Source organism: Cohnella suwonensis (genome assembly GCF_042655365.1).
GTDB classification, from domain to species: domain Bacteria; phylum Bacillota; class Bacilli; order Paenibacillales; family Paenibacillaceae; genus Cohnella; species Cohnella suwonensis.
Window position 1 is genome coordinate 145,336 of sequence record NZ_JBHSMH010000111.1, and the last position, 56,820, is coordinate 202,155.

The window sequence follows — 56,820 nt, forward strand, 5'->3', positions numbered from 1 at the left end:
TATTTTGACAGCAGCCACTTCTACGCTGCTTCCGATAATCACGGTAGGCGGCGTAATATCGATCGCAACCCCGTTCTGCGACAGCTGTATCGTTGCGTTCCCGCAGATCATATTGCCTATCTCGGATAAGGCGCTAAGAGCCATTGGGTCGAGCTCTGCAACGGAGGCTCCGCCCATCATGTTGGACACGATGCGCAGCGCATCGTTTCTCGAGAAGCCCAAGTAAACCTGGCCCCGCAATTGTCCTGTCACGCCAACGACCGTGAGCACTTCTATTCCTTTAAAAGGAGTTTGCCGGAGCGAAGGGCTTCCGGTTCGGGGGGAGAGCTGAAACATACCCAAAATGCTGTTTGCCGATTCCAGAAACGGATTGATATGCTGAGCTTTCATGTTGTGCCACCTTTACCTTATTTTGAATACCGAAACGGTCATAATCAATTCTTCGGCCAAATGAGCAAGCGATTGCGCGGAAGCAGCGGTCTCTTCGCTGCTTGCCGCGGCTTCTTCGGTAGCCGAGGATATCGTCTCGATCGAATGGAGCACTTCCGTCGTTTGCGCGGCCTGCTGTTCGCTTGCCGCCGCGACTTCCGTAAACTTCATGCCCGACTCGTTAACCATCGCGAGGATGCTTTCGAAGGCTTCGCCCGTCTGTTGCGTGGAAGCGACTCCCTCATCCACCGCTTTCACGCTTTGCAGCGTATTCTGCTGCATGACCTTGATAATGGCCGTGATCTGCTTGGTCGCCTCCCCGCTCCGTTCGGCGAGCTTGCGTACTTCGTCCGCGACCACGGCAAAGCCACGTCCCTGGTCACCGGCCCTTGCCGCCTCGATGGCGGCATTCAACGCGAGCAAATTCGTCTGCTCGGCGATGTCGTCGATCACTTCGATGATTTCGCCGATTTTATTCGAGTCGTTCTCCAGCTTGGCCCTTCCTTGATCGTCATCTCTGCCGCATCAATAAGAAATCATCGAATTTTGAATACCGAAACCGTCGTATTCAACTGCTCCGCCAATTGAGCGAGGGACTGGGCAGCCGATGCGGTCTCCTCGCTGCTTGCCGCTGCTTCTTCGGTAGCCGAAGAAATCGTTTCGATCGAATGGAGCACTTCCGTCGTTTGCGCGGCCTGCTGTTCGCTTGCCGCCGCGATTTCCGTAACCTTCATGCCCGACTCGTTAACCATCGCGAGGATACTTTCGAAGGCTTCGCCCGTCTGCTGCGTGGAAGCGACTCCCTCTTCCACCGCTTTCACGCTTTGCAGCGTATTCTGCTGCATGCCCTTGATAATGGCCGTGATCTGCTTGGTCGCCTCTCCGCTCCGTTCGGCGAGCTTGCGTACTTCGTCCGCGACCACGGCGAAGCCACGTCCCTGGTCACCGGCCCTCGCCGCCTCGATGGCGGCATTCAACGCGAGCAAATTCGTCTGCTCGGCGATGTCGTCGATCACTTCGATGATTTCGCCGATTTTGTTCGAGTCGTTCTCTAGCTTCGCCACTTGTTCGTTCAGTCGGTCCATGCCGTCGATCGACTTGTTGACCACTTTGCCGCCTTCGCGGGCGATATCCATCGTCTTATTCGACAAATCGGAGGCATTCTCCGCGCTTAGCGCAACCGAGTTGATCGCCTCGGCCAGTTCGCCGAAGAGCTCGTTCATCGTCAGCGCCGACTTGGCCTGATCGTTGCTGCTGCTGGCGATTTCTTCCGTGCTCGCGGAAATCTCCTGCGCCGCCGCGGACACGCTTTCGGCAGCAGTCAACACTTGCGATACCGTATCTTTGAACCCGGTCAGCATGACGTTGAAGGAGCCGTTAAGCTGGCCGATCTCGTCCTTGGCGCTGTAGCCGCCTTGAACGGTCAGATCCCCTCTTTCCGCTTGGCCCATCAGAGCTTGCAGATTCTTTACGGGGCGGGTGATGAGATTCGTGATGCCGATTCCGATCAAGGTTAGAATCAGGATAGCGGCTGCGGCCACGGCAATCATGATCGTAACGGCTGTCGTTGCGTTCGCGCCATTTTCATCATCTATCTTTTGGGCGGTCTCCAGGGAGTACACCTGCAATTCCCTTATGTAGGACTGCGCTTCTTCCATCAGGCCTTCAACGGAAGAGTCGTATAAGTCATAGGCTTCGTTCTTGTGGTCGGTCGACGCAAGCTCAAGCATCTTATCGCGCTCTGTTATATAAGTAGCAAAGCTACTCTTGAATTTGGCTAGCAATTCAAGCTGCTTTGAATCGAATTCGAACGTGTCCAAGTCGGTAATCAGCTGTTGATTGGCCTTTAGTCTCTCGTTTAACTTGGCTTGCACTTCTTCGAATTTGTCTTGATCCAACCTGTTCATCGTCATCTGAAGCATATAGGCGGATCCTGCGCGCACATTGGTTCGTATGTTGCTCATCTTATTGATAGGCACCAACAGTTCATCGTACACATAGGCCGAGTCTTTAGACATATCTTTAATGTAATAGTAACCAACCGCAGCAACTGAAATGAGCATTACGAGAGCCACCGCAATAAGAGAAAACACTTTATAGTACAGCTTCAAGTTCCGGAACAAGTTCATGAATGATTCCTCCATTATCGTCTTTTATACCATTCGAGTAGAAAATTCCGTTCAAGTCTTCGGCCGGCTGCGAGAGGGATTGAGCCGCCGCCGCAAGTCGTCGGGATTACCCGCCGGCCATCTTCATAACACCGCCGATTTCCAGAATAAGCGCTACATTTCCGTCACCCAGAATCGTCGCTCCCGAGATCCCTTCGATGTTTCCGACGAACGTCCCGAGAGACTTGATGACGACCTCCTGATACCCGAGAAGACCGTCCACCGCGAGCGCCAGTCGTTTCTCGGCCCGGCCGATCACGACGATAGGGATCTGTTTGCGGTCGATGCCGGTTCGGGGGTGACCGAATGAATCATGAAGCCACGCGACGGGGATGACCCGCTCTCGCAAGGTGACGACAGGAACTCCCTTTACTGTTTGGATCGCCTTCGGCTCCATCCGGATGATTTCCGCCACATTGCTCATCGGCAGAATGTAAATCCGTCCTCCGATATCTACCATTAGCCCCGTAATGATGGCTAACGTCAGCGGCAGCCGGATTTTGAAGCGGGTCCCCTTGCCCTTTACCGTCTCGACTTCGATCATGCCGTTGATCCGCTCGATACCCGCGCGGACGATGTCCATGCCGACGCCCCGGCCGGAAATATCGCTGACTTCGGTCGCCGTCGACAATCCGGGATGGAATATCAGCTGAACCGCCTCATTCGCCGAATATTGCGAAGCTTCGGCCGGCGTCATGAGGTTTTTGTCCACCGCTTTGACGAGAAGCTTGTCCCCGTCGATTCCGGCTCCGTCGTCCTCCACCGTCAGAATGACTTGGTTGTCCTCATGAGCGGCGCTGATCCGCAAGGTTCCTTGCTCGGGCTTGCCTGCCAGCCTTCGAACCTCCGGAGTCTCGATCCCGTGATCCAGCGCGTTCCGGATCAGGTGAATGAGCGGGTCTCCGACCTCTTCGATCAGGTTCCTGTCCAGCTCGGTCTCTTTGCCGTCCAAAACAAGCTCCACCTTCTTGCCCAGCCCGTTGGACAAATCCCGGACGACCCGGGGAAACCGGCTGAACAGCTGCTCGATCGGAAGCATCCTGACCTTCATGACGCTCTCCTGAAGCTCGCCGATGACGCGGGTCAAATGATCGGAAATATGGGCCATTTCCTGAACCGATTCGTCGGAGCCGAATTTTTGCTGAAGAACTCCCTCGACCTGGTGGATTCGAGTCTGATCGATGACCAGCTCCCCGACCAAATTCATAAGCGTCTCCAGCCGGTCCACATTCACCCGGATGCTCTGCGCTTTGACCCTTTCCGCCTGCGGTTGCTGGGAGGAGGAATCCGAAAGGACGGCACCATTCGTCAGCGGGGTCACCTGCGGTGCGATTGGCCTCGCAAGCTCTTCCAAGCTGCAAGGTTCCGTTTCGACGGAGTCGACATCGAACCAGGACCGGATTTCTACCTCCATCGATTCCTTGCCCTCGCCCGAGGCAATCAGCCAGCGGACGAATTCGCCGTCGTCCGGCGCGAAGTCTTCTCCCCGCGACTTGATTTCCGACCAGATGACGGTCGCCGTTTCCCTCAGCTGCGCATCGATGACATCGAGACGAACGCTTTTCATCATACAGTCGGAGGAGAGCTTGATATAAAGCCTGAATAGAGAGTACCCTTCCGCGACTTGTCTTCGAGCCAATTCCCATTCATCTTCCTTGAGCGGGAACGAATCTAAATAAATACCGCTTTCGTCACTCTTTCTCCCTTCCGATTTCAATTGCGTATCTTGCGCCCGAACGGCATCCAATCGCTTCAGATCGCCGATCAGATCATCTATTTCGGACAGCTCCATGCTGTCGGCCGATATTTCGGCTTGAAGCATTTTCATCCGGTCCACGCACCGAAAAAAAAGCGTCGCCATAGCCGTGGTAACGGAAAATTCACCGTTCCGCACGTTATCGAGAATCGACTCCATGGCGTGGGTGAGCCGCTTCATCTTGTCGTAACCCATGGCGGCGGAAGAGCCCTTCAGGGTATGAGCGGCCCGGAACAGACTTTGCACGCCTTCCGCGGACTCTCCCTCCTGCTCGAGGCGGAGAATCTCTTCCTCCATCAACCGGAGCTGATCGTCCAGTTCTTCCAGAAACAGCGACTGATATTCCGTCATATTGGTCATCCGGCTTCCCCCTTTTATTCCCGAATCAGCACTTCGTCCAACTTCAGGATTCCTGTCAATCCGGACGGAGTGATCCCGATTCCGACGAAATACGCCCCGTTGATTCCGCCGACGCGTTCGGGAGGGGGCTGGATATCGCTGAAGGTGGTTACCTTGTGAACCTTGTCCACGATGATGCCGACGGATTCCTCCTTATGGTTGACGACCACGATCCGGGTCAATTTGGTCGCTTCATCCTCGCTGAGAGAGAACAGGCTTCTCAGACTGATAACGGGAACGATTTTCCCCCGTAAATTAATGACGCCTTGCACGTAATACTGGCTGTTGGGAATTTCCGTAATGTCCTGCATCCGGATAATCTCATGAATGTCCGAGATGAGGATGGCGTAATTCTCTTCCGAGATTCCGAATTCAACGTATTGGCTTTGATCGGACTGCTGCATCTGTAGATCCTCCCCGAGTTATGGTGTAATTTGGAACTGATATTATGTAGGAATTTGACGAATTGATAGCTGAATTAGCTTGTCTGCAATTTCCGCAGGCGTTAAAATATAATCAACGGCACCTGTATCAATCGCTGCTCTCGGCATTCCGCAAGCCGCGCATGATTGCATGGATTCGGCATATGTGGAAGAAGCTCCGCTCCGTTTGGCGTTTGCCAATTCTTGCGCTCCGTCTTTCCCTTTGCCTGCCAAGAGGACGAAATGCCGTTTCTGCAAGCTCAGCTTGGATACGGAGTCGAACAGCTCATCGACGGACGGACGGTGGCCGCTTCTGGGCGGCTCCCGGCTTAATGCGATTCGAAAGCCCTCTTGAGACTGCACGACCTTCGTGTGGGACTCGCCGGGAGCGATGTAAACGAATCCACCCCTTACGCTCTGACCGTCTCTGGCCTCCACGACCCGGAGCGCCGTCATTTTGTTCAATTGCAAGGCCTGGGCAGCCGTGAAAGGCGAAGGCATATGCTGGACGACGACAATCGGATGCGGAAAATCGGCAGGCAATGGACCGAGCAGCTCGCGTAAGGAACGTGAACCGACGGCAGAGGCCCCGATCGCGATCATCTGCACGACGGAATCGTCCTCCGGCGACAATCGGAGAGGATTACCCATACCTGGAAAATAATCAAATGGAGCCGAGACCCATTCCCGCAGCTTATCGACCGGTACAAGCGCCGCCGCCTTGAGCTTGCCGGCCAACTCTTTCTTAAATTCGGATAAACCCGTCAGAGCTGCGCCAACGGGCTTCGCAATGAAATCGACAGCCCCCGCTTGCAGAGCGGATATCGTCTCCGAAGCACCGAAATGACTGTGGGTACCCAGCATGACGACAGGTACCGGACACTCCCGCATCATCCGCTCCAAAGCATCGATATGGTTCAAATCCGGCAGTTCGACATCAAGAGCTACGACATCAGGCCGAAGGGACTTCACCTTATCCACCGCCTCCCTCCCTTCTTTTGCGAACCCGACTGCTTCCAGTTCAGGATCATCCCCGATGAGATCGGCAATCAAGTTACGCATATAAGCGGAATCGTCCACGACCAGCACGCGATACTTCAAAGGAAGACACCTCGTTTATGCGCAAATAAAAATTGCAGCCGAATGATTTCATCCGCGCGGTTCATCAATCTCTCGACAATAAAGCCGTCAAACTGGGAGCCGCTTTTTCTTTCCAATTCGCAAAATGCGTCCTGAATGGTTCGTTTATTGCCGAAAGACCGATTAAATAGCATGCTATCCAGCGACTCCAGTACGGAACAAATCCGGGCAAGCAACGGTATTCGCTCTCCGTTTAATCCCGAAGGATAACCTTTGCCATCCCAGCGTTCGTGATGATGCCGGATCAAACCGAGTACCTCATCATTCGCCATACGATGAATTTCCAGCAATTCCGCGCCGAGCTGCGGATGAAGCTTCACAATCGACCATTGCTCGTTGGTATATGTACTTCCGCTGACCAAGAGATCGGCCGGGATCATGATTTTGCCCAGGTCGTGAAGCAGGCACCCCGCAACAAGCGCTACCGTCTCGTTCGGATCTTCCAGGCATGCCCGAGACAATCTGCCGGCCATCAGCGCCATTCTGACGGAGTGCTCGTAAGTGTCCGGGTGTTTCCGCTTCAGCATAGTCAGCCAACGAAGTGCGGCCGAATCGACCTCGATTCTCACGTCAGTCAAGCATCCTTGCCGGATTAACCTGTTCATGACACTCTCTTCCGTCACAACGTGGTCACCATCCAAATCGAATAAATTCGAATCATGCAAAATAGACCAAAAGCATTACTTGCCTAATCCAAAAGTTCTATCCCCATTATATTTTCCAAGTCCTCTCATCCTAAATAGATAGAATGAAACAGTTGGGATGGATTTTTTTAATATATTGATCCTTTCTGCTCGGTCGATCCAAACGGAATGAACAAAGAAATTTAAATAAAATCCAAGAATGACGCTAATTGATGCATTCGCTGCTTTGTTTAAACAGAATGTAAATGAATATAATGGAAGAGTTTGCACTCTAATAGAATGGCGCTTGATTTTCGACACGGGCATCCGATTCCAAGCCGCGAGAGGTAAGCTACCAAAGAACTTTTCGACATGGTAAATTAAGTAACGTGTGTCGTGAGAAAGGAGGGACTTTCGATCCATTCTATTAAAGGTTTGCCTTACCAGCGGGTAATTTTCCTTGCGTTTTCGTCGTCCGTAACCCTGATCAGAATCGGGAGGAAACGCTCGTGATCCGGGTCATGATTGTCGAGGATGAAGCGCCCATTCAACGAAGCCTCCGATCTCTCGTGGAGTCGGCGCATGATATGTTTGAAGTCGCGGCCATGGCATTCAACGGCCAAGAAGCTTTGGAAATGCTTGAACGAGCGAAACCGGATCTGATCCTGACGGATATTCGAATGCCGGTCATGAACGGGCTTGAACTTACGCAGTATGTTCGCGAGCGGTATCCGGACATCGAAATCATCCTATTGAGCGGATATCAGGACTTCGAATATGCTCGTCGGGCCATGCAGCTCGGTATTCAGCATTATCTGTTGAAACCGGTATCCCGTTCCCAGATCGGCAAGCTGCTCGAGACGATCTATTCCGAAATCAGCATCCGGCAAAAAAAATCGTACGTGCAGTATGCCTCATCTCTTATCAGCGGAGAAGACCTGAACGATTTTCCGCCCGAAAGGCTCGAGTCGTTCGGTTCGCATTTGCTTCTGCTGATCTGCGCAGGACCGCTCCCCCTATATTCATTCAATGACCGGATTCCGGGAAGGCAATTCTGGGAAAGTCGCGATCTTGCGCAGATCGTGCAAACTGAAGTGGGGAAAATCGGCGACCTTGCAGTCATCAACGGCATCACCGTATCGGAGAGATGGCTGTTGTTCTCGTATTACAAAAATCAGGCGGTCTCCCGTTCGCCGGGGAGCTGGGCGGAGCTTATCGCTGACCGGCTTGGCAAGGAATTGCCCGTATCCATCGTATACAGCCGGTTTTATTCAGATATGAGCCAAACCGCCAATCTGGCCCAGCTCATTCGTTCCGTCATGCTCAAACACATTCCCTTCGGAGCTCCGCTACTGTTATCCATATATGACGCACAGCTTACTTACGATAATGAGACGGAACTAGGATCGCATAAGGAACGCAAATTCGCGCTTGCCCTGGAACAGCAAAACATGGAGTTATTTAAGTCGGAAATCGTTCATCTGATCGATCAATGGAGCCGGATGCTGCCGAGTCAACGTTTTGTCGAAGATCAATTAACGCGACTATTATCCGGATTCGTCAAAAAGCTGGGAACCGATTTCCCTTATTCACCTGAGACGCTGGAGCTCGATGTACACAAAATCATCATGCACGCGCCGGATTATGATCACATTGCCCTCCACATTTGCCGGATCATCGACTTCCTGTTCTCGATACGGCATAACGATACTACCGAAAAAGAAGGGAACGAAGGTCTGGCCGACAAAATCGAAGACTATTTGCGAGAACATTCGGCCGAAGACATCGATCATAAGCTGCTTTCCGACCGGTTCGGTCTCGTACCTTCGTACTTAAGCAAAGTGTTTGCCAAATACAAGGGCGTTTCTCCGGCCAAGTTTGTCGTTCAGCTTCGGGTAGACAAGGCCAAAGAGCTGCTGCTCAAACATCCGGACCTGCTCACTAAAGACATTGCCCAGCTCGTCGGCTATACGGATGCCAGTCATTTCAGCCGCATATTCAAACGGGAAACCGGGCTGTACCCAACCGAATTCCGTAAGTCCAATCGCATTCAGGAGTCATAGGAAATGAGATCGCCAAAGCGTAAAGGAAGACCAAAAATTATATTGACAACGCTTACCTCTTAATGCTAACTTCTTCTTCCTTTCGCTTTTTACAAAGTACAGGAGGACTAATTCATTGATTACGGTAAGCGGCTTATGTAAAAGTTTCAAGGTTGCCAAAAGAACGTCCGGCGTGAAGAGCGCGTTTAAGGCGCTTTTTCGGAGGGAATATACGGAGGTCGCGGCGCTGAACGATATCTCGTTCGATATAAGGCCGGGCGAAATCGTCGGCTATATCGGGCCGAACGGCGCCGGCAAGTCGACGACGATCAAGGTGATGAGCGGCATACTCGTGCCGGATCGGGGAACTTGCTCGATCATGGGCTATACGCCGTGGCTCGATCGCGTGAAGTACGTGAAGAACATCGGGGTCGTGTTCGGCCAGCGGTCGCAGCTGTGGTGGGACGTTCCGGTTATCGACTCTTTCGACTTGCTAAGAGACATCTACGACGTACCCGAAGAAGAGTACCGAAGCAATCTGCGCTTGCTCACCGAGACGCTCGATCTCGAAGACATCATCCGCACGCCGGTCAGGCAGCTTAGCCTCGGCCAGCGCATGAGATGCGAAATCGCCGCATCCCTTCTGCACAGCCCCGGCATTCTTTTCCTCGACGAGCCGACGATCGGGCTCGACGCCGTCTCCAAAATCGCCGTCAGGCAATTCATCTCCCGCATCAACAAAGAAAAAGGCGTCACGGTCATCCTGACGACGCACGATATGAACGATATCGAAGCGCTCGCGAGCCGCATTCTCCTCATCGGCAAAGGCACGCTCCTGTACGATGGGGATATCGCCGCGTTAAAAGACAAATACGTGGACGGATCGGATGCCGTCAACGGAGCGCCTCCTTCCATCGAAGAAATCATCGTCCGGATGTACAAGGAGTACCAAATCACATGAGAGCCTACTTATCTATTTTCAGGCTGCGGTTCTCTATGGGCTTGCAATATCGCACAGCCGCGCTGGCCGGCATCGCGACGCAATTTTTCTGGGGCTTCATCATCCTGATGGTGTTCGTCGCCTTCTACGGCCAATCGAACGTCGAATTGCCGATCTCGCTCGGACAGCTCTCCGACTATGTTTGGCTTCAACAAGCGTTCCTCGCGTTCATCGTGCTCTGGTTTCGCGACAACGAGCTGTTCCAGCTCATCACGGGAGGCAATATCGCGTACGAGCTTTGCCGGCCGAGCGGATTGTACGGCTTCTGGTACGCCAAGCTGCTCGCGCAACGGCTGTCCGGCGGCCTTCTCCGTTTCTTCCCGATCCTGCTCGTCGCCGCGTTGTTGCCGGAGCCTTACGCGCTCCATCTGCCCGCGACGCCCGCGGCCGCCTTTATGTTCTTGTTCGCGCTCGCGATGGGACTGCTCATTCTCGTCTCTATCTCGATGTTGATCTATATTTCCACGTTCGTCACGATGTCCCCGGCAGGGTCGTTATTGCTGTTCGCGGTGTTGGGCGAGTTTTTCGCGGGGATGATCATACCGATTCCGCTCATGCCCGATTGGATGAGGACGATCGTGTACGCACTCCCGTTCCGGTTCGTATCCGACTTCCCGTTCCGGATCTATTCCGGACACATTCCTGTCGCCGACGCGCTTCGGCTCGTTCCCGCGCAGCTCGCTTGGCTGGTCGGACTCGTGGCAATAGGCAAATATACGATGGCTCGGGCGCTGCGCAAAGTCGTCGTGCAAGGAGGTTGACGTCGCGGTGAAATTGTTCGGCAAATACTTGCTTATTCTGTTCAAATCCCAGATGCAATACCGCGCTTCTTTCTGGCTGCTCAGCTTCGGGCAATTTTTCATCCCGTTCTCGGTGTTCGCGGGTTTGTACTTCATGTTCGAAAGATTCGGACAGATTCAAGGCTGGCAGTTCTACGAGGTGGCGCTTTGCTTCGGAGTCATTCATATGGCTTTCTCGATCAGCGAATGCTTCGGGCGGGGATTCGACATGTTCTCTTCCCTCGTCGCGAGCGGAGACTTCGACCGGTTGCTCGTCCGACCTCGGGGCACGGTCGTGCAAGTGCTCGGCTCCAAATTCGAGTTCACGCGAATCGGCCGGTTGCTCCAAAGCCTCATCGTCCTCGGATGGGCAATCGCGGGTCTCGACGTCTCGTGGACGTTGCCGAAAATCGTTACCTTGATTCTCATGATCGCGAGCGGCGTCTTTATTTTCACGGGCATCTTCATCCTCGTCGCCGCTATGTGCTTCTGGACGATTCAAGGCTTGGAGATCGCCAACATCTTCACCGACGGCGGAAGGGAAATGGCGCAGTACCCGTTAAATATTTATCAGAAATGGGTCGTACGTTTCTTTACTTACGTCATTCCGTTCGGCTGCGCAAACTATTTGCCGCTGCTCTACGTGCTGGGCAAAACCGACGGAAGCCCGCTCCCTTATATGTTATCGCCGCTTGCGGGTTTCGCGTTCATCGTCCCTTGCCTGCTCGTCTGGCGCATCGGCGTGAGGCATTATCGCTCGACGGGGTCGTAAGCACGGGGAACCCTTCCCTACTCCAACAGCCCCATCTCGACGCAGATATTCGCGGACAGCCGCTTGACCGCCGTCCCGAACCGGATCTCGACGCTGTCGCCGTCCAGCCGGACGATCGTGCCGACTCCGAACACGCGGTGGAGCACTTCGCGGCCTTCCGTCAAGCCGGACAGATCGCGGATCGCGTTCGGATTGACCGGAACGGCGGCCTTCGGTTCCCTCGCCTTCTTCATCGACGGCCGCGCGGACTCCTTCGAGATTGCCTTTGGCGGATCCTGAATGCGGCGCACGTCCGTCACGAACGGCGACGGCTGCACGTAATCCCCGTCTTTTCTTTTGTAATAGAGCAGCTCCAGCCGGCGCTTCGCCCGGGTCATGCCGACGTAAAACAGCCTCGCCGCTTCTTCCATCTCTTCCGGCCGTCCTTGTTCCTCTTTCTTGCGGTCGTCCGCCGAAGGGATAATGCCGTCGATTAGGTCGATCATGTACACGTGTTGGAATTCCAGCCCTTTGGAGCTGTGAAAAGTGGACAACGCGACGGCATTGCCGGTCCTATTGAACTTGGATTGCTTCATGCCCCGCTCCAGCTCTTTCAGTCGTGCCGCGAAAGCTTCCATCGTTAGCAGAGGCTCGGAGATCTCCTCCAACGTGCTCAGGATGCCGGCCAAATGTTCTCTGCGAAAACCCATCCTTTCGCGCATTTTGTCCAGCGACTTGTCGTAACCGAGCTTGTCGCGGATCGTTCGAATCGCGGTCAGCGGCGTCGCGCCCTTCATACCCGCGAAAATCGTACCGGCCGTCTCCAGCTGCTTGACCTGGTAGTCCTGCAGCGTCACTCCCCGGAGCATCGCGTCGAACACGGATTCGTCTCCGTCGACGCCGAGCGCGATCAATTCCGCCATCTGCTGCTTCGTAATATAACAATTCAACTTCGTATGGACGCGCTCGAGAATGTCCGGCCTTTTATCGTTAAACGTCATTCGCATGAAGTTCAAGACGTCCTCGACGATCCAGTGGGAGAAAAACCGGTTGTCCCCGTCCTTCATGTAGTAGGGAATACCCGCCCGGTCGAGCGCGTTCATGAGCATGATGGACGACACGTTGTTCCGGTATAAAACGGCGACTTCTCCCCATTGCTCCGGGTCGCCGTCGGCGATTTTCTCGACGACGTATTTGGCCTGCATCCGGTAATCCGGAAGCTCGGTAAGCGCGATCGGCTCGGCGGCGGCGTTGTCCGTGAACATGTTTTTCTCGTATCTGATCTTGTTGCGCTTGATGAAACGGTTAGCCGTATCCACGATGTTGGCGGTCGAGCGGTAGTTTTGTTCCATTTTGAGCAGGGTGGCGTTCGGGTACTTGAGCTGAAAATCGAGCAAATACCGCGGTTCCGCCGCCCGCCAGCCGTATATGCTCTGATCGTCGTCCGCCACGACGACCAAGTTGCCGTGCGACGCGACCAGCTTCGCCACGATCTCGTGCTGCACGAGCGACGTATCCTGGCTTTCGTCCGTCATGACGTAGTCGTACCGGTTCTGGTAGCTAGCGAGCAGCTCCGCGTCTTCCGCCAACGCCTCGTTCGCGATCGTCAGCATGTCGTCGTAATCGACGAGCAGCTCCGGCGTGCCTTGCCTCTTGAACCGCTCGTATTCCTTGTAGATTTCCTCCGCCTTCGGCACGTCGCACTTCGCTTCGGACAGGCGGCTCTCGGGCAACAGCTTGTTCTTGATCAGGCTAATGTAGCCCGTCAATTCCTCCATCTGGTCTTCGGTCGGATAATCGCGGTTCACCCTGCGGAAAATATCGCGCAAAATCATCGGTTTACCGGGTTTGTCCGCACCTTGTTCGTTCGGGTTGTCGATCATTCGGTAGTCGGTTCCGCTCTTGCGGAAATGTTCCCGAAGCACCTCGAACGCGAAGCTGTGGATCGTGGAGAAATCGGGAACGCGGCCGGCGAGAGCGGGAAACAACCGCGCGAACCGTTCCTTCATATCCTGCGCGGACGCCCGGCTGAACGTGACCGCCTTGATGCGGGACGGCTTCACGCCCTTCTCTTCGATCAAGTATCCGATGCGCACGATGAGCGTCGTCGTCTTGCCCGAACCCGGGGATGCCAGCAGCAGCAACGGTCCCTTCCCGTGCATGGCCGCTTGCCGCTGGACTTCGTTCAGGGCGACGCCCGTTTCTTGCTTTATATGTTCGAAATATCGCGACGAGCGCGGAAGCATAGACATGGCGTTAATCCTCTCGCTGATTGCTGGCGCGCGCGCCAAACGGAAAGAGCGCCTGCGTAGGCGCTCTTTCGTCTGACAGCCTGTTAAGTTCGGCAGGCCTGCTCGGCCTCGCGTATCGCTTCCTTCACTTTATCACAAACGTCGCCGGCGTTCACCGTTTCTTGGTCCGTGCGGGACCGATGCTTGAATTCGACGAGCCCTTCCGCCGCTTGTTTCCCGACGACGATGCGGATCGGAATGCCGATGAGGTCGGCATCTTTGAATTTCACGCCCGGACGCTCGTCCCGGTCATCGATCAGGGCGTCGATGCCGGCGGCCCGGATCTCTCCGTACAACCTCTCCGCCAAAGCCATTTGAACGGCGTCGTTCGCGGACACCGGTACGATATGCGCGCGGAAAGGCGCGACCGACATCGGCCACGCGAGCCCGTCCCCGTCATGATGCTGCTCCGCGATCGCGGACAGCAAACGGGATACTCCGATGCCGTAGCAGCCCATGATCGCCGTCTTCTCGTTGCCGTCCCGGTCCGCGAACGTCGCGTTCAGGCTTTCGCTGTATTTCGTCCCGAGCTTGAACACGTGCCCCACTTCGATGCCGCGGGAGAAGCGAAGCCCTCCGGCGCCGCAACGCGGGCAGCCGTCGCCTTCCGCGGCGATACGATAATCGCCGACGCAAGCCGGCCGGTAATCCCTGCCCGGAACGACGTTCCGGACATGATAGTCGGCTTGGTTCGCGCCGACGATCCAGCCGTCTTCGACGGCCGCTTCGAGATCGACGAGCACCGGCACGCTCAGCCCGACCGGTCCGGCGAAACCGGACGGCGCGCCGGTTACGCGAAGCACCGTGTCCGCGTCCGCGATGCCGATCGTCTCGGCTCCGAGCGCGTTCTTCACTTTAAGCTCGTTCACTTCGCGATCGCCCCGGACGACGACGGCGACCGGTTGGTCGTCGGCGACGTAAATCATCGTCTTGGCGAAACGCGAGGCCGGTAGCCCGAGCGCGGATACGAGTTCGTCGATCGTCCGAATGTTCGGGGTGGCGAACCGTTGCGGCTCCGGAATGTCTGCGGCAAGGTCATGCGCTATCGGCGCTGCGGCTTCCGCTTTCTCCAAATTCGCGGCGTAGTCGCACGAAGCGCAACTTACGATCGTGTCTTCGCCGATATCGGCTAGCGCCATGAATTCGTGCGTCCCGCCTTCTCCGCCGATGGAGCCGGCATCGGCTTCCACCGCGCGATAGGTCAAGCCGCATCTATCGAAGATGCGCCGATACGCCTCGTACATCGCGCGGTAACTCCGGTCGAGTCCTTCCCAGTCTTCGTCGAAGGAGTACGCGTCCTTCATGACGAACTCCCTTCCCCTAAGGAGACCGAACCTCGGACGCCGCTCGTCGCGGAATTTCGTCTGGATCTGGTACAAAGTGACGGGCAGTTTGCGGTAGCTGCCCACCTCGTCCCGGAACAACGCCGTCACGACCTCCTCGTGGGTCGGTCCCAAAACGAAATCCCGTTCATGACGATCCTTCAGCCGGATCAACTCGGGTCCGTAGGCGCCTAAACGGCCGGATTGCTCCCAAAGCTCCGCCGGCTGCATGGCCGGCATGAGAAGCTCCTGCGCTCCCGTCCGGTCCATTTCCTCCCGGACGATGTTTTCCGCTTTGCGCAATACCCGCTGTCCGAGCGGCAAGAAAGCGTATATTCCCGCCGCTAGCGAGCGAACGAATCCGGCTCTCAGCAGCAGGCGGTGGCTGATGGCGTCCGCCTCCGCAGGCGCTTCCCGGTAAGTTTGGGCGAATAACGTGCTTTGTCTCATGAAGATGCCTCCCCTTGAATGGAAGTAATAACTTATTTCTTCGAAAACCAAGCAAAAATGCCTTCGGCGTCCTATGGACGCCGGAGGAGCTTTGCGTAGGGATCAGATGAGTATAAGGAAGTCGAAACTTATACTTTCTGATCCACGCAAAAAAACGCACTCGTCAGGGACGAATGCGTTCGCGGTACCACCCTGGATTCGAATGCCGCGGCATAGCCGGCATTCCTTGGATTCCTAACGGGAATATCCCGGCGACGGATACTAACGGTTCACCGTCGCAGCTGGCGAGGGGGGAAGTCATCCGAATCGATCGCGAAACCTCTCAGCCTAGGGTTTCTTTTCTGGAACGACGGGATCGGAGCTCATGGCCTCGGTCATTGCTTTTGTCTTATGAAGGTTTCCGTTAATCTACACGATCGGACCTCGTTCTGTCAAGCAAGAACGCCACAATCGGACCGAACGACTCCGTATCCGGAAGATGGAATCGGGCGATCCCGAGTCTCTCCGCCCTGGACTCGATCGGGGGGAGCGGAGCCCGTGTCGCGATGGCTATCGTATTCGGCAAGTCTAGCAGCTCCGCGTCTTCTTCTCTTCGGATAAGCGCGATTTTCGGATATGGGGCCGTCTTGAAGCCTTCGACGACCAGAACGTCCACCCCGCGTTTCGCCATCTCTTCGACGAGGTCTTCCAGCGACGTCGGATGCTCTTCCACCCAAGCCGTACGGCTCGGCGAAGCGAACGCCGTCACCGATGCGCCCGCTTCCCGGTGCAACCGGGTATCCGTCCCTACCGGCTCGGGGTCATGGTCGTGCGGGTCGCTCTTCAGCGTGCCGACCTTGCTGCCCTCGCCGGAGAACGCCCGGACGAGCTCGCGGACGAGCGTCGTCTTGCCCGCGTTCTTGAAACCAACGACTTGAATAATGTCCATGATGAAGGTTCCCTCCGTCCCGACCGGCGACCGGCGCGCGGCTATAGTCTCCACGCGGTAACGAGATGTCCTTTCGCCAAACCTTCTTTCAACGGCGGAATTTCGATCAGGCAATCGGCGTTCACGATCGTCGTCATCAGGCTCGATTTATCGTCGCCCGTGGGCGTCACCCATACCGTCCCGTCTTTCAGATCGGTTGCGGCCCTAATATAACGCCTATAGGCGTTTACCTTCGGAAATTCCGCTCCGAGATACGCTTGAAAGCTTCGATTCTCGGCGTAAGGCGTCTGTCCGAGCATAACGCGGAGCGCGGGAGCGACGAACAGATGGTAGCCGACGAAACAAGCGCCGGGGTTGCCGGACAACGCAACGAGCGTCTTCCCGTTCGCGACGGCGGCCGTCGTCGGGCTGCCGGGACGCATCGCGATTTTGTTGAACAACAGCTCGACGTCCGGCGAAGACAGCACGTCCACCATGACGTCGTAATCGCCGACCGATACGCCTCCCGACGTCAAGAGCAAGTCGCACTCGCGCAGTCCCGCGTCGATCAACGCGCGCGCCGCGGGAGCGTCGTCCGGCACTTGCCCGAGCATCACCGGGTCCGCCCCCGATTCCCGGACCATCGCGGCCAGCATGGGGGCGTTGCTGTTACGAATCTTGGCGGGTTCCAGCGGCTCGGAGACGTCAAGCAGTTCGCTGCCGGTCGACAGAATGCCGACCCGCGGCCGGCGTCTCACGCCGACCTCGGCGTTCCCGCATGACGCGAGAATGGCGGACTCGCCCGCTCCGATCCGTTGGCCGGCGCGCAGCACTTCGGCCCCTTCTTGAATCTCGCAGCCGACGTCTGCCACGTTGACGCCTATCGGAACGCTTCTCCCGATCGTGACGACGGGGAGAGCGTCGTCTTCGGTCGCCGGCGATACGGTCATTTCCAGCATGACGACCGTATCCGCGCCTTCGGGCATCATCCCGCCGGTCATGATTCTGGAAGCTTGTCCCGGTCCGATCGACCGCGTCGGCGCCACGCCGCCCGGGAGCGATTCGACGACTTCCAGCGAGACCCTCGCTTCCTGCGTCGCGTGACGCAAATCCTCGGCTCTCACCGCGTAGCCGTCCATGGCAGACCGGCGAAACGGAGGGAATGGATGCGGAGCCGTCAAACTTCGGGCAAGCGTTCTGCCCCATGCTTCGGCTAACGGGACCCTTTCTTCGGGCAGCGGCGACATGCGCTCGATAAGGATACGCTGCGCCTCGTCCGGTTGCAGCGCGGTTCGCCGGAACCGGCCGGGCCGTTCGGGTGTCTGGGATGGCATGAGGCGCTATCGCTCCTTTGTTGGTCGTCCGTCGCGGAGAAGCCTCATCTCCCGCTCGTATTGCTCGGGGGTATCGATATCTTCCGCGAAAGAGGCCGGAATTCCGCTGCGGACGAATCGTTCTTCCGTCACGGGAATCCATGAGATGCCGGACAACAGATCGTTCAGTCGCCGGACGCCGTCCGCGAGCAGGCTTGCCGCCCGGGCTACGACTTCTTGCCGATAGACCGCGTGGAGAGGCTGGGCTCTGCCGCCGATGACAGACACCGCGGCCTCCGTTGCTTCCGTTGCTTCCGGTGCTTCCGTTGCTTCCGACAGGCATCGAAGCAACAACTCGGCCGCTTCGGCGCTCGGGTATGGCTGATCGCAGGCGAGCACCCAGACGTAACGGCGCGTCGTCGCCGACAATCCCGCATGGAGTCCCGCCAGCGGCCCCTCTCCCGGGTAGACGTCGGGAACGACGCGAACGCCAAAATCTTGAAGTAAGGGGATCGGTTCGTTCGATACGACGATCACTTCGTCCGTCCATTTCGCCGCTTCGCGTAGCTGTCGTTCCAGCAACGTCTCGCCTCCGAGCCGAAGAAGCGCTTTGTTCGCGCCGCCCATCCGGCGGCCCCGACCGCCTGCCAGGATAACGACGGATCTGTCCTCTCTCAATCTCGTCGCCTCCCCGTTCAGTCGCGTTTCGAAACATAATGGGTCTATTTTATCCCGATGTCAGGTTCCGTGACAACCTTTGCCCGGATACAAAACCACCCGCGAACCTGAATCGCGGATGGCAGTCATGGCTTATCGCGCCAGCAGCGCTTGCGCCGCTTGTTTGCCTTGAGCGACGCAGTCGGGCAATCCGACTCCGCCGAACGCCGCGCCCGTCGCCAGCACGCCGGGAAGCCGTTCCGCCAATCCGGCGCGGAAAGCGGCCAGCGCTTCCCCGTGACCAACGGGGTATTGCGGCATCGAATGCCTTAGTCTCGTAATCTCTACGAACTTCGGTTCCGCCGTCAGTCCCATCAGCTCGCGCAAGTCGCGTTTCACGGCAACCGAAATTGCCTCGTCGCTCCATTCCACGCCCGCTTCGTCTCCCGAGCGCCCGACGTAGCAGCGGACGAGCCGCTTGCCGTCCGGCGCGGTATGCAGCCATTTCGACGACGTCCACGTGCTGGCCGTAATCGCCCTGCCTTCCTTGCGGGGAACGAGGAATCCCGATCCGTCCAAGTCATGGTCGAAGCCGTCGGCGTCGTACCCCATGACCACGTTCGCTACGGACACGTAACGGATGTCGCGCAAGGCCGTAACGTCGGTATATGGAGCAAGCAGCCCCGCCGCCGCGTAAGCCGGAAGCGTCACGATCGCGTCGTCGGCGCTGAGCGTCGTCCCATCCTCTAGCCGAAGCCGGTATCGTCCTTCCCCTTCAACCGTGTGCTTGTTCAACTCCAGCGATTCGATTTGCGCGCCGAGTCGAATGACGCAGTCCGCTTCCTTCAATGCTTCCTCCAACGCCTCGATGACGCTGGACAAGCCGTTGCGGAACGTCATGAACACCGAAGCCGGCAGATTGGAAGCCGCCGATTCCCCAGCGCCGCCGGCATGTCCGATCGCGTCGTCGCCGGCCGCCTTGGCCGCCGCTTTCGCCTGCGCCGCCTCCGCGGCAACGCGTTGCGACTCCCTCGTGCCCGCGATCAAGCTTCCTTGCTCCTTCACCATGGAACGGAATTGCGGGAACGTCGCTTGAAGCCCGAGACTGTATAGATCGCCGGCATGAATGCCGGCCAAGAGCGGTTCGAATACGCGCTCGACCATCTCCCGGCCCATGCGACGCTCCAAGAAGAGACCGACCGGCTCGTCCGCGGGCAGCTCGCCCGCCGGCAGATCGATTTCCGCGAAAGCACGAAGCTTTCCCGACTCGCTGACGAGCTCGGTGCGCATGAACTTCTCGCGGTCGGTCGGCACGCCCAACGTCATGCCTTCCGGCATCGGAAGAAGCCGATCTTCGTGCGAGATGTACGTCTTCTTCGCGGCCGGATTCGTGCCGACGAGCTCGTCTTCGAGTCCGAGATCGAGCGCCAAGTCGATCATCGGTTGCTTGCGGGCGAGGAACGAGTCCGGCCCTCGCTCGATGACGAATCCTTCCCGGCGAAGCGTGTTCACCATTCCTCCGAGCCGATCGGAGCCTTCCAGCACCGTCACCTCGAGCTTCTCCCCGCGTTCCGCCGACAGCTTCGACAAATAATAAGCGGCGCTAAGGCCGGTAATTCCACCGCCCAGCACCGCTACCCGGCGAACGGGCCCAAGCGCCGTCATTCGCCGATTCTCCCGTTCGCGGCCTTGACGACGGTATCCGCCATCGCCAGCATATATTGCGAATCGTCGTTCAGCATGCGAATGCGCTCCAAGCGGACTCCCCGCTCTTCCGCGAACTTGCGCGCTTCGATATCGATGTCGTACAGCACCTCGAGATGGTCGGACACGAAGCCGACCGGCGTGACGAGCACGCGCTTCACGCCTTCGGAAGCGAGCTTCTCCAACGTCTCGAGAATGTCCGGTCCCAACCATGGCTGGCCCGTCTGGCCCGCGCTTTGCCAAGTAAACCGCCAGTCTTTCACGCCTGCGGCCGCGGCGACCGCCTCCGACGTCGCGAGCAGTTGATCCTGGTATGGATCCTTCATCTCCAACACCTTCGCAGGCAAGCTATGAGCGCTGAACAAGACTAGCGATTCCGAACCGGCCGCTTCATCGAAGCGAGCAAGTCCTTCCGCTACTCTCTTGCTCAAGGCGTCGATCAGTTCGGGGTGCAGGTGGTATTCCTTGACCGCGACGAACGAGATCCCTTGCTTCTCCGCCTCGTCTTGCGCGCGCTTCATGTAACCGCCGACGCTCATGGCCGAATATTGCGGCGTCAGCACGATGCCGACCGCTTCCTTGATGCCGTCCGCCGCCATCGCCGCCACGCCTTCCTCGATATAAGGATCCGCATGCTTCAGGCCTTGGTAGCAGACGTAAGCGCCTTCGCCCGCGATGCCGTCCAGCGTGCGCTGAAGCGCCTCGACTTGCCTATTCGTGTTCTCGCGCAGCGGGAATACGCCGCCTACGATCGTCTTGTAGCGGCTCGTCAAGTCTTCCAACTGCTCCGCCGTCGGCGGATGTCCTCTGCGAATATGAGTATAGTAAGCTTCTACGCCTTCCAGGCTTTCCGGCGTTCCGTAAGACATCACGAGCACGCCAGTCGGTTTGCGTTCCGTCCCGCTCATCCCCGCTTTGATGTGACTCATCCCCGAACCCCCGTCGCGATCCGATTTTCGCTATATTCATGCACGTAGTCCGTCAATGCCCTTAGTTTTTCCAGCGACGCCTCGGGGTACAAACCATGTCCCAAGTTAAAAATAAAGCCGGGCTCCCGCATGCCCTCATCGATAATTCGGCGCGCATGCTCGTGTACGACTTCCTGCGGAGCGGTCAGCACGTAAGGATCGAGATTGCCTTGGATCGCGAATTTGCCGCCCGTTCTTCTCCGGCCTTCGGAAGGAGACACGCGCCAATCTAGGCCGACGACGTTCGCCTTCAAATCCGTCAAGTGCGGCAACAGCTCTCCGGAACTGACTCCCGGGAAATAGATTTTAGGAGCGTCCAGATCGGTTAGCTTCGCGAAAATGCTCTCGACGTGAGGAAGCACGAACGTCTTGAAATCGTGCGGCGCAAGCGCCCCTACCCAGCTGTCGAACAGTTGCACCGCTTTCGCTCCGGCGGCGATATGCGCGCGCAAATAAGAGGCCGCCATGTCGGCCAGCTTGCCCATGAGCATATGCCAAATTTCCGGCTCGCTGTACATAAGCGTCTTCGTCCGGATATACGACTTGGACGGACGTCCTTCGATAATATAGCTCGCGAGCGTAAACGGCGCTCCGGCGAACGTAATGAGCGGCACCTTCAGCTCCCGATCCAGCATGCGGATCGTCTCTATCACGTGAGGCAAATCGCGTTCGACCTCGATCGGAGTCAGCCGTTCGACGTCTTGAGCGCTGCGGACCGGATTATGGATGACCGGACCGACGTCCTTGACGATGTCGAAATCGATGCCGATCGACGCGACCGGGTTCATGATGTCGGAATACAGAATCGCGGCGTCTACGCCTAGCTTGCGCACCGGCATGAGCGTCACTTCCGCCGCCAGCTCCGGCTGCTTGCATATTTCGAGCAAAGAATATTTTTCTTTGATTTTGCGGTAATCCGGGTCGTAACGTCCGGCTTGGCGCATGTACCAGACCGGAACGCGCTCCGTCGCTTCTCCGCGGCATGCCCGCAGGAACAAATCGTTGTCTATCATTTTCGCAGCCTCATTCATGTAACGGATTGGCTTTCATTGCTTTCATTATGCTCCTTTTGAAGCGCCCGAACAACCTCGGCCGGCGCGTCTAGTATGACAATAGTTTGACAATCCGCTTGCCGGGTATCGCTTTGTCCGTGTTAGGATTAACATAGGAGTACATCGCTTGATCGCGGAAGGAGCAACTATGCAACGGCAACGATGGAAAACGAACCTTACCGTCCTGATGGGCGGCAACTTCCTGGTCATGGCGGGAATGATGATGATCGTGCCGTTCCTCTCCCTCTACTTGAAGCAAGACTTCGGCCTGACGGACGAGCGCGAAGTCGGCGTATGGGCCGGATTGATTTTCGCCGCGAACTTCGTTACCTCTTTCATTTTCCAACCCCTTTGGGGTAAGCTCGCGGACAAGTACGGTCGGAAAGTGATGCTGCTGCGCTCCGGCTTCGGCATGGCGATCATCACCGCGCTCATGGGCTTCGCGAAGGAGCCTTGGCATTTGCTCGCGCTTCGGATGCTGAACGGCGTCGTCGCCGGGTACACGCCAGCCGCCGTCTCGCTCGTATCGGCGACGACGCCGAAAAACCGGATCGGCTTCGCGATGGGAACGCTGCAGTCGGGAGGCACCGCAGGCGCGATTCTCGGTCCGTTCTTCGGCGGGCTGCTCGCCGACTCGGTCGGCTTTCGGCCGATCTTCTACATTACCGGCTCGCTGCTCTTTCTCGCGTCCGCGATCTCGTGGCTGCTCGTCCGCGAGAACTTCGATCGTTCCGCCGCGGCGCTGAAGAAACAATCGGGCGTCATCAAAGGCTTGCGAGAGTTGCTCGTCATTCGCCAACTTCCCGTCTTGTTGACGATCACGTTCCTCATCCAATTCTCGATGCTCAGCCCAATGCCGCTCATGCCGCTGTACGTGGAGAAGCTGCACGGCACGGCGGCAAACTTGGCGTTCTACGCCGGTTTCGTCGGCTCGGTCACCGGCTTGTCCAACATGGTGTGCGCGCCGATTCTCGGCAAGCTAAGCGACCGGATCGGCTCTTCGCGCATTTTGCTTATTTCGCTTGCCGGCGCGGGCGTCATGTTCATTCCGCAGGCGTTCGTCGGCTCCGTCGGACAGTTGCTCTTGTTTCGCTTCCTGCTCGGTTGCTTCATGGGCGGGCTGATCCCGACCGTCAACGCCCTCATACGCAAGCATACGCCGGACGACATGGTCAGCCGATCGTTCAGCTTTAATAGCAGCTCGCTCGCCCTCGGCAACATGCTCGGCCCCGTCGTCGGCGGCGCCTTGTCGGGCTTGATCGGCATCGAGGGGCTGTTCGTATTCTCGGGCGTGCTTCTATTTGCGACCTGCGCTTGGGCGACGCAGGCTTTGCGGGCGAGAAGAACTGGGGCTATCGATGCGTCACGGAAATATTGAGCTAGCAATTTCGATAGCGGTACGGGGCGCCGTTAATTCGGCGGAATGGCGCGGTTCGCCGCATTTAGCGGTGAGGAATCGAGGTCGTTAGTGGTCTGCCAGAACGTTATTTGGGCGGATCGAGGGGAATCGAGGTCGTTAGTGGTCTGCCAGAACTTTATTTGGGCGGATTGACCGCGAGCGTTAAGCGGTTATACGGGCAGCATGTCCCAACCTCAAAAAAGCAGGGAACGAATCCGCGGCGCCGAAGCGCGCGCTCGATTTCGTTCCCTGCTTTCTCTTTCTTCCCGCCTACTCGAACTTGACGAGAAAGTAATTTTTCTTGCCTCTGCGCAGCACGACGTATTTGCCGTGCAGCCGGTGCTCCTGCGTCAGGACGAGGTCGACCGCCGTCTGGCGCTCGCCGTTCGCGTAGACGGCGCCGCTCTCGATGTCCTGGCGCGCTTGGCGCCTGGACGGAGCCGCTTGCGCCGTGATCAGCAGATCGAGCAGCGGAGTCTCCGACTCGCCCGTCACGACCGTCGTCGGCATGTCGCGGAGCGCTTCGACGAGCTCGTCTTCGCTCAACTGCGTCACGTCGCCGGAGAACAGCGCCTGCGTGATCTTCTCCGCGCTGACGAGCGCCTCTTCGCCGTGCACGAGCCGCGTCACGTCGCGGGCGAGCTCGCGTTGCGCTTCCCTTTTCTCCGGACGCTCGGAGAGCGCTTGTTCGAGCTCCGCGATGCGTTCGCGGCTCAAGAACGTGAAGTACTTCAGGAACTTGATGACGTCGTTGTCGTCGGTGTTGATCCAGAACTGGTAGAACGCGTATACCGACGTTTTACTGCGGTCGAGCCAGACGGCGCCGGATTCGGACTTGCCGAATTTCTTGCCGTCGCTCTTCGTGACGAGAGGCACCGTCAAGCCGAACGCTTCTCCGCCGCCCATTTTACCGATTAGGTCGAGCCCCGCCGTAATGTTGCCCCATTGGTCGCTGCCGCCGATCTGCAGCGAGCAACCATGATCCGCGTGCAGCTTGTAGAAATCGTAGGACTGCAAAATCATGTAGCTGAACTCCGTGAACGAGATCCCGTTCGCGAGACGCGAGTCGACGGAATCTTTGGCCAGCATGTAGTTGACCGTAAAGTTCTTGCCGATGTCGCGCAGGAACGTGATGATGTCCATCGGCCCGAGCCATTCGTAGTTGCTGACGAGCTTCGCGCCGCTTGCCTCGCTAAAGTCGATAAAACGCGACAGCTGCCCTTTCAACGAATTCGTCCAAGCCGCGACCGTATCGTCCGAATTGAGCGACCGTTCCGTCGTCCGTCCGCTCGGATCGCCGATCAGCCCCGTGCCGCCTCCGACAAGCGCGATCGGACTGTGGCTCGCACGTTGGAAATGCCGAAGAATCAACACCGGAAGCAAGTGTCCGATATGAAGGCTGTCCGCCGTCGGGTCGAAGCCGCAGTACAGCTTGATCGACTCGCTGTCCAGCTTCTTCTGCAATTCCTCGCGATGCGTGACCTGTTGAATCAGTCCCCTGTATTCCAGCTCTTCCAATACGTCGATCGCGTTTCCGTTCGCCATAAGAATCTCTCCTTTTGATTTTGCCGTATACGACCTGTCTGGACGCAAAAAAGACCCGATCTGTCCGAAGACAGGGACGAGTCATCGCGGTACCACCCTGGTTGAGCACGCCCGTGGCATGCTCCGCTCTCGCCGGATATCGGTCGGCTTCCGTTTTCCCCTTCCGCGGCGCCGCGGGTTCGGAAGAAAATGCTCCGGGACGTAATTCGCCCTTCGCGCGCGTACCGGCTTGCATCGACCGCCGGCTTTCTGGAACGCTGATCGCGAAAGCTACTGTTTCCCATCATCGCTAACGTATACAGTATCGTTTGAATCACTTTATCTTATACCCGGTCCCTTGTCAATCGCTATCCGCTGCCTATATTTTTCGCGCGTCGACCCTTGCTTCTTTTCCCGGCCATGCGCTATACTACAACAAATCGAATATCCGATAACATGCCTATGAAGAGCATCCAACTCGGAGGCGTTCTCGTCAAGCCGGGCCGCGAACCGCGCCCTCCCTAAGTTAACCGTGATCCGCACGTTACCGCGGAACGAAAGAGGATCGGACGGCTTGTCCACGATTCGGAATGATAATGTTTCATGTTCATCATTTCTGGATCGTCTCAGCAAAGCTTCTCCTACGTCGGAAGACGTCGGAAACGCGTTTGCTTGGTTCGGTCAATTTGGGTGGCACCGCGAGTATGTAAACGCTCCTCGTCCCATGAAGACGAGGGCGTTTTTTGCGTTTTTATCCGGTTATGAAAAGGAGAGCGGTGGAATGCTGGACATCAAATGGATCAGAGAAAATGCCGAACGGGTGCGAGAAGTGGCGCGTTGGAAAAGGATCGAGCTGTCCGTGGAGGAGCTGCTCGAAAGCGACGAGAGCCGGCGCAAGCTGCTCTATGCCGTAGAGCAATTGCGGGAGACGAGAAACAAGACGTCGCAATTGATCGGCCGGAACGTAAGCCGGGGGCAATTCCTGCGCGTCGCCGAGATGAAGGAAGAAGTATCCCGCATCAACGACGAGCTTCGCGTCAAGGAAGCGGAGTTGGCGCGGACGGAAGATAGCTACGTCCGGCTCATGAAGCTCGTGCCGAACGACGTCTCTGCGGATACGCCGGTCGGGCGTTCGGACGATGACAACGTCGAGATCAGGCGCGTCGGAGAGCCGCCGCAAGCCGTCTTCCCCTTCCGCGACCACGTCGAGCTCGGCAACCTGCACCGGTTGTTCGATATCGCTAGAGGCGTCAAGGCTGCCGGGACTCGCAACTACTATTTAACGGGCGACGGCGCCTTGCTCCATCGGGCCGTACAGCAGCTCGCGTTGGATCGGCTTGTGGAAGCCGGATTCGAGCCCCTGGACGTGCCGCTCATGGTGCGTCCGGAAGCGATGGAGCATACCGGCTTCTTCCCTCTGGGAGAAGATCAAATCTACCGGATCGAGAACGAGAACAAGGCGCTGATCGGCACGTCGGAAGTGGCGCTCGTCTCGTATTACGCGAACGAGATCATCGACGTCGCGCAGCCGATCAAGCTGGCCTCCGCGTCGGTCTGCTTCCGCAGCGAAGTCGGTTCGACCGGCCGGGACGTGCAAGGCCTGTACCGCGTCCATCAATTCGCCAAGGTCGAGCAAGTCATCCTGTGCGAGGCCGACGCGGAGCTGTCCGACCGGCTGCTGGACGAGATAACGGGCCATGCGGAGTCGCTGCTGCGGCTGCTGGAGCTGCCTTACCGCGTCATGGCAGTCTGCACGGGAGACATGTCTCAGAAGACGTATAAGCAGTACGACATCGAGACTTGGATGCCGAGCCGCGGCGCCTACGGGGAAACCCATTCGTCGTCGAACTTGCACGACTTCCAGGCGAGGCGCTCGAACATCCGCTACCGCGACGCCGAAGGCAACCTGCGTTACTGCCATACGCTCAATAACACGGCCGTCGCCAGCCCTCGGATTTTAATCCCGTTGCTCGAGAACCATCAGGACGAGGACGGCAGCATCAACGTCCCAGTCGCGCTTCGTCCTTATCTCGGCGGACGAGAGCGGCTTTATCCGAAGACGTAAACCGCCGGCTAACGAGGCTGCGTACTCCTCTCATTTCCGGGGCAATAATCGCCCCCTGCATGTCGGTACGCGGCGGTTATTGCTTTAAAGCAACTAAATGCGCCGTCGGCACCCTCCGTCGTTCGAGTTATTGCTTTTATGCAGCTAAGCCGCCGCAGATACGCCCGAACCAGCCAAAAGAACCGCCGTTATAGCCAATGTGCAATAACTAGAGCCGCACCAACCCGCCCTCCGCCGATTTATTGCTCATTAGCAATAACCGGCGGCAAAAGAAGCATGCCCCTCCCTCCGGCCGTGCGAAAGGGAACAACTAAAAAAGAGCTTTCCCGCGATCGCGAACGATCGAGGGAAAGCTCTTTCGCAATGAACGATTAGAGCAAGTGGCAAGCCGCGTAGTGGCCCGGCTCGACTTCTTTGAAAGGAGGCATCGTCGCCGCGCACTGATCCATCGCGTGCGGGCAGCGCGTACGGAACGGGCAGCCGCTCGGCGGGTTCAGCGGGCTCGGGATTTCGCCCTGCAGAATGACCCGCTTGCGTTGCTTCTGCAATTCCGGATCCGGGATCGGAATCGCTGACAAGAGCGATTGCGTATACGGATGCAGCGGTTTGGCGTTCAGCTTGTCTGATGTCGCCACCTCGACGAGCTTGCCCAAGTACATGACGCCGATGCGATCGGAAATATGCTTGACCATCGCAAGGTCATGCGCGATGAACAAGTACGTCAGGCCGCGGTCCTTCTGCAGCTTCTTGAACAAGTTGACGACTTGCGCTTGGACGGATACGTCGAGCGCCGAGATCGGTTCGTCCGCGATAATGAACTGCGGCTCGATCGCGAGCGCGCGGGCGATGCCGATCCGTTGGCGCTGGCCGCCGGAGAACTCATGCGGGAAACGGCCCGCGTGTTCTTCGTTCAGGCCGACGTCGCGAAGCAATTGGCTGACGCGTTCCTTCTTCGCTTTGCCTTTGTACAGGCCGTGGATTTCCATGCCTTCGGCGATGATCTTGCCGACGGTCATCCGGGGATTCAAAGACGCGTAAGGATCTTGGAACACCATCTGCATGTCGCGGTTGAATTTCTTGCGCTTCTCGCCGCTCATCTTCTGCACGTCTTCGCCGTTGAACAGGACTTGTCCGCCGGTCGCTTCGTACAGACGGATGATCGTGCGGCCCGTCGTCGACTTGCCGCAGCCGGACTCGCCGACGAGACCGAACGTTTCGCCTTTCTTGATCGCGAAGTTCAGACCGTCGACCGCTTTAAGCACTTTGCCGCTGCTCAGCGTAAAATGCTTTTGCAGGTTTTTGACTTCAAGAATATTCTGTTCATCCATGTGCTCCCCTCCCAATTCCGACCGGCAGTTCTACCTTCGGAGCATCCGGGTGATTCAGCCAGCAAGCCGCGCTGTGGCCTTTGCCGTCGATATCGAAATGCTCGGGATCGACCTCTTTGCAAATTTGCATCGCGTAAGGGCAACGTGCCGCGAAGGCGCATCCGACCGGCGGTTTGTACAAATCCGGAGGCGTGCCGGGAATAGAGTCCAATTCCCTGTTTTTGTCGCTGTCCAAGCGGGGCACGGAACGAAGAAGTCCCCACGTGTACGGATGTTTCGGATTGTAGAAAATATCGTTCAAAGTGCCCGTTTCGACGACTTTGCCCGCGTACATGACGATGATTTTGTGAGCCATTTCGGCTACGACGCCAAGATCGTGGGTAATCAGAATGATCGACGTATCCGTCTTCTTCTGAATGTCGCGAAGCAGGTCCATGATTTGGGCTTGAATCGTTACGTCGAGCGCCGTCGTCGGTTCGTCGGCGATCAGAAGCTTCGGATTGCAAGCGAGCGACAGCGCGATCATGACGCGTTGGCGCATGCCGCCCGACAGCTCGTGCGGATATTGGTAAATGCGCTCTTGCGCGTTCGACATGCCGACGAGCGTGAGCAGCTCCGCGGAACGTTGAAGCGCTTCGGCTTTCGTCGCTTTCGTATGCTTCAGAATCCCTTCGGAAATTTGCGCGCCGACCGTTTTGGTCGGATTCAGCGACGTCATCGGATCCTGGAAAATCATCCCGATGTCGTTGCCGCGAACGTGCTCCATTTGGGATTCCGTCATTTTGGCGATATCGTGCTTGCCGTCGAACAAAATCGACGAGCCCGGTTTTATGACGCTCGGCGGAGAAGGAATGAGACGCATGATCGTTTGGGCGGTAACCGATTTGCCGCAGCCGGATTCGCCGACGATCGCCAGCACTTCGCCTTTCTCTACCGTAAAGGAGACGCCGCGGACCGCTTGAACTTCGCCCGCGTACATCTTGAACGATACGCGCAAATCTTTGACTTCAAGTATAGGCTTACCCATTCGGCACTCCTCCTTATTTTCTTGTTTTCGGATCGAGCGCGTCGCGCAAGCCGTCGCCGAGAACGTTAAAGCTTAATAGAATCAAGCTGAAGACGATCGTCGGGAAAATGATGCGGTGCGGCTGGTAACGCATGTAGTGCGCGCCGTCGTTGATCAGGACGCCGAGCGATGCCATCGGAGGACGGATGCCGACGCCGATAAAGCTCAGGAACGATTCGAAGAAGATCGCCGTAGGCACGATGAACGTGATTTGAACGATGATCAAGCCGATAACGTTCGGGATCAAGTGCTGCAGGATAATGCGCCACGGCTTGGCGCCGAGCGTTTTGGCCGCGAGCACGAATTCCTGTTCCTTCAGAAGAAGGATTTGACCGCGGACGAGCCGCGCCATGCCGACCCAACCCGTGAGAGCATAGGCGATGATGATCGATTTAATGCCCGGTCCCAAGAACACGATCAGGATGATCGCGAGAAGGAGCAATGGAATCGAGTAGATGACTTCGATAATCCGTTGCATGATGTTATCGACTTTGCCGCCAAAGAAAGCGGAGATGCCGCCGTACAACACGCCGATAACCAAGTCGAGCGTAGCCGCGACTAGGCCGATAAACAACGAAATGCGCGTGCCCCACCATACGCGGGTCCACAGATCGCGACCGAAGTCGTCCGTGCCGAAGAAATGCGTCCAAGACGGCTTCAGGTCGGTGTCCATCAAATACTGCGTTTCGTAATCGAATTTGCTGACGAAAGGCGCCACGATTGCAAGTATCGTCATTACGATTAGGACGATCAAGCCGCCCATCGCCATTTTATTGGATTTCAAGCGTCTCCAAGCATCCTGCCAGTAAGTGAGCGAAGGGCGGACGATGGCGTCGGCGCTTGTCGTTTTCTCAGCCGGTTGGAACTTATCTTTCGAGATGATTTCCATCGTTTACCTCCTCCCCGACATGCGAATCCGCGGATCGATCAAACCGTATGCAATATCGGTTAGGAACATCACGACGATAAGAATCGCAGCGTAAAAAATGGTAAGCCCGGTAATCATCGTATAGTCGAGCGTCGTAATGGAGCTGACGAACTGGTAGCCGAGACCCGGGATAACGAACACGCTCTCGACGACGAGAGTCCCCGTGATCACGTTGACCGCGATCGGCCCGAGAATCGTAACGACGGGCAATATCGCGTTGCGAAGCATGTGACCGGTAACGATTTTACGGGTCGTAAGACCTTTGGACTTAGCCGTTTTGATGTAATCCAGACTTGCGACTTCGAGCATGGAAGCGCGCATCATCCGCGCCAGAATGGCGATGGTACCGAACGCGAGCGCGATGGCCGGCAAGATGCGGTTCTCGGGTCCTTCCCACAAGCCCGGAGGAAGAATACCCCATTTATTGCCGACGTACAAAGACAAAAGCGGAGCGACGACGAAAGACGGTACCGAAATACCGATAAGCGCGATGATCATTGACGAATAGTCTTGCCATTTGCCGTGTTTCAGCGCGGCGATGATGCCGAGCGTCAAGCCGACGATGACGGAAAGAACGAGGGATTCGATCCCGAGCTCGAGAGATGCCGGGAACGACTGTCTGATGACTTCCACGACCGTGCGCGTAGGGAATTGATAAGACACGCCCAAGTCGCCTTGCGCGACGTTACCCAAATACTTCAAATATTGCTGCCACTCTGGCTTGTCCAACCCATACTGCGCCTTCAAGATTGCCAGATTCTCGGGAGGCATTTTCGCAGCCATTTCACCGAAAGGATTTCCGGGCAGCAATTTCATGAGGAAAAAGGTGGCCGTAATAATGACCCAAAGCGTGATGATCATGTAGATGAAACGGCGCAGCACGTAATTCAGCACGATGAATCCTCCTTTCAAGGAATGAATAATTTTCCTATGCCCTGCAATCAGCATGAAAGAAGCCGTTCTGTCAACGGCCTCTTTCATGGATTGTTACTTGATCTGATCGGTTATCGCTTTACGATCCGATGTTTCGGATTATTTCAACGAAGTCCATTTCAGTTCGAAGTCCGGACCGTATGGAGGCAAGATCAAGCCGTCCACTTTGTCCTTGATCAGGAACGGAGAAGAACGGAAGTACAATGGGAATACCGCTGCTTCGTCCATGAGGATTTTCTCGGCTTTTTTCAGCTCTTCGGCGCGCGCTGCGTTGTCGAGGTTCTTTTGAGCCGATTTAACGAGTTTGTCGTACTCTTCGTTCTTCCAGTCTTGCGTGTTGAACGGCGTGCCCGAGATATACATGTCGAGCCAAGTCATAGGGTCGTTGTAGTCCGCTCCCCACAACGTGGATACGATCGTGTAGTCTTTGCCGAGTTCTTTTTCAAGACGCGTTGCGTGAGGCAACGGCTCGGTAGATACGTCAACGCCCAGGTTCGTTTTCCATTGGGAAACGAGGAACTCGAGCAGTTTTTTGCCGGTTTCGGTGTCGTCGCCCATGACGGAAAGCTTAGGCAGGGACGCGATGCCGACTTCTTTCAAGCCTGCGGCAAGCAATTCTTTCGCTTTCGTTGCGTCGAACGCCACTTCCGTGTCGCCTGCGGATGCGCGGAATTCTTGGCCGTTGCCGTCGCTGTTGCCGTTCGGTACATAACCGGTCGCCGGTACGGAACCGTTTTTCAGAACGACGTTGACGAGACCCGCGCGGTCGATCGCCATGCTCATCGCTTGACGGACTTTCGCGTTGGCGAAAGCAGGAACTTTCGTTTGTTGGAAGTTCAGGTACCCCGTAACGAGCTCGCTCTTACGGTGCAATTCGGATTTGCCTTCGTAAGCTTTCATTTGGTCGCCTTTGATGTCGGCAAAATCCGTTTTGTCGGATTCGTACAGGTTGAGGCCCGTGCCGGTATCTTTAACGATGTTCAACGTGACTTTGTCGAGCTTCACGTTCGCGGCATCCCAGTATTTCGGGTTTTTCTCGAGAACGAGCGTTTGCTCGTGATCCCATTTCGTCAAGACGAACGGACCTGCGCCCAATACTTTGTCCGCATCCGCGCCGGATTTGTCGCCTTGAGCGGATACGAATTTCTCGTTTTGCGGGTAGTAGGTCAAGAACGCGAGCTGAGCCGTGAAGTAAGCGCGCGGTTGGTCGAGCGTGATTTCGAGCGTCGTGTCGTCGATCGCCTTAACGCCGAGAGCATCTTTCGCCGCTTTCAGTTCTTCAGGCGTTTTCGCGTCTTGAACGGCTTGGCCGCCTTTGACCCATGTCATGATAAAAGCGTAAGTAGCTTTCGTAGCCGGATCAAGCGCTCTTTGGTAGGAATAGACGAAATCTTTGGCGGTTAAAGGCTCGCCGTTCGCCCATTGTAGACCTGGACGCAATTTGATCGTATAAGTCAATCCGTCTGCCGAGATTTGCGGCATTTCAGCTGCAAGAGCCGGTTGCGGGTTCATGTCTTTGTCCAAGCGGTACAAGCCTTCGCTGACCGCTCCGAGGATCGTGAACGACGCGGCGCTTTCCGCGATCGATACGTCCAGTGCCGGAGGATCCGCGCGGTAGTTCATAACCAATTCTTGCTTGCTGCCCGTGCCAGCGCTGGACGTTGCCGACGCGGATGGGGACGCGGAGCCGGATGGTTCTGCGTTCTTGTTTTCATTGTTGTTGCCGCAAGCAGCGAGCAGCGAGCCTGCGAGCGTGACTGCCATGGCAGTCGTCAATACCTTCTTCAATTTCATTTTGTTGCCTCCCCGTTTTTTTACTGACTAGCATTTCAGCTCCGCATATTTCCTATGCATTCGCATGATGCCCGAAGCTACCGAATGGCCGGCATCTTCTTCGTTCCGATCCGACAATTTTCCCCGTCAAAGCGTTTTTAGCTTACTCGAAGTTAATCATTAGCTGGAACAAAAGAAATACTACTATTAACGTTCGGATTCTGCAATGCCAGTTTATGTAAGTGTTATATATAGTGACATGTAACGTTACCTAATATGACTATAAGATGACAGAAAACGCTTACTTTATTGTTTAAAAATCAATTCGGCCGTATAAACATTCGCCCCTCTTGATTGAAATGTCAAACTGTAAAATTTATTTTGAAATTACGTTCATATATTTTACATAAAAAGGGTAATTTAATTGGTGATTGGTTAAATAATTAGTACAATCCTAACTAAATTTAATAAAACTCTCCCGTCACCCGTATACATAAGTAAAAACGGAAACGCATGTTCCCGTTTTTACCAACCGTTCACTTGCAGTGAACGAATTCTCGCGATGGCCAGTCCGTCGTATGCGGGTAAATGGACGCCTTGCAGTCTTTTGTCCTTCGCGATCATTGCATTAAATTGTCGGACCGCGACGACTGAAGGTCCTTGCTTCACCTCGTCGAGGGTCCGCCCTCTCAGCAACGTATTGTCCGCCGCGACGATCGCTCCATCGTTCGCCAAGGCGATGCAAGTCTCCAAATAACGGGGGTAGTTTTCCTTGTCCGCATCGATGAAGAAGAAGTCGAATTTCTCCCCTTCCGCCATGAGCTTGTTCAGGCTTTCCGAAGCATCTCCTACTATATAATGCGCCGTATTTCCGTAGCCCGCTTCAGCCAAGTTCGCCGCGGCCAAATCGGCATAAGACTGCTTGAGCTCGAGCGAGACGAGCTTGCCGCCCTCAGGCAACCCCCTCGCCAAGCATATGCCGCTGTAACCGCCGAGCGCGCCGATCTCGAGCGCGGACTTCGCGCCCGTCGCGGAGACGAGCAGCGTCAGCAAGCGGCCGTAGCCGGACGCTACCGATATTTCGGGCATTCCCGCTTCCTTAATGCTTCCCTCCACCCGCAAGAGATCTTCGTCTTTGTCGTATAGTTCTTCGAAATACCGTTCCGCGGCGTTCGCGTCGTTCGCCATGATGGCACTCCCCCGTTTTCATGATCTTTTCATTTTACCATAAGCATTTGTAAGTGCTTCGGAATCGAGCTATACTAATTTTTGTTTACATTGTCAACATCATTTGTCCAATCGGCGTTAACGCTTCATGGGAGCCGAAAAGAAAGGAAGTCACGATCATGTACGCGCAATTGGGCGAAGGAGCCCGCAAAGCCTTCTCGTGGATCGTATGGGCATTGCGTTTATTGCCGGTGTGGAGCATCGCGCTGCTTGTCGTATCGATCGCCTACAAGCTCAATCAACTGGACCATCAATTCAACGTCGGCGGCATGAATCAATGGAAATGGTACGTCAATATCGGGGCCGCCATGCTCGCCTCCTTCTGGACGATCTTTCTCGGCACCAGGGCAAGGGCGCTCGCTCTGGCAATCCTCGATCTCGCCCTGTCGTTCCTCATGTTCTCCGATCTTATTTATTTCCGCTATTTCAAAGACTTCATTTCCGTTCCCGTCCTTCTTCAAGCCGGGCAAGTCGGAGAGCTTCAAGCGAGCATCTGGAGCTTGACCGAGCAAGGAGATTGGTTCTTGTTCGCCGACATTCCCGTCGCGATCGCGCTCGTCGTCTGGGTGTTCTGGAGCCATTCGTCCGCGAAGAAGAAAAACGCCGGAATCGCGCGCGTTCAAGTCCGTGGTCCCAAGACGTGGTGGCGCAAATTCGTTCCGGCTACGCTCGCGTTCGTCGTCGGCTGGGCGCTTATCTATTATCCGGTCGAAGAACAGAAGAACGGCTGGGCGCGCGGCTTGTTCGTCGGCAACTGGTGGAACATTCCGATCTACAACGTAACCGGACTGCTCGGCTTCCACGGCTATGACGCGTTCCGATACGCGAAAGAGCATTGGTTCGGGGACGAATTGCCACAAGAAAAGATCGACGAGGCGAAAAGCTGGTTCGAGGATCGTAAAAAGCTGCAGAAGCAGATGGAAAGCGAGCCTTTATTCGGCGAATATAAAGGAAAGAACGTATTGGTCGTTCAAGCCGAGGCGTTCCAGCAATTCGTCATCGGCCAATCGATCGGCGGAGAGGAAATTACGCCGAACCTGAACAAGTTGATCGGTGAAAGCGTCTATTTCCCGAACTTCTATCACCAGACGGCCCAAGGACGAACGTCGGACGCGGATTTCGGAACGAGCTGTTCGATGCATCCGTTGCCGACCGGATCGGTATTCATCCGGTTCGCGGGCAACGAATTCGATTGCGCGCCTACGATCCTGCATGACCAAGGCTACGACGCGACCGTTTATCACGCTTACGACGGAAGCTTCTGGAACCGCAACAACATGTACCACAACATGGATTATGACCGGTTCTACACGATCAAGGATTACGAAATCGACGAACCGGTAGGCTGGTCGCTCGGAGACCGTTCCTTCTTCCGACAGACGGTCGAACAGTTGAAGATGAGGGATAACTTCCCTTTCTACGCGATGGCGATCTCGCTATCCAGCCATCACCCTTTCAAGCTTCCTTATTCGGACCAAGAGCTGAAGGTCGGCGAGCTGCAAGGCAAGATTCTCGGCGACTACGTGCAAGCCGCCCATTACGTCGACTCGGCGATCGGCGAACTGATCGCCGACTTGAAGGAAGAGAACCTCTGGGACGATACGATACTGATGATCTACGGCGACCACGATAATTCCGTGTACGACTGGACGCAATACGAGACGCTGTTCGGCCATCCGGTATCGGACATCGACAAAGACCGGATCGCCAGGCAGGTTCCTTTCCTCATTCACTTGCCCGGCGACGGGCACGCGGGCGTCGTGGACAAAGCGGTCGGACAGATCGATACGACGCCGACGATCATGCATCTTCTCGGGATCTCGGCCGATCCTTATCGGTTGATGGGCGTGAGCATGTTATCCCAGGCAAAGAAATCGGTCGTCTTCCGCAACGGCGGCTTCACCGACGGCAGCGTCTACTTCGTGCCGAGCAGCGACGGCATCATCGCCAACGGTACCTGTTATAGCCTCTCCCCGGACGGAGGCGCCGAGAAGACGGACGCCTCGGCTTGCGCGGCGGGAGCGGAGTCCGCGAAGATCGATTTGAACGTATCGGACCGCGTCATCGAGCACGACCTGATTCCTTCGATGCGTAAGGACGAACAATAAGCGGCGCAACCAACGAAAAACAGCCTCTTCAATTTGAAGTGGCTGTTTTCTATTGGCGAGATTATTTGACGTACTTGCTCGCCTTCTCGATCGCTTCGTCTTCCGTCGGCGCCGTCACGTACCTGCCGTTGATGAAGATGAACGCATACTTCGCGCAGGGGCCGCAATAAGATTTACACGCGACTTTGACTTCCGCTTCCGGCGCTATTTTCCGCAATTTAGGCAACATCGTCTTCATCCGCATGTGCTTGCACTTGTCGCAGACTCTAATGTCGTTAGCCGGCGCTTGCAGTTCGAAGTCTTCAGTGGTCTCCATGATTGCCCTTGCTCGGATTCGTAATCACGAAGCCTTCTTTCGGTAAATACAAATAATCGATTTTGACGCCGTCGAGAAGAGCTTCTCCTTTGGTCAAAATCACGTCGATGTCTTTGTCCGTCGAGACGACTTCGTCTTTGTCCGTCGGCTTGGCCAAGTCCATGCCGTAGTGGGCATGATCTCCGTGGCTGTGCGTAATGAACACCTTCAATTTCAGATCGGCATTCTCCGGCTTGTCCAATTCAAGGCGCAGCACCCTCGCCGCGTTGCGGGTAATTTTGCATTGCATAGCGTCGTTCACTCCCGTTAAGTTCTCGTTCTCATTGTAATGAAACGCTCTCTATCGCGCAACACCGCTTTTACCGTCCGGACTACCCAAACCGTGCTTGCGCTCCATCGCTCGGGCGAACCAGCCCGCGGCGATCGCGGTGACTAGCGCATCGTCGATCGGCATGAACGGCATCAGGTCGGGAAACAACCAATACAAGCCGACCGGTACGATAAAGAGGAGCTTGTCCCTTAGAGGGACGCGGTCCGACTTCAAAATCCGCCAGACTCGTCCCGGTATTCGCTTCCACAGCGCGATCCATGATATGCGTCCCATTCCGTGCGCCTCCCGCCGGCATTTCATCGCCTTTTCTTTAGCGTACCCTTTTCCGCTCCGACAATCAACGCCGCCCGGTAGCGGCCGGCGAGCAGTCCAAAGCTTCCGCCAGCAACCTGGCGATATCGTCGTACAGTTCCTCGAAACCGTCCGTCGGCAGCGGATTGCGTCCCCAGCCCGCCTCTACCGTAAAGCCGGGCCTTCCGAACCGGTGAATGAACCAGTCCTTGTATCCCGCGTCGCTGCCTTCCAAATAAACCGCGCGATAGCCGGCAGCCAGAGCCATCCGTTCGGCCCAAACCCGAGATTCCGGCGGCTCCGCGCCCCGGTAGTTCCAGTATATTTCTTCCCCTTGGGTATGCAGGGCGATGACTGCGTGAAAGTCGTTGCGCTCGGTGAAGGCGACCAGCGCGGCCGCTTCGGGCTCCGACAACGGCCCGAGTCCCCCGTAATCCCGGGCGCACGGAGAAGTAACGCCGCGTCGGGATGCTTCCTCCTCCCAATACGCCGGAAATTGGTCATTCAGGTCGACGCCGCGAGCATTCGCCTTCCAGCGATGGAATCGATTCGAGCCTCTATTCCACTGGTACAGTCCTTCCGAGAAAGGATGATCGTCAGTCAGTCCATGCCGGGCGAGCGCGACGCCGTCCGGATTGAGCATCGGCACAACGAACAAGCTGTTCCGGGCCAATAAGTCCTCCGACGACTTGCCCCAGAAAGTCTTTTTGCCGGATATGGCCTCGGCGTATTCCACGACGAACCTCGTCAGCAGCGGCGTCGTAATCCATTCGTTCGCGTGGCACGCTCCGTTGAAATGCCAACGGAACGGCCCCGTTCCGATTCTCGCGAAGGAAATCGGTTTACCGGTCGCGCTGTTGCCGATCGTGCCGGTCGTTACGAAAGAATAAGCTTTCTCGAGCCGCTTAAGCTCGTCTTCGAAGCCGTCGGTCCCCTTGGTTACCCAATCCAGCTCGTTCATTCGTCGCATCGCTCTCCTTTCGCCCCGTTATCGGGCTATAATGCTATATGACCTTTCCGCGGCTCGTAGAACGCGCGACCGACCGCCGTGCCGATCGGATAATCGGACCGCCGCGATCGAAAACGAGTCCGCGCCGCTAGGCAACGAACCCGTTCGTCATTCGGAATATACGCCTTCGTGCGAGGATCATACGCCGATACTCGGAACTTGCCAGACGACAGGCGTGAGACGGATATGTTCTCCTAACCATTCGAGCGCGATATCCCTGAACTTCCGGGGATCGCCGCTGCAAAGAAATTGATGGAAGGGAATATCGTCGCGGCCGGCGAGATTGTTCTGTTGCTGCAGCACCGTACTGATCTCGCGAGCCGTCTCTTCGGCGGAATTGATCAGGGCGACATCGCCCCCGATCGCTTCCGATATGTCCTCCGCGAGAAACGGATAGTGCGTGCAACCGAGAATCAGGCAATCCATCGGAAAGCCGCGCAACGGCCGAAGCGCTTCGGAGACGATGCGGGTCGTTTCGTGAGAGCGAAAGTTGCCGGCTTCCACGAGAGGAACGAAAGCCGGACAAGCTTTGCTAACGATTTCGATCCGGGGAGACAGTCTTCTCAGAGCCGCATCGTAGGCGCCGCTCTTGATCGTCCCTTCCGTTCCGATGACGCCGATAACGCCCGTTCTCGTCTTGCCGATCGCGGCTCGCGCTCCCGGGCTGATCACGCCGACGACCGGCATGGCCGCCCGGCTCCTGATGTCGTCGAGCGCGACCGCCGTCGCCGTGTTGCATGCGATCACGATCATTTTCGGTTGAAACTGAATGAGGTAATCGACGATTTCGCGGGTGAATGCGATGACTTCCTCCGGGGATCTGGAACCGTAGGGGGCGCGCGCGGTGTCGCCGAAATACAAGATTTTCTCTCGGGGCAGCTGTCGCATCACTTCTTTCACGACGGTCAGCCCTCCCACTCCGGAGTCCAGGACTGCGATCGCTTGTTGCAACGGAAACACCGCTTTCCTCATAGTTGTTGAAGTCGTATCAACATAACTTATGAGCGCCCGAAGCAAAAGGTACCACAAGCGTGTCGGGAAACCCTTGCCCGTCAAGGCTTCCCGGGATTGGCGCCCAGGCGTCGGGGACGGATAAAACAAAGCGATCGCCGCCCTGCGGGAGCGGGCGGCGATCGCTTTGTTCCGTTCGTCTTGCCGTTATCTAACGGCGACTTCGTCGTCGGAAGCGACGTACTCGGCGGCTTCTGCTTCTTCGCCGGCGAGTTCTTCGGTCGCGGCGACTTCCGCGTTAGCGGCAGGCAAAGACGATTGGCCGCGCGAACGAAGGTCTTTCACGAAGCCCGACGTGCGCTGCGCCAGCGATTGCACCGCGGATCCGGCTTGGCGGCCGATGTCCGCCGTTTTTTCTCCTACCTTTTGCGCCGTATCGGCAATGTCCCCGCGCAGCTCGCGGCCGGATTTCGGAGCGAACAGCAACGCCGTTACCGCCCCCGTGATCGCGCCCGTCAAAGTTCCCAGAAAAAACGCTTTTTTGGACATGAATTTCACTCTCCCTCAGATGGTTCCGCACTCGTTCCCGCGTCCGGCTTGCTTCCGGACGTTTCGTCGCCGTCCGTCCTGCGACGCCATAGCGCCCATAGCTTGCGTCCCAGTTCCTTCAGCTCCCGAACCGGCTCTCCATCGGCTTCTCGGGAAGGCGACGCGGTATGGAAGGGCGAAGTCAGGCAATCCCGGTACAGCTCCGCGATTTCCATCGCGGATCTCGCCGCCGTCTGCGCCGCCTCGCCGATCGCCCGCGCCCCCTCCGCGAACGTCGCGAAACCTTGCATCCTTTGCCTCGATGCCCGTATAGCGTCCTCGGCTTCTTCGGACAACTTCCGGCAATGCCGCAACGCCGATTCCGCCTCCTTGCCCACGCGATCCAGGACGGCTTCCATTCGCGCTAGCGCGCGAACCGCCTTCGCGATGCCGAAGGCGATCGCGATCGCGATCCCCGCCGCCGCGGCCGCGATCGCGTAACCCGCGAGCTCCCATGCCATTCTCGATCCCTCCTGCCGATAGTCGAACCCGGGCGAATGCCCATGCGGTCTATGACAGTATAAGAAGCAGGAGCCCGTCTTGACACAGCGGACAAGCCGCGATCGCGATAAAAAATAAAAAACGGCCGGCTGCATTGGCGGCCGAACCGTACTATTACGTCGTCATGGCGCCCGTTCTCGGGCGAATGGCGTATGAACAGCGGAACTCTCCGTCCGCCAGGCATTCCGTCCGTTCGACGTCCGCGTCGAGCAGCCGTTCGAACAATTGTTGCTCGCACCGGCAAGCTTCCCGGTACTTGCCCGCGACTTTCGCGATCGGGCAATTATATTCCCGAAGAACGAAAGATCCGTCATCCGAGGCGGGCTCCCACTCGGTCATGTACCCTCCGCCGTTCTGGATCGCGCTCAGCTCGGATACGCGGTCCGCAAGCGGCAACTCCGACATCCGGTCGCGGTATCGAGACTCCAGCTTGTCTCTTCTGCCCTGGAACATTCGTTCGATCATTGCTTCGCCGTCGTCCTGCTCCTCGAGCTCTTCCAACAGATCGAGCATGAGCTGAGGGTAATTCTTCGGAAACAATTCGTCGGCTTGCTCCGTCAACGAATAGCGGTACATCGGGCGACCCATCGCTTGGCGAACGAGCTCCGAGCGAATGAGCCGATCTTTCTCGAGCGATTGAATATGTCTTCTGACGGCCATCTCGGTGATGCCTAGCGCTTTGGACAAATCTCCGATACAGCCGTTCCCTTGCGTCTTAAGCAACTGAAGCAACTGGCGTCTCGTCGACAGTTCTTCCCGCGGCTGCATGGCATCTCCTCCTCTTGGAATCATTGTAGCCGAAACGGCCCGCTTCGTAAATCGGAGGATCGTGGGATAGCCGCGCCGACGGGTAAGTCGGGCCCCGGCGCGAACCGGTACGCCCGGCCTGGCGCCGTTAAATCAGCTCTCGCCTCAAATAGTCTTCGACTTGATCGGAGAACCCCATCAGCGCGCGCGGGAGCTCCGCCGTCAACGGATGCCGTTCGGCGCGCGGCCATGCGTCGTACTCTTGCACGAGCTTCTTGCGAAGCAGGACGGCGCTTCTGAGCGCCGTCGCCACTTCGGTCGTCACGACGCCTTCTTCGGCGATAATGTCGATGATGTCTTCGTAACTGCTGGCGTCCCTCATAATGAAACCGTCGATTAGCGCATGCCCGACGTCCGTCGCGACTTCCGCCGCCAAATGAAGCGCCCTCTCCTGGGCCAAGCCTTCGATCAATCCGCCGCTCCATGCGACCGTTGCCGCGGAGAGAGCTTGGGCGATCTCCGGCAAACACGCCAGTCTGGAACGAATGAACGCAACGTTCACGTCATACATACGCGCCCGGTCCCCTTTACCGATTCTTTTTGCGCCTGCCTCTGCGCTTTAACCATACGATCATGACGACGCAACTGATCAGGATGAGCACGACGTACGTCATCATTTGATAGACGTCGCCCATGTTCATCGGATCCTTCTCGACGAGCGGCATCATGATTAGCTCTCGTAATCCGCGCTAACCGAAGATTCGCGGTAAATGTTCATGTGCTCGATCACTTTTTTGTGTTCGGGATGAACTTGATAAGCTTGCAGGTCTTCCATTGAATCGAACTTCGTGTAAAGCGCGATGTCGTACGACCGGTCGGAACGAACGACGTCTACGCCGACTTCCAGATGGCGCAGCACGTCGATCTTGCCTTCCATGTCGCGGAGCACTTGAGCGGTTCTTTCCACGCTTTCCGGGCTGCCGTCTTTCAATTTGAAAAGGACGATATGAGTGATCATGTTTCCCATTCCTTTCTTCTTATGAGGCTGAGCGCGCAGGCGCATAATACGGATTACAGCAAGCTAATCGCGAAGGGAGTCCTCATGCGACCATGCGATATACCATGACTTGGGCCTGCGCCGCGATCGGCATCGCCTTGATCATGTTCAACGCGAGCGGGTATGATCCGCACAACTTGTTCCTGATGATGTTCAGCGTGCCGATGTGGTTCGTCGAAGTGTTCACCGATATTCACAAAGTCAGCGTTTGGTTCATGTACGCGTTGACCGTCCTCAGCTGGATGCTCATCGGTTACTTAGGCGACAAAGCCATTCAACGGACGCGCGGACGGGAGCGTTCGTAACGCATCGCTTTTCCGGGCATGTCCGTCAAAGACGACGGAAACTCCCGATACTCGGAAAAAAAGGAGCCCTCGCGGCTCCTTTTCCGTTCACGATTCAGAATGTTTAAGTTTCACGCTTATCCATTTCTGAATCGTCTCCGCAAAGCTTCTTCAGCGCCCAGAAAGCGCCGAAGGCGTTTTTGCTTCGTTGCTCGTTACTCGACGATGAACTTCGATGTCATCGTACCGTGGCCCGTACCGCACATGATCGAGCATTTCATTTCGTATGTGCCGGGCTTGTCGAACGTGACTTCCATCTCCGGAGCGTCAGCGCTCAGTTCGACGTCCAAGCCGACGATCTCGACGCCGTGTTTGCCGAGCGTGTTGGAGAACTTGATTTTATAGTTGGTTCCCGCTTTCACGTGGTATTCGGCCTCGTCGAAATTGTAGTTCGTCGCTTTGATTTTAAGCAATTCTTGTCCTTCTTTGAGGTCGGACGCTTCGTCTTTCGGTTTCTCCGGCAGACCGGTAGCAAGTAGGTATACACCCATTGCGCACGCGATAGTTAACAAAGCGGACATCAGCCATTTATGCATCGTTTGCTCCCCTGCTTCCTACAAAATGTCTACCACTTATTGTACCTAATACAGGCGCTTCAACTCAAGCACTTGTCGGCATAGAATGTTCCACTTTTAATACTTTTGACAATTTTATGAACAACGGACGCTTGCTATTATTGTAGGCTTCGATCTCCGAATGAATACGTCGTCATTCCCCCCCAGACTGTTTCGGCTTATCCTCCGGTTCGTTATCGAGCTTGTCGTCGGCTTTCTCTTCCGTCTTCTCTACCGGCTTGTCTTCCGTGTCGTCTCCCGGTTTTGGTTCGACCGCCTTATCCCCCGCGCGATCCCTCAGAACGGAGACGATTTGCTTGAGCCTGTCGGGAAGCGGAAGGCCCATTCGCCCGTAATTCTCGATGATGGACAACAACTCGTTGGCGATGTAGAAAAAGACGGCGCTACCCATGACCGCTTCGACGCCGAGCAAGACGTCCAGCCGATGGGCGATGATCATGACGAGCAGGATCATCGCTTTCTTCAACAATCCCCAGAATCCGAAGTTGCTGTTCAACCCCGTGCCTTCCCTAAGAGCGGCCGCGACGCCCGTGAAATAGTCGATCGCCATCAGCACTAGCAAAAAAGTCAGCGACTCCGTCCACGTTCCGAACGAAAAAGAAAACGCCGCGCCGAACAACGCGCAAAGAACGCCGACCTGCATTTGCATCTATCATCCCTCCCATAGCCAGCTTTTAATAGCTTATTCGGGTTGGACAAGACGGGAACGGTCATGACCTATTAAGAAATACCGCCAACGGGTAAGTTCGTTTCCTGACGGATCGAACCGCTTTTCTCGGTTAGTCCAGACCCTCTTAAGCGGGTAAACTAAATGTATGGATGTCAATTAATTGATGGCGATTCCCGAGAATGCGATGAATAGTTGCTCAGAATACAACTGTTTTTCAACTCGGCCCGGTTTTCGAGGAATTTGGGCAGAAATAGTGGCTTATTTTACAACTATATAGACGGTATTAATGATGCCGTTATTGAACACTGGCGCGAGGTACGGCGGGTTGAGAAGTTATAACGGTATTTTTAAAGATGTAAATATAAGTGGAAAAAATACTACTAATTTCCTCGAATAATCGGCAAATTGAAAACTAAAGGGAAAACATGCGTTTAATTCTTCCGAATCGCCTCCATTTGGCTATTTGAAGGAAAATAAGCGTACTTTTTCCCTTTAGAAAGTCAGGATTTCGAAATACGGCATATTTAAGTGCGTGATTTCCCTCTATATAGACAGTGGCGTGAGGTACGGCTGGTTGAGAAGTTATAACGGTATTTTAAAAGCCGTCAATATAGTCCGACAAAAGTCGGCTTGCTTCTAAAATTAGTTGTATTCTGTGCGTCGGAAGCATCTCTTGATGGAACGTCGTGATCGCGATATACATCAACGGACCGGGAAGACCGATCAGAATGCCGACGAACCGGAGGCTGCGAACAAGTCTGCTGATGTCCCAGCGTTGATAATAATCCTCCGACGAGGCCGTCCGCGTAGACGACGAGCGCGTCTTTCTTGAACATGCCCTCGCCGACATGGAACTCCGCTCCCTGAAGACGATGTCGTCGCTGTTGCCGAAGGCAGCTTTCATCGACCGTGTATTTTCTTTCAAGCGGTCGCTTAAAGTATCCGGCATATCGGACCTCTTCCTCCTCAGGCGAAAATGGTTGGATTTGGATAGTATGAGCTTCGCGTCGCGAAACCATTCGACGACGAAAAGCCGGCCAAGGATGTTCCCTTGGCCGGCTTCGATATCGCCGATCTTTCGCTCTCGCTTATTCCGAATACATTCGGCTCGTCTCCGTCCACTTCGCTCCGGGCTCCAGCCGGATCAATCCGGTAACGCCTTCCGGCAATCCGACGTTCGGCGCGTTGACCATCCCCGTCTGCGGTTCCGGACAGAAAAACTTGCCGTTCGCCTTCGCGTTGTATACCATCCAATGCTTATAAGCGCCGCCTGCCTCGTATACGAAGCGGACGCCCGCTTTCGCATCCTCGACCGTCACCGCGTTGCGGCCGCCGTCCGCCCCGGACGCGGCGTAATGGTTGTCCAGCTCTTCGAAATACGGATCGCCTTGTCCCGCGGCTAAAGCTTGCTCTCCGCCGTTAAGCGGCAAGCTTCGTTCCGTCGGCAATTGCCGCGCGTTCAGCTCCCAACGGTCGCCGATCGGAATGCCGCACCGAATGTCCCCGGCGTCGCTCCCGGGCGCGAACGGCGCGTTCAGCGTCGTATGGAAGCCAAGCATGAACGGGAGCGCTTGCTCGCTTTCGTTGATGGCATCGAACCTTTGTTCAAGCCCTTGCTCCGACAGCGCGAACGACTGGCGAAGGACGACGCGGTGGGGGAAAGCCGCAAAATCGGGATGTTTTTCGTCGAAAACGAAGCTTACCATTACACGGCACTCGTTCTCGTCTTCCGACAATGCCTCGACTTCCCACTCCGAGTCGTAAACGAAGCCGTGAATGTGGTTGTTCGTATGGGCTTCGTTGACGGGCAACCGGTAGGATCGGCCGTCGAAATCGAAAGAACCGGCATCGTAGCGGTTCGGAGGAAACAGCACGGGAATGCCGTGCAGGATCGGTTTGGCAACGAAATCTCCCCATTCCGCTCCTTCCGGCTCGCGAAGGAAACGGTATCCGTTCTCGTCGTCCCGGAAGGAAACCAGGTTACCGCCGAGCGTCGGGAGCAAAATCGCGGAATACTTCCCGTGCTTCAAATAAATCGCGGGAACGTTCTCGTAAACGCCTTGTTTCGCATATCGTTCTGTCATCGTCTTTAGCCTCGATTCGTCGTTTGTTTGTTCGAGTATATAAGCGACACGCGCGCCGCGTCAATATTCCGGAGTTCTATTCCGCCGATTTAGCCACAGTTGAATCGCGCCGAGCGTCCGTTCGAGGTTCGACGCGCCCTCCGCGTCGACGTACGGGGCCGCTTCGCGAAAATAATCCGCGTGGCCGCCGACGATCGGCACTTCCGCGCGGGAAGCCGGCCCGTGCTTGCCCCGCCAGCCGTGCGAGCCGAACCACGGAACGAAGTCGGCCGGTCGCCGACTGCGACCCGCGGCGCTGATCGACAGCACGTATGGCCGCAAGGCAGACGGGATGCGGCACTTCGGCGAACCGATCATGACCGCGAGGCAGCGCGAACGCTCGCGCCTATCCAGCAGCAGCTGCGCCGCGTGCACGGCGGCGACGCCGCCTCCGCTATGGCCGAGAAGCAACGTCGTCGCGGGGTCGCTAACCGCCCCGCGTTCCCGAATCGCGTCCGCCGCTATCCGGCCCCCGACGGAACGCGTCAGCCGCTCCGCCTTCTCGCCAAGCCTCATGTCGGCGACGATCTCCCTCAGTTGGGGCAGCTTGCCCCGGCTCCAGTCCCCGTAAGGAAACAGCGCTTCGGTCCGTTCCACCCGGGCGCCGTCCCGTTCGAGCCGTTCCCTAAGCGCTGCGCCCATCCTTTCCATGAAGCGTGGCGCCGTCGCGAAGCCGGCCAGCATATAGATTTCGTATTTCCGATTATCGTCCGCGTTCCCGTTCGAACCTTTCGGCATCTTTAATCCTCTCCAAGTCGGACGGATGATCGTCCCTGAACCATTTGACGAACAGCGGCGGATTGACGTCCGCGAGCACGGCGACGGACATTTTCTGGTTCATCGTCGCCGAGCCCTCCGCGCTGCCGATCAATTCCATCGCGTAACGGTCCGCGGAGGCTTCCGCGTTCCTCGACACGGCGTTCGAGACCGGGAGCGTCGCGAACGACAACACGGACAGAACGAGCATCGCGAGCGGCAGCGCGGCCATGTCGGACGGCGACCGGATGCCCCATCTTTCTCCGCGTCTTCGGATCGCGAAGCGGTAGATCCATCCGCCGACGAACAGCAGCGCGAGCGAGGAGCCTGCCGCGCCTGCCGCGCTCCATTCCAGGTGGTGCTTGACGTAATGGCCCATCTCGTGCGCCATGACGAGCAGAATCTCTTGTTCCGTCAGCTTCTTCAGCGTCGTGTCCCACAGCACGATCCGAAGCGAGGAGCCCATGCCGTTCACGTAGGCGTTCATCGCATTCGTCTTCTCCGACATGTCGACCTCGTACACCCGGTGCGCCGGAATGTCCGCTTTGGCGGCCAACTCCAGAATGCGCGCTTCCAGCTTCGGATCGGACAGCGTCTTAAAGTCGTTGTACAGCGGGTCGATAACGACCGGCTGCACGTACATCATGAACGCCGTGAACGGAATCGACAGGAGCCATAGCTTAAGCCACCAGCGGCCGCCCTTGGATATGAGCCAGAAAGCGACGCCGGACACCGCCAGCAGCGTCGCGTAGCCGATGCCGAAAGCGACGAGCTTGTCTCTCAGCCAATCGAGCGCGGGCTGCGTCGAGATGCCGTAAGCGCGGGAAAGCTTGTAGCCGACGACCCGAAGAGGCAAATACAGCACGAAAGCCGCGGCATTCACGAGCAGCGCGTAGATCGGAAAACGAACCCAAACCGGAAGACCCGTTCGCTCCAGCGCGTCTCTCCAGCTTCGCGCCGCACCTCCCGCAAGCAACATGAAATAGATAAGCCACTCCCATGGCCCGCTCAGGAAGAACAGCCAATTTCGTACCGCGTTGATGTTCGCGCTGTCTCGCAGCTGCTCCGGCGAGAAGAACGTCGCGGGGTCGGCGGCGGTTCCCTCGTAAGCGGGGGGAACGTTATTCGGCGACGTATACCAGACGTACGCCGCCATCAAAGAGGCGTAAACGGCTAACAAAGCCGCGTATTTCCCTAATCCCGACCGATAGCGCAAGCGCATGGACACGATCACGATCCTTTCTACGGAAAGCTACTTCGGCGCCCCGGGACGCCGAAGACGTTTTGCTGGCGATGGAAAGATCATACCATTTTTCATGGGCGCGCGTTCCATGTCCCCCGCATGTCGGCTCACATAAGCTATCGGAAGGAGGAATGACCATGGCGACTTACCGCATTATCGTCGATTTGTCCGACCGGGATCTCTATTTGCTGGACGGAGACGTCGTCGTCCGATCGTTCCCGGTCGGCATCGGCAAAATGCTGACGCAGACGCCGACCGGGGAATACACCATCGTCAATAAGCAAGCCAGTCCCGGCGGACCGTTCGGCGCTTATTGGATGGGCTTGTCCAAGCCCCATTACGGCATTCACGGCACGAACGATCCCGGCTCCATCGGATTCGAAGTGAGCCACGGCTGCATCCGAATGTATAACGAGGACGTCCTTCTGCTGAATTCGCTCGTGCCGATCGGAACCCGGGTGACGATCCGGCCTTAACGGGACCCGGTATATTCCTTCCCGATTATGCCGAGATTGGTGGTATCGTGAACCCATCGAGAGGCAGGTAGACAGCGACGTGACGCAACGACGCATCACTTGGTCACTGGCGGCGATACTTTTCGTGATTATGCTCACCCTCTATTTGTACCAATATGACTATATGAATACCGGGACGACGTCCTTTAGCGACAAGCTTACCTTCATTCGCGAATACGCCAAGCAGAATGACTGGAGCAGCACGCAAAAGATAGGCGATTCCGTCAAGAGGATATGGAAAAAGGGCCACGCGCTCGCGGCGATCAGCCACGCGGACGATCAATACTCCGTGCTGAACGTATCCCTGCTCGAGCTGCAACGCGCCGTAGAGTCGCGTAACCTGCACAAGGTCGGCAAGCTGACGGGCTATAACGTCCTGCTGTTCGATCACCTGGCGTCGGCTTCGCCGAAAAAATAAGCAGACTGCTCGCTTTAGCGCTGGCAGGACGAGGCCGACGCGACGACGGCATGCGCGGGCTGAATTGCCGCTATACTATCGTTTGCCAGGTACGCTCGGGTATACGAAGTGAGTATCGTTTCACTTTTTCCGCTACGGAAGAGGCTACGGTACAATCCTTCTGTAACGGGCGTTCTTTGCCGTGCGATCCTCTTTAAGCATCCCTGACCGAAAGGAAGATTCGATATGAGCATGAATTACCGCAAAGTCGGCCGCACCTGAAAGTAAGCGAGATCAGCTTGGGCAGCTGACTCACCTACGGAGGCTACGTCGAGCAAGAACGCGCGGCGTCCGGCGGCGTCCTCTCGGACGAGACGCTCGCTTCGATCGAAGCCGCTCTCGCGAACGTCGCGCAATAAGCGGAGTTGACATTTAGCGACGCGGGGCACCGGTATTCGGCGAGATTCGGACTTGCGAGATTAAGGAAAGAGGCTGTCTCTTCTCCAGAAGAAGGAACAGCCTCTTTATTACGTTTCTCCGCTCAGCCCGCGCCGGACGTCCGCGGCGTGACCGTGCGGGCGGCGCGTACCGAAGACGCGGCGTAGACGGCGATCGCGGTCCAGATGATCGCGAAGCCGACGATGAGCGCGGGCGTTATCGTTTCCTTGAAGACGAACGCGCTTAGGGCGAGCTGAATCGTCGGTCCTATGTATTGGACGAACCCGAGCGTCGAGAGCGACAGCTTGCCGGCCGCCTTCGCGAAGAAGAGCAACGGCAACGCGGTCGCGACCCCGGCGACGAGCAACTCTACGATCGTGCCCGCCGGCAGCATCCACGCCTTAGCCGATCCGTCCGCGCCCAAGTAAGCCCAATAAAGCAACGCCAGCGGAACGACGATCGCCGTCTCAGCGAACAGGCCGATCGACGCGTCTTGCTTGATTTTTTTCTTCGCCAACCCGTATAGGCCGAATGTTCCCGCCAGCGATACCGATACCCACGGGAAAATGCCGTAATCGAAGGCGATGAGCAGCACCGCCGCCCCCGCGAGCGCGACCGCGAGCCATTGCCCCCGGTTCGGCTTCTCCCGCAGGAACAAGACCGCGAGCAACACGTTCAGCAGCGGCGTAATGTAATACCCGAGGCTCGTCTCCACGACGTGCCCGTTATTGACCGCCCAGATGAAGATGAGCCAGTTCGCCGCGATCAACAGGCTGCTGGCGACGAGCGTCAGCAACGCCGCCCGGTTCTTGAAGACGCCGGCCATGTCCCCCCAGCGCGTCTGAATCGCGACGAGCGCGACCATGAAGACGAACGACCAGACGATCCGATGGGACAATATTTCCCCGGCTGGCACATCTTCGAACAATTTCCAATATAAAGGAAGCAATCCCCACATGACGTAGGCGATGACGGCGTTTCCCAATCCGTTTCTCATATTGCGCGCTCCGTCCCCCTTCAGGACAATATGAACGGAATTATACGCCTGGCCGAACGGGAACGCAAAGGGTAACTGGGGCGAAGCAGAACGGATTTATAACGTGGAAAAAGACGTTCGCACTTGCCATCCGGTAAACCGGTTCGCCGTTCCCGTAAGGTTGGGCGCTGACGCGGTGCTCGCCGTCGTTCCCTATTACAGCAAGCCTTCTCCGGAAGGCATTATCGAGCATTACCGGCAGCTCGCCCGCGTCGGCGTCCCCGTCGTCGCCTACGAAATTCCGGCGCGCACGGGGGTGCGGCTATCCGCCGAGACGGTCAAGCGAATCTTCGATATCGACGGCGTCATCGGCTTGAAAGACAGTTCGGGCGATACTGCGCTGACGGCGGAATTGACGCGGGGCGGCGAGACGAAGCCGATTCTCTGCGGCGACGACCTTTTATTCCACGCCATGCTGAGCCAGGGCGCGTCGGGCGGCATATTGGCATCGGCCAATTGGCACACGCCGATCTACCTCGAAGCGTACCGGCGGTTCGCCGCGGGCGACGTCCAAGGCGCCAAAAGAACGTTCGATCTGCTCGTTCCGTATATCCGCCTGCTGTTCCGCGAATCCAATCCCGCCCCTTTGAAAAGGGTGCTCGCCCGCCAAGGGCTGATCGCTTCCGATCATCTCAGGTTACCGATGGTTCCCGTATCGGACGAACTGCGCGCCGAGTTGGACAAAGCTTTCAAAGGGGCATGAGAAAAAGGCTATCCCCAATCCGTTGAGGATTGAGATAGCCTTTTTCCGTTTCTTTGGCGATTGCAGCGGTTCGTTACCCTATTAACGCGCCTTCGCCTTGGGCGGCCGCATCATGCTCCGCGCCCTTCTCTTGCTTCGCCTTGATCCGTCTAAGCGTCAGGCCGAGCGCGAGTCCGACGACGGCGATGCCGGCCAAGATCAAGTACGTATCCTGAAAGGCGTTCGCCATCGCCGGATCCGGTTTGTTCCCCTGTCCGACGTAATGAACCGTCCGGTTCGCGATGATCGTCGTCAAGCCGGCGACGGCGAACGAAGTGACGACCTGCTGGGCCGCGCTCGTCAACGACGTCACCCGGCTCACTAAGTCGGACGGAGCCGATTGGATCAAATACGTGTTCAGAGGCAAGAACGACAGGCCCATTCCCATACCCAGCAACGCACGCGGGAACAAGAACGACCACGCGCTGTCGCCCGGATCGATGCGGGAGATCAGGAATGCGCCGACCGTCACGAGCGTCAGTCCCGTTATGACGAGCGGACGAGCGCCGATCCGGTCGTATAGCCTGCCGCCGACAGGCATGAACGCCGCTGCCGCCAACGCTTGCGGCAGCGTCCAGATGCCCGCGTGGAACGCGCTCATGCCCATGAGCCGCTGCATGAAGTAAGGAATCATGAAGATGACGCCGAACATGACGAATTGAAGCACCCATTGCGCGACGATGCCGCGCGAGAACAGGGACGACTTGAACACCCGAAGCTCGAGCAACGGTTCCTTCTTCCTCGTCAGCTCGACGATGACGAAGAGAACGAGCGCGACGGCGCCTCCCGAGAGACCGACGATCGTTTCCGTCGACGTCCAGCTTTCTCCGCCTTCGCTGATGCCGTACGACAATCCCGCGAACGCGAGAGGTCCGAGCAGGATGCCCCAGAAATCGAGGGACGCGGATGCCTTCACCGGGAAGCGCGGCAGCTTCACGACGCAGAGGATGAATCCGAGGATGCCGATCGGCACATTGATCAGAAAAATCCATTGCCAATTCACGTAGTCGACCAAATACCCCGAGACGATCGGGCCGAGCGCGGGCGCGAGCAAGATCGGAATGCCCATCATGCCCAAAATGCTGCCCGCCTTCTCGGGGGGACTTAGACGATACGTCATCGCGAAGGCGATCGGTACGACCATTCCGCCTCCGAGACCTTGAAAGACGCGGAAAGCGATCAACTGCTCGGCCGTCGTCGCGAACGCGCACAAGATCGAGCCCAGCACGAACAGGACGAGCGACGAGACGAAAATCCGCTTCGCTCCGTAGCGGTCCGACATCCAGCCGGCGAGCGGAATGACGGCGGCTTGCGCCAGCGCGTAGCCGGTGATCGTCCACTGCACGACCGACAACGACTCGTGAAAATCTTCCCCAAGCACGGGCAACGCGACGTTGACCGCGGTCGTATCCAGAATGACCATGAAAATGCCGACGATGATGGCGATCAGCGGCCAGACGAGTTCGCGAACGGAGTTCGCCGGCCTTAAGCCTAATTCGGTTGAAGCAGAATCCATTACGGTAAACCTCCCTCGATTACGACGATTCAAAGAGATTGTACCGCCGTTGGATAAGAATGGCAACTTACGCGGAATCCTCTGGGAAGAGGCTTTTCACACTTCATTTATTTTCTCGTTCGCGTACATTTATGTTGATAATGATAATTGTTATCAATATAATGAGAATAGTTATCATTTGAGAGGATTGGGATTCCCATGAAGCAATTGGATAAGGAAAAGGTCAAGCTTCAGTATTTGACTTTCGCGAGCAGTCTGAAAACGCTTATGCTCGGCACCGTAGACGACGGCGGCAATCCGTTCGTCTCCTACGCCCCGTTCGTCAAGCTGAACGGCAAGCTCTACGTGTACATCAGCAGCATCGCTCATCATTACCGCCATATCGAGAACCATCCGGCGGTCGACGCGATGTTGATCGAAGACGAATCGGCGTCCGCCAACCTGTTCGCCCGACAGCGCGCGCGGTTCGTCTGCACGGCCGTCAACGTCGGCAACGAAGGCAACGAGGAAGTGTTCGCGCAATTCGAGGAACGGTTCGGCAAAGGCATGATCGGCATGCTGCGCGGACTGGACTTCTCGCTGTTCGAGCTGACCGCCCGCGAAGGCCGTTACGTGGCGGGCTTCGGCCAAGCGTTCGACATCGACCTGGCCGGCGAGAAGTTCGAGCACGTGGCTCGCGACGGCCATAAGCAGGCTAGCCCGTCCGATCACGCGCCGAAGCAATCATCTTAAACCGAAGGAGATCCCCGATCCCCATGACTTTTACGACCGTATTGCCGATCTGGCAAGCGATTCAACAAAGATTCCACAAAACCGTCCGCGCCATGCCGGAATCCGATTTGCCCCTAGCGCTGGGAGGCGCGTCCATCGGCTCGATGCTGCGCCATAACGGCGAAGTCGAGTACATGTTCGCGGAATGGTATTTCGGCAGAAAAATACCCGAGGGCATCGCGATCCATACGGGTCGTGGGGCGGCGGGCATCAAAGTCGACATGTCCAGCCTTGCGGAACTGATCGGATTCCTCGAAGCTTCGAACAACCACTTGATCGAAGCGATGAAGGATTTGCCGGAAGAAAAATGGACCGAACCGGTCGAATCGCCGATGGGCGTAGCGACGCCGCTCGAAGCGGCCGGAAGGCTCATGTACCATACCGGCATCCACGCCGGACAAATTTCCCTCATCCAGAAAACCGCGCCGGGACGCCAAGCGGCGGAAACGCCCGCGCGGACGCACTAATCAGTCAAGGCCCTTATGGCGATTCCGCCATAGGGGCCTTCGTTCGTTCCCGTTTCCACATACGAACCAAGCCGTCGAACATACGATCTAACGTAGGCGATCTTCGAAGCTTCGCCGGACGACTGGAGGAATAAGCGGAGATGAGCGACCCGAACCGCAAAACCGGCAATCCTTACGCCGTGCCGCAGCCGATCAATTCATTAGGCGAAGGAGCTCCGGATTACGGTCCCCGCGACGTCATGCGAGACCGGGAAAATCCGAATATGCTCGTTCCGCCGGTCACGGATTCGGGCTTGCTGCCGAATATGAAAATGTCGTTCTCGGACACGCATATGCAGCTCGATCACGGGGGATGGTCCAGGGAAATCACGGTACGCGACCTGCCGATCGCCACGACGCTCGCGGGCGTCAACATGTGCTTGACGCCCGGAGGCGTGAGGGAACTGCATTGGCACCAGCAAGCGGAATGGTCTTATATGATATGGGGCAACGCGAGGATCACGTCCGTCGACCAGAACGGGCGCAATTTCATCGCCGACGTCGGGCCCGGGGACCTGTGGTATTTTCCGCCGGGACTTCCCCATTCCATCCAAGGTCTGGCCGACGGTTGCGAATTTCTGCTCGTCTTCGACGACGGCAACTTCTCGGACTTGAACACTCTCTCGATCTCCGACTGGTTCGCGCACACGCCGAAGGACGTGCTCTCCGCCAACTTCGGGGTGCCGGAAGGCGCCTTCGACGCCATCCCTACCGGTCAGGTGTATATTTACCAAGACCGGGTGCCGGGCTCGCTGGAGAGCCAAGCCGTCCAATCCCCTTACGGGACGATTCCTCTCTCTTTCAAGCACCGCCTGCTTGCCCAGCCCCCTCTCAAGACGCCGGGCGGCAGCGTCCGGATCGCCGATTCCTCGAACTTTCCCGCCTCGAAGACGATCGCCGCGGCGCTCGTCGAGATCGAGCCCGGCGCGATGAGAGAGCTTCATTGGCATCCGAACAACGACGAATGGCAATATTATTTGACCGGCTGCGGACGCATGACGGTGTTCGCGGGGAACGGCGTCGCCCGCACGTTCGATTACCGGGCCGGGGACGTCGGCTACGTACCGTTCGCATTCGGGCATTACATTCAGAACACGGGCACCCAAACGCTCCGTTTTCTCGAAATGTTCAAAAGCGACCGGTTCGTCGACGTCTCCCTGAACCAGTGGATGGCGCTTACGCCGCGCGAGCTCGTCGGGAGCAATCTCAACGTCGGGCCCGAATTGTTGGACGCGCTGCGCAAAGTCAAATGGCCAGTCGTTAAGTACCCTAGGCAGGCTTCATCTTCCGAGTAGAACATCAAGCCATTGAATTAGCCCTCCGTTACGTCCTCCCGTAATTCCGGGCGAGTCCGGGCACCTGCGCCGCCTCGATCGGGTAACCGAATAAATAACCTTGCATCATCCGGCATCCGAGCTCGCCCAGCATGGAGACCTGCTCCTCCGTCTCCACGCCTTCCGTGATGACTTCCAGGCCGAGACAGGACGCCATCGATTGAATCGAATGAATGATGGACGCGTTGATAGGGTGGTCTTTCATCCCCCTGACGAAAGACTGGTCGATCTTCAGCTTATCGATCGGAAACTCCTTCAAGTAGCTTAGCGCGCTGTAGCCGATGCCGAAGTCGTCGATCGCGATGCTGACGCCGAGCGCCTTCAAGTCCTTGAGGGCCGCGATCGCGCCCTGAACGTGCATCGTCATGCCCTCGGTGATCTCGAGTACCAAATATTGCGCGTCCAGCCCGGTCTCCGCCAATACCGATTCGATGCGTTCCTTCAGCTTCTGGTCGTAAAATTGGCTCGGCGACAAGTTCACCGCGACAGGCACGCGGATCAGATCCTCATCCTGCCATTTCTTATTCTGCCGGCACCCTTCGCGAAGCGCCCATTCTCCGATGCCGTAGATGAGCCCCGTCTCTTCCGCAATCGGAATGAACGTGGCCGGGGACACCCGGCCGAGCTCCGGATTGTTCCATCGGATCAAGCATTCGAAGCCGACGATCCGGCCTTCCAGCGTATCGATCTGCGGCTGATAATGAAGCGAAAATCCCTCCCGCTCGACCGCCTTGCGCAGGTGGCGTTCGATCGTCATCCGTAGCTGTATTTTCTCTTGGAACGAAGGTTCGAACGGCTGGAACCGGTTGCCTCCGAGCGATTTGGCGTGATCCATCGCGATGTGGGCGTATCTCGATAGGTGCTCCGGATCCCGATGGTCATCGGGAAACCGGCTGACGCCGACGCTGGCGGACATCTGGATATCGTGGTTATCGATGCGGACCGGGTGTCCTAGCGCGAGCAGCATTTGCTCCGAAAGCCGCTGCTCGTCCTCTCTCGGCAGCTCGGCGGCCAGCACGACAAACTCGTCCCCGCCGGCCCGGAACACGATCGTGTTCTTCCGCGCGAACGTCTTCATCCGACGCGCCATCAGCTGCAGCAGCTTGTCCCCGACTTCGTGGCCGAGCGTGTCGTTGGCGATCTTGAATTGGTCCAAGTTAATGTAGAAGACGCTGAAGCAGCTATGTTCGGAGACGAAGCCATCCATCGCTTCCCGGACGTATCGCCGGTGCGGAAGCCCCGTTAACGGATCGTGCATGTTCAGCGTATTCAGCTGATCCTTCAGCCGCTTCTGCTCCGTCAGATCAAGGGCGAGCCCGCATACTTCGACGACGGTTCCGTTTCTGCGAATCGGCTGGAACACGCCTTGAATGACCGATCTCTTCCATTCGAATTCGTAGAAGACCGAATCCTCTCCGTCCCATGCCCGACGATATAACGTCGAGAAAAACGCCGACGCTTCCGGCGGAAAGAGCGACTCCAAATCCGCGCCGATCATCTGCGAGGACGTCATGCCCGATCGTTCCAGCATCCCGCCGG

General features: G+C 56.9%; 54 protein-coding genes, 2 pseudogenes and 1 other annotated feature (1 of these 57 only partly in view). Of the genes and pseudogenes, 14 read left to right on the top strand and 42 right to left on the bottom strand.

Features of this window, described 5'->3' with window-relative positions:
* From ACFPPD_RS23940 to ACFPPD_RS23970, 7 genes and pseudogenes are all read right to left on the bottom strand, one after another.
* The coding region (locus ACFPPD_RS23940) for a chemotaxis protein CheX (RefSeq protein ID WP_378083635.1) at nt 1-390 on the bottom strand (390 nt) is incomplete at its 3' end.
* A 12-nt stretch (nt 391-402) separates the two neighbouring features.
* A pseudogene (locus tag ACFPPD_RS23945) lies at nt 403-927 on the bottom strand (methyl-accepting chemotaxis protein); the annotation flags it as partial.
* A 38-nt stretch (nt 928-965) separates the two neighbouring features.
* The gene (locus ACFPPD_RS23950) at nt 966-2,558 is read right to left on the bottom strand and encodes a methyl-accepting chemotaxis protein (RefSeq protein ID WP_378083638.1); all 1,593 of its coding nucleotides are present in this window, start codon (nt 2,556-2,558) and stop codon (nt 966-968) included.
* 106 nt (nt 2,559-2,664) lie between these two features.
* Nucleotides 2,665-4,713 carry a chemotaxis protein CheA gene (locus tag ACFPPD_RS23955; protein ID WP_209744033.1) on the bottom strand — a complete coding sequence of 683 codons (2,049 nt, stop codon included), beginning with the start codon at nt 4,711-4,713 and terminating at the stop codon, nt 2,665-2,667.
* Nucleotides 4,714-4,727: 14 nt separating this feature from the next.
* Nucleotides 4,728-5,156 carry a chemotaxis protein CheW gene (locus ACFPPD_RS23960; protein ID WP_209744036.1) on the bottom strand — a complete coding sequence of 143 codons (429 nt, stop codon included), beginning with the start codon at nt 5,154-5,156 and terminating at the stop codon, nt 4,728-4,730.
* 42 nt (nt 5,157-5,198) lie between these two features.
* Entirely contained in the window at nt 5,199-6,275 is a 1,077-nt protein-coding gene (gene cheB / locus ACFPPD_RS23965) for a chemotaxis-specific protein-glutamate methyltransferase CheB (RefSeq protein ID WP_209744039.1), read from the bottom strand.
* Complete coding sequence (locus ACFPPD_RS23970; protein WP_378083641.1) at nt 6,272-6,919, bottom strand: HD-GYP domain-containing protein; 648 nt, start codon at nt 6,917-6,919, stop codon at nt 6,272-6,274. Before ACFPPD_RS23970 ends, cheB begins: the two co-directional genes overlap by 4 nt.
* 527 nt (nt 6,920-7,446) lie before the next feature.
* On the opposite strand from ACFPPD_RS23970, the gene ACFPPD_RS23975 reads away from it, so the two are divergent.
* The 4 genes from ACFPPD_RS23975 to ACFPPD_RS23990 all read left to right on the top strand — a co-directional run bounded on the left by ACFPPD_RS23975 (nt 7,447) and on the right by ACFPPD_RS23990 (nt 11,530).
* The gene (locus tag ACFPPD_RS23975; protein WP_209744042.1) at nt 7,447-9,000 is read left to right on the top strand and encodes a response regulator; all 1,554 of its coding nucleotides are present in this window, start codon (nt 7,447-7,449) and stop codon (nt 8,998-9,000) included.
* A 115-nt stretch (nt 9,001-9,115) separates the two neighbouring features.
* Entirely contained in the window at nt 9,116-9,940 is an 825-nt protein-coding gene (locus tag ACFPPD_RS23980; protein ID WP_209744045.1) for an ABC transporter ATP-binding protein, read from the top strand.
* Nucleotides 9,937-10,740 carry an ABC transporter permease gene (locus ACFPPD_RS23985; protein ID WP_209744048.1) on the top strand — a complete coding sequence of 268 codons (804 nt, stop codon included), beginning with the start codon at nt 9,937-9,939 and terminating at the stop codon, nt 10,738-10,740. The genes ACFPPD_RS23980 and ACFPPD_RS23985 overlap by 4 nt, the downstream gene beginning before the upstream one ends.
* 7 nt (nt 10,741-10,747) lie before the next feature.
* Nucleotides 10,748-11,530 (top strand): ABC transporter permease, encoded by a 783-nt coding sequence (locus ACFPPD_RS23990; RefSeq protein ID WP_209744051.1) that lies wholly within the window; start codon nt 10,748-10,750, stop codon nt 11,528-11,530.
* 17 nt (nt 11,531-11,547) lie between these two features.
* Here ACFPPD_RS23990 and ACFPPD_RS23995 read toward each other — a convergent pair whose 3' ends face one another.
* The 8 genes from ACFPPD_RS23995 to hemE all read right to left on the bottom strand — a co-directional run bounded on the left by ACFPPD_RS23995 (nt 11,548) and on the right by hemE (nt 22,134).
* The gene (locus ACFPPD_RS23995) at nt 11,548-13,761 is read right to left on the bottom strand and encodes an ATP-dependent helicase (protein WP_378083645.1); all 2,214 of its coding nucleotides are present in this window, start codon (nt 13,759-13,761) and stop codon (nt 11,548-11,550) included.
* Between the two features lie 83 nt (nt 13,762-13,844).
* A complete protein-coding gene (locus tag ACFPPD_RS24000; RefSeq protein ID WP_209744054.1) occupies nt 13,845-15,572 on the bottom strand; it encodes a proline--tRNA ligase in 1,728 nt (575 codons plus the stop codon).
* 403 nt (nt 15,573-15,975) lie between these two features.
* Nucleotides 15,976-16,500: a molybdopterin-guanine dinucleotide biosynthesis protein B gene (gene mobB / locus ACFPPD_RS24005; protein WP_209744057.1), complete on the bottom strand. Its 525-nt coding sequence runs from the start codon at nt 16,498-16,500 to the stop codon at nt 15,976-15,978.
* Between the two features lie 41 nt (nt 16,501-16,541).
* The gene (locus ACFPPD_RS24010) at nt 16,542-17,813 is read right to left on the bottom strand and encodes a molybdopterin molybdotransferase MoeA (RefSeq protein ID WP_209744060.1); all 1,272 of its coding nucleotides are present in this window, start codon (nt 17,811-17,813) and stop codon (nt 16,542-16,544) included.
* A 6-nt stretch (nt 17,814-17,819) separates the two neighbouring features.
* Nucleotides 17,820-18,470, bottom strand: a complete 651-nt coding sequence (gene mobA, locus ACFPPD_RS24015) for a molybdenum cofactor guanylyltransferase (protein ID WP_209744063.1) — start codon at nt 18,468-18,470, stop codon at nt 17,820-17,822.
* Between the two features lie 132 nt (nt 18,471-18,602).
* On the bottom strand, nt 18,603-20,114 hold the full coding sequence (hemG, locus tag ACFPPD_RS24020; RefSeq protein ID WP_209744066.1) for a protoporphyrinogen oxidase: 1,512 nt from the start codon (nt 20,112-20,114) through the stop codon (nt 18,603-18,605).
* On the bottom strand, nt 20,111-21,082 hold the full coding sequence (gene hemH, locus ACFPPD_RS24025; RefSeq protein ID WP_378083649.1) for a ferrochelatase: 972 nt from the start codon (nt 21,080-21,082) through the stop codon (nt 20,111-20,113). Before hemH ends, hemG begins: the two co-directional genes overlap by 4 nt.
* A complete protein-coding gene (hemE, locus tag ACFPPD_RS24030; RefSeq protein WP_209744069.1) occupies nt 21,079-22,134 on the bottom strand; it encodes a uroporphyrinogen decarboxylase in 1,056 nt (351 codons plus the stop codon). Before hemE ends, hemH begins: the two co-directional genes overlap by 4 nt.
* A gap of 187 nt (nt 22,135-22,321) precedes the next feature.
* Between hemE and ACFPPD_RS24035 the strand changes: the two genes are divergently transcribed.
* Nucleotides 22,322-23,551, top strand: coding sequence for an MFS transporter (locus ACFPPD_RS24035; RefSeq protein ID WP_209744072.1), 1,230 nt, complete (start codon nt 22,322-22,324; stop codon nt 23,549-23,551).
* Between the two features lie 291 nt (nt 23,552-23,842).
* On the opposite strand, the gene tyrS is transcribed toward ACFPPD_RS24035, so the two are convergent.
* Nucleotides 23,843-25,099, bottom strand: a complete 1,257-nt coding sequence (gene tyrS, locus ACFPPD_RS24040) for a tyrosine--tRNA ligase (protein WP_209744388.1) — start codon at nt 25,097-25,099, stop codon at nt 23,843-23,845.
* Nucleotides 25,100-25,186: 87 nt separating this feature from the next.
* Nucleotides 25,187-25,413: a binding site (T-box leader), on the bottom strand.
* A 464-nt stretch (nt 25,414-25,877) separates the two neighbouring features.
* On the opposite strand from tyrS, the gene serS reads away from it, so the two are divergent.
* Nucleotides 25,878-27,161, top strand: coding sequence for a serine--tRNA ligase (gene serS, locus ACFPPD_RS24045; protein ID WP_209744075.1), 1,284 nt, complete (start codon nt 25,878-25,880; stop codon nt 27,159-27,161).
* A gap of 371 nt (nt 27,162-27,532) precedes the next feature.
* On the opposite strand, the gene ACFPPD_RS24050 is transcribed toward serS, so the two are convergent.
* The 6 genes from ACFPPD_RS24050 to ACFPPD_RS24075 all read right to left on the bottom strand — a co-directional run bounded on the left by ACFPPD_RS24050 (nt 27,533) and on the right by ACFPPD_RS24075 (nt 34,377).
* Nucleotides 27,533-28,489, bottom strand: a complete 957-nt coding sequence (locus tag ACFPPD_RS24050) for an ABC transporter ATP-binding protein (RefSeq protein ID WP_209744078.1) — start codon at nt 28,487-28,489, stop codon at nt 27,533-27,535.
* Nucleotides 28,482-29,516 carry an ABC transporter ATP-binding protein gene (locus tag ACFPPD_RS24055; protein ID WP_209744081.1) on the bottom strand — a complete coding sequence of 345 codons (1,035 nt, stop codon included), beginning with the start codon at nt 29,514-29,516 and terminating at the stop codon, nt 28,482-28,484. Before ACFPPD_RS24055 ends, ACFPPD_RS24050 begins: the two co-directional genes overlap by 8 nt.
* 13 nt (nt 29,517-29,529) lie before the next feature.
* Nucleotides 29,530-30,444, bottom strand: coding sequence for an ABC transporter permease (locus ACFPPD_RS24060; RefSeq protein WP_209744084.1), 915 nt, complete (start codon nt 30,442-30,444; stop codon nt 29,530-29,532).
* 3 nt (nt 30,445-30,447) lie between these two features.
* A complete protein-coding gene (locus ACFPPD_RS24065) occupies nt 30,448-31,377 on the bottom strand; it encodes an ABC transporter permease (RefSeq protein WP_209744087.1) in 930 nt (309 codons plus the stop codon).
* 138 nt (nt 31,378-31,515) lie between these two features.
* Nucleotides 31,516-33,210, bottom strand: coding sequence for a peptide ABC transporter substrate-binding protein (locus ACFPPD_RS24070; RefSeq protein WP_209744090.1), 1,695 nt, complete (start codon nt 33,208-33,210; stop codon nt 31,516-31,518).
* 504 nt (nt 33,211-33,714) lie between these two features.
* Nucleotides 33,715-34,377, bottom strand: a complete 663-nt coding sequence (locus ACFPPD_RS24075) for an O-methyltransferase (protein WP_209744094.1) — start codon at nt 34,375-34,377, stop codon at nt 33,715-33,717.
* 158 nt (nt 34,378-34,535) lie between these two features.
* On the opposite strand from ACFPPD_RS24075, the gene ACFPPD_RS24080 reads away from it, so the two are divergent.
* Nucleotides 34,536-36,524: an LTA synthase family protein gene (locus tag ACFPPD_RS24080; protein WP_209744097.1), complete on the top strand. Its 1,989-nt coding sequence runs from the start codon at nt 34,536-34,538 to the stop codon at nt 36,522-36,524.
* A 61-nt stretch (nt 36,525-36,585) separates the two neighbouring features.
* Here ACFPPD_RS24080 and ACFPPD_RS24085 read toward each other — a convergent pair whose 3' ends face one another.
* The 11 genes from ACFPPD_RS24085 to ACFPPD_RS24135 form a co-directional block, all read right to left on the bottom strand.
* The gene (locus ACFPPD_RS24085; RefSeq protein ID WP_209744100.1) at nt 36,586-36,840 is read right to left on the bottom strand and encodes a YuzB family protein; all 255 of its coding nucleotides are present in this window, start codon (nt 36,838-36,840) and stop codon (nt 36,586-36,588) included.
* Complete coding sequence (locus ACFPPD_RS24090; RefSeq protein WP_209744102.1) at nt 36,827-37,129, bottom strand: iron-sulfur cluster assembly accessory protein; 303 nt, start codon at nt 37,127-37,129, stop codon at nt 36,827-36,829. Before ACFPPD_RS24090 ends, ACFPPD_RS24085 begins: the two co-directional genes overlap by 14 nt.
* Before the next feature lie 51 nt (nt 37,130-37,180).
* Nucleotides 37,181-37,444 (bottom strand): hypothetical protein, encoded by a 264-nt coding sequence (locus tag ACFPPD_RS24095; protein ID WP_209744105.1) that lies wholly within the window; start codon nt 37,442-37,444, stop codon nt 37,181-37,183.
* Nucleotides 37,445-37,508: 64 nt separating this feature from the next.
* Complete coding sequence (locus ACFPPD_RS24100; protein WP_378083657.1) at nt 37,509-38,423, bottom strand: M14 family metallopeptidase; 915 nt, start codon at nt 38,421-38,423, stop codon at nt 37,509-37,511.
* Between the two features lie 186 nt (nt 38,424-38,609).
* Nucleotides 38,610-39,422, bottom strand: a complete 813-nt coding sequence (gene racE, locus ACFPPD_RS24105; protein WP_209744391.1) for a glutamate racemase — start codon at nt 39,420-39,422, stop codon at nt 38,610-38,612.
* A gap of 207 nt (nt 39,423-39,629) precedes the next feature.
* A complete protein-coding gene (locus ACFPPD_RS24110; protein ID WP_209744111.1) occupies nt 39,630-39,971 on the bottom strand; it encodes a YtxH domain-containing protein in 342 nt (113 codons plus the stop codon).
* Between the two features lie 5 nt (nt 39,972-39,976).
* A complete protein-coding gene (locus ACFPPD_RS24115) occupies nt 39,977-40,471 on the bottom strand; it encodes a hypothetical protein (protein ID WP_209744114.1) in 495 nt (164 codons plus the stop codon).
* 154 nt (nt 40,472-40,625) lie between these two features.
* Nucleotides 40,626-41,279, bottom strand: coding sequence for a helix-turn-helix transcriptional regulator (locus tag ACFPPD_RS24120; RefSeq protein WP_209744117.1), 654 nt, complete (start codon nt 41,277-41,279; stop codon nt 40,626-40,628).
* Nucleotides 41,280-41,406: 127 nt separating this feature from the next.
* Complete coding sequence (locus ACFPPD_RS24125; protein WP_209744120.1) at nt 41,407-41,829, bottom strand: DUF86 domain-containing protein; 423 nt, start codon at nt 41,827-41,829, stop codon at nt 41,407-41,409.
* A 16-nt stretch (nt 41,830-41,845) separates the two neighbouring features.
* On the bottom strand, nt 41,846-41,986 hold the full coding sequence (locus ACFPPD_RS24130; RefSeq protein ID WP_209744123.1) for a hypothetical protein: 141 nt from the start codon (nt 41,984-41,986) through the stop codon (nt 41,846-41,848).
* 2 nt (nt 41,987-41,988) lie between these two features.
* Nucleotides 41,989-42,276, bottom strand: a complete 288-nt coding sequence (locus ACFPPD_RS24135; protein ID WP_209744126.1) for a Dabb family protein — start codon at nt 42,274-42,276, stop codon at nt 41,989-41,991.
* 92 nt (nt 42,277-42,368) lie between these two features.
* Between ACFPPD_RS24135 and ACFPPD_RS24140 the strand changes: the two genes are divergently transcribed.
* On the top strand, nt 42,369-42,620 hold the full coding sequence (locus tag ACFPPD_RS24140; protein ID WP_209744129.1) for a hypothetical protein: 252 nt from the start codon (nt 42,369-42,371) through the stop codon (nt 42,618-42,620).
* A gap of 194 nt (nt 42,621-42,814) precedes the next feature.
* Here the strand turns inward: ACFPPD_RS24140 and ACFPPD_RS24145 are convergent, their stop codons facing one another.
* The 6 genes and pseudogenes from ACFPPD_RS24145 to ACFPPD_RS24170 form a co-directional block, all read right to left on the bottom strand.
* Nucleotides 42,815-43,195, bottom strand: coding sequence for a cupredoxin domain-containing protein (locus ACFPPD_RS24145; protein WP_209744131.1), 381 nt, complete (start codon nt 43,193-43,195; stop codon nt 42,815-42,817).
* Nucleotides 43,196-43,367: 172 nt separating this feature from the next.
* Nucleotides 43,368-43,883: a phage holin family protein gene (locus ACFPPD_RS24150; protein ID WP_378083664.1), complete on the bottom strand. Its 516-nt coding sequence runs from the start codon at nt 43,881-43,883 to the stop codon at nt 43,368-43,370.
* Between the two features lie 646 nt (nt 43,884-44,529).
* Nucleotides 44,530-44,700: pseudogene (locus ACFPPD_RS24155) on the bottom strand (spore germination protein); the annotation flags it as partial.
* A gap of 292 nt (nt 44,701-44,992) precedes the next feature.
* Nucleotides 44,993-45,988, bottom strand: a complete 996-nt coding sequence (locus ACFPPD_RS24160) for an aldose 1-epimerase (RefSeq protein ID WP_209744137.1) — start codon at nt 45,986-45,988, stop codon at nt 44,993-44,995.
* A 60-nt stretch (nt 45,989-46,048) separates the two neighbouring features.
* Complete coding sequence (locus ACFPPD_RS24165; protein ID WP_209744140.1) at nt 46,049-46,765, bottom strand: hypothetical protein; 717 nt, start codon at nt 46,763-46,765, stop codon at nt 46,049-46,051.
* Nucleotides 46,731-48,005 (bottom strand): M48 family metallopeptidase, encoded by a 1,275-nt coding sequence (locus ACFPPD_RS24170; RefSeq protein ID WP_378083735.1) that lies wholly within the window; start codon nt 48,003-48,005, stop codon nt 46,731-46,733. Before ACFPPD_RS24170 ends, ACFPPD_RS24165 begins: the two co-directional genes overlap by 35 nt.
* A gap of 158 nt (nt 48,006-48,163) precedes the next feature.
* On the opposite strand from ACFPPD_RS24170, the gene ACFPPD_RS24175 reads away from it, so the two are divergent.
* Nucleotides 48,164-48,502 carry a L,D-transpeptidase gene (locus ACFPPD_RS24175; protein ID WP_209744143.1) on the top strand — a complete coding sequence of 113 codons (339 nt, stop codon included), beginning with the start codon at nt 48,164-48,166 and terminating at the stop codon, nt 48,500-48,502.
* Nucleotides 48,503-48,581: 79 nt separating this feature from the next.
* The gene (locus ACFPPD_RS24180) at nt 48,582-48,959 is read left to right on the top strand and encodes a DUF4363 family protein (protein ID WP_209744146.1); all 378 of its coding nucleotides are present in this window, start codon (nt 48,582-48,584) and stop codon (nt 48,957-48,959) included.
* A gap of 520 nt (nt 48,960-49,479) precedes the next feature.
* Here the strand turns inward: ACFPPD_RS24180 and rarD are convergent.
* Entirely contained in the window at nt 49,480-50,373 is an 894-nt protein-coding gene (gene rarD, locus ACFPPD_RS24185) for an EamA family transporter RarD (RefSeq protein ID WP_209744149.1), read from the bottom strand.
* A 103-nt stretch (nt 50,374-50,476) separates the two neighbouring features.
* On the opposite strand from rarD, the gene ACFPPD_RS24190 reads away from it, so the two are divergent.
* The gene (locus ACFPPD_RS24190; protein ID WP_378083668.1) at nt 50,477-51,115 is read left to right on the top strand and encodes a dihydrodipicolinate synthase family protein; all 639 of its coding nucleotides are present in this window, start codon (nt 50,477-50,479) and stop codon (nt 51,113-51,115) included.
* A 73-nt stretch (nt 51,116-51,188) separates the two neighbouring features.
* Here ACFPPD_RS24190 and ACFPPD_RS24195 read toward each other — a convergent pair whose 3' ends face one another.
* The gene (locus tag ACFPPD_RS24195; protein WP_209744152.1) at nt 51,189-52,670 is read right to left on the bottom strand and encodes a DHA2 family efflux MFS transporter permease subunit; all 1,482 of its coding nucleotides are present in this window, start codon (nt 52,668-52,670) and stop codon (nt 51,189-51,191) included.
* Nucleotides 52,671-52,868: 198 nt separating this feature from the next.
* Here ACFPPD_RS24195 and ACFPPD_RS24200 point away from each other — a divergent pair, with 198 nt between their 5' ends.
* From ACFPPD_RS24200 to ACFPPD_RS24210, 3 genes are all read left to right on the top strand, one after another.
* Entirely contained in the window at nt 52,869-53,402 is a 534-nt protein-coding gene (locus ACFPPD_RS24200) for a HugZ family pyridoxamine 5'-phosphate oxidase (RefSeq protein ID WP_209744155.1), read from the top strand.
* Nucleotides 53,403-53,425: 23 nt separating this feature from the next.
* A complete protein-coding gene (locus tag ACFPPD_RS24205) occupies nt 53,426-53,908 on the top strand; it encodes a DinB family protein (protein ID WP_209744158.1) in 483 nt (160 codons plus the stop codon).
* A 140-nt stretch (nt 53,909-54,048) separates the two neighbouring features.
* Nucleotides 54,049-55,242 (top strand): oxalate decarboxylase family bicupin, encoded by a 1,194-nt coding sequence (locus tag ACFPPD_RS24210; protein WP_209744161.1) that lies wholly within the window; start codon nt 54,049-54,051, stop codon nt 55,240-55,242.
* 28 nt (nt 55,243-55,270) lie between these two features.
* Here ACFPPD_RS24210 and ACFPPD_RS24215 read toward each other — a convergent pair whose 3' ends face one another.
* Nucleotides 55,271-56,820: the 3' portion of an EAL domain-containing protein gene (locus ACFPPD_RS24215; RefSeq protein WP_209744164.1), read on the bottom strand. It continues 619 nt past the right edge of the window; 1,550 of the gene's 2,169 nt are visible here — the last part of the coding sequence; the start codon falls outside the window, past its right edge — the gene reads right to left on this strand; the stop codon is at nt 55,271-55,273.

What these genes read in the sequence shown, in the direction of transcription:
- ACFPPD_RS24075 (WP_209744094.1), bottom strand. Translation starts at nt 34,377, where the DNA reads ATGGCGAACGACGCGAACGCCGCGGAACGGTATTTCGAAGAACTATAC.
- ACFPPD_RS24085 (WP_209744100.1), bottom strand. Translation starts at nt 36,840, where the DNA reads ATGGAGACCACTGAAGACTTCGAACTGCAAGCGCCGGCTAACGACATT.
- hemH (WP_378083649.1), bottom strand. Translation starts at nt 21,082, where the DNA reads ATGAGTCACATCAAAGCGGGGATGAGCGGGACGGAACGCAAACCGACT.
- ACFPPD_RS23985 (WP_209744048.1), top strand. Translation starts at nt 9,937, where the DNA reads ATGAGAGCCTACTTATCTATTTTCAGGCTGCGGTTCTCTATGGGCTTG.
- ACFPPD_RS24010 (WP_209744060.1), bottom strand. Translation starts at nt 17,813, where the DNA reads ATGCCATCCCAGACACCCGAACGGCCCGGCCGGTTCCGGCGAACCGCG.
- ACFPPD_RS23995 (WP_378083645.1), bottom strand. Translation starts at nt 13,761, where the DNA reads ATGTCTATGCTTCCGCGCTCGTCGCGATATTTCGAACATATAAAGCAA.
- ACFPPD_RS24035 (WP_209744072.1), top strand. Translation starts at nt 22,322, where the DNA reads ATGCAACGGCAACGATGGAAAACGAACCTTACCGTCCTGATGGGCGGC.
- ACFPPD_RS24110 (WP_209744111.1), bottom strand. Translation starts at nt 39,971, where the DNA reads ATGTCCAAAAAAGCGTTTTTTCTGGGAACTTTGACGGGCGCGATCACG.
- ACFPPD_RS24210 (WP_209744161.1), top strand. Translation starts at nt 54,049, where the DNA reads ATGAGCGACCCGAACCGCAAAACCGGCAATCCTTACGCCGTGCCGCAG.
- ACFPPD_RS23970 (WP_378083641.1), bottom strand. Translation starts at nt 6,919, where the DNA reads ATGAACAGGTTAATCCGGCAAGGATGCTTGACTGACGTGAGAATCGAG.
- ACFPPD_RS24145 (WP_209744131.1), bottom strand. Translation starts at nt 43,195, where the DNA reads ATGCATAAATGGCTGATGTCCGCTTTGTTAACTATCGCGTGCGCAATG.
- ACFPPD_RS24165 (WP_209744140.1), bottom strand. Translation starts at nt 46,765, where the DNA reads ATGCCGAAAGGTTCGAACGGGAACGCGGACGATAATCGGAAATACGAA.
- ACFPPD_RS24130 (WP_209744123.1), bottom strand. Translation starts at nt 41,986, where the DNA reads ATGATGCCGCTCGTCGAGAAGGATCCGATGAACATGGGCGACGTCTAT.
- ACFPPD_RS24175 (WP_209744143.1), top strand. Translation starts at nt 48,164, where the DNA reads ATGGCGACTTACCGCATTATCGTCGATTTGTCCGACCGGGATCTCTAT.
- ACFPPD_RS24150 (WP_378083664.1), bottom strand. Translation starts at nt 43,883, where the DNA reads ATGCAAATGCAGGTCGGCGTTCTTTGCGCGTTGTTCGGCGCGGCGTTT.
- ACFPPD_RS24095 (WP_209744105.1), bottom strand. Translation starts at nt 37,444, where the DNA reads ATGGGACGCATATCATGGATCGCGCTGTGGAAGCGAATACCGGGACGA.
- ACFPPD_RS24070 (WP_209744090.1), bottom strand. Translation starts at nt 33,210, where the DNA reads ATGAAATTGAAGAAGGTATTGACGACTGCCATGGCAGTCACGCTCGCA.
- hemG (WP_209744066.1), bottom strand. Translation starts at nt 20,114, where the DNA reads ATGACGGCGCTTGGGCCCGTTCGCCGGGTAGCGGTGCTGGGCGGTGGA.
- ACFPPD_RS24205 (WP_209744158.1), top strand. Translation starts at nt 53,426, where the DNA reads ATGACTTTTACGACCGTATTGCCGATCTGGCAAGCGATTCAACAAAGA.
- ACFPPD_RS24135 (WP_209744126.1), bottom strand. Translation starts at nt 42,276, where the DNA reads ATGATCACTCATATCGTCCTTTTCAAATTGAAAGACGGCAGCCCGGAA.
- serS (WP_209744075.1), top strand. Translation starts at nt 25,878, where the DNA reads ATGCTGGACATCAAATGGATCAGAGAAAATGCCGAACGGGTGCGAGAA.
- ACFPPD_RS24195 (WP_209744152.1), bottom strand. Translation starts at nt 52,670, where the DNA reads ATGGATTCTGCTTCAACCGAATTAGGCTTAAGGCCGGCGAACTCCGTT.
- ACFPPD_RS24125 (WP_209744120.1), bottom strand. Translation starts at nt 41,829, where the DNA reads ATGTATGACGTGAACGTTGCGTTCATTCGTTCCAGACTGGCGTGTTTG.
- ACFPPD_RS24200 (WP_209744155.1), top strand. Translation starts at nt 52,869, where the DNA reads ATGAAGCAATTGGATAAGGAAAAGGTCAAGCTTCAGTATTTGACTTTC.
- ACFPPD_RS24060 (WP_209744084.1), bottom strand. Translation starts at nt 30,444, where the DNA reads ATGGAAATCATCTCGAAAGATAAGTTCCAACCGGCTGAGAAAACGACA.
- ACFPPD_RS24170 (WP_378083735.1), bottom strand. Translation starts at nt 48,005, where the DNA reads ATGCGCTTGCGCTATCGGTCGGGATTAGGGAAATACGCGGCTTTGTTA.
- ACFPPD_RS24120 (WP_209744117.1), bottom strand. Translation starts at nt 41,279, where the DNA reads ATGCAGCCGCGGGAAGAACTGTCGACGAGACGCCAGTTGCTTCAGTTG.
- ACFPPD_RS23960 (WP_209744036.1), bottom strand. Translation starts at nt 5,156, where the DNA reads ATGCAGCAGTCCGATCAAAGCCAATACGTTGAATTCGGAATCTCGGAA.
- ACFPPD_RS24090 (WP_209744102.1), bottom strand. Translation starts at nt 37,129, where the DNA reads ATGCAATGCAAAATTACCCGCAACGCGGCGAGGGTGCTGCGCCTTGAA.
- ACFPPD_RS23950 (WP_378083638.1), bottom strand. Translation starts at nt 2,558, where the DNA reads ATGAACTTGTTCCGGAACTTGAAGCTGTACTATAAAGTGTTTTCTCTT.
- hemE (WP_209744069.1), bottom strand. Translation starts at nt 22,134, where the DNA reads ATGATAGACAACGATTTGTTCCTGCGGGCATGCCGCGGAGAAGCGACG.
- mobB (WP_209744057.1), bottom strand. Translation starts at nt 16,500, where the DNA reads ATGGACATTATTCAAGTCGTTGGTTTCAAGAACGCGGGCAAGACGACG.
- rarD (WP_209744149.1), bottom strand. Translation starts at nt 50,373, where the DNA reads ATGAGAAACGGATTGGGAAACGCCGTCATCGCCTACGTCATGTGGGGA.
- ACFPPD_RS24080 (WP_209744097.1), top strand. Translation starts at nt 34,536, where the DNA reads ATGTACGCGCAATTGGGCGAAGGAGCCCGCAAAGCCTTCTCGTGGATC.
- ACFPPD_RS24160 (WP_209744137.1), bottom strand. Translation starts at nt 45,988, where the DNA reads ATGACAGAACGATATGCGAAACAAGGCGTTTACGAGAACGTTCCCGCG.
- ACFPPD_RS24140 (WP_209744129.1), top strand. Translation starts at nt 42,369, where the DNA reads ATGCGATATACCATGACTTGGGCCTGCGCCGCGATCGGCATCGCCTTG.
- ACFPPD_RS23955 (WP_209744033.1), bottom strand. Translation starts at nt 4,713, where the DNA reads ATGACCAATATGACGGAATATCAGTCGCTGTTTCTGGAAGAACTGGAC.
- ACFPPD_RS24100 (WP_378083657.1), bottom strand. Translation starts at nt 38,423, where the DNA reads ATGAACGAGCTGGATTGGGTAACCAAGGGGACCGACGGCTTCGAAGAC.
- ACFPPD_RS24000 (WP_209744054.1), bottom strand. Translation starts at nt 15,572, where the DNA reads ATGAGACAAAGCACGTTATTCGCCCAAACTTACCGGGAAGCGCCTGCG.
- ACFPPD_RS24115 (WP_209744114.1), bottom strand. Translation starts at nt 40,471, where the DNA reads ATGGCATGGGAGCTCGCGGGTTACGCGATCGCGGCCGCGGCGGCGGGG.
- ACFPPD_RS24050 (WP_209744078.1), bottom strand. Translation starts at nt 28,489, where the DNA reads ATGGATGAACAGAATATTCTTGAAGTCAAAAACCTGCAAAAGCATTTT.
- ACFPPD_RS24055 (WP_209744081.1), bottom strand. Translation starts at nt 29,516, where the DNA reads ATGGGTAAGCCTATACTTGAAGTCAAAGATTTGCGCGTATCGTTCAAG.